At 46.0% G+C, this 57671-nt stretch carries 47 protein-coding genes (1 of these 47 running past the window's edge); 26 read left to right on the top strand and 21 right to left on the bottom strand.

Translation table 11 applies throughout. The features are described from left to right. The 7 genes from AAKU61_RS08220 to AAKU61_RS08190 all read left to right on the top strand — a co-directional run. Positions 1–122, top strand: partial view of an urease accessory protein UreD gene (locus tag AAKU61_RS08220; RefSeq protein WP_354331237.1) — the 3' portion only. The gene continues 772 nt to the left of window position 1, outside the view; only the last 122 of its 894 coding nucleotides appear in the window; its start codon lies off the left edge, out of view; it ends in the stop codon at positions 120–122. A gap of 66 nt (positions 123–188) precedes the next feature. After that, positions 189–491, top strand: coding sequence for an urease subunit gamma (locus AAKU61_RS08215; RefSeq protein ID WP_322121483.1), 303 nt, complete (start codon positions 189–191; stop codon positions 489–491). Between the two features lie 9 nt (positions 492–500). Next, positions 501–806, top strand: a complete 306-nt coding sequence (locus AAKU61_RS08210) for an urease subunit beta (RefSeq protein ID WP_354331234.1) — start codon at positions 501–503, stop codon at positions 804–806. Continuing rightward, positions 800–2500, top strand: a complete 1701-nt coding sequence (ureC, locus tag AAKU61_RS08205; protein ID WP_354331296.1) for an urease subunit alpha — start codon at positions 800–802, stop codon at positions 2498–2500. Before AAKU61_RS08210 ends, ureC begins: the two co-directional genes overlap by 7 nt. A 532-nt stretch (positions 2501–3032) precedes the next feature. Continuing rightward, the gene (locus tag AAKU61_RS08200) at positions 3033–4352 is read left to right on the top strand and encodes a TRZ/ATZ family hydrolase (protein ID WP_354331232.1); all 1320 of its coding nucleotides are present in this window, start codon (positions 3033–3035) and stop codon (positions 4350–4352) included. A 199-nt stretch (positions 4353–4551) separates the two neighbouring features. Beyond that, positions 4552–4920: a hypothetical protein gene (locus AAKU61_RS08195; protein WP_354331230.1), complete on the top strand. Its 369-nt coding sequence runs from the start codon at positions 4552–4554 to the stop codon at positions 4918–4920. An 18-nt stretch (positions 4921–4938) separates the two neighbouring features. Continuing rightward, positions 4939–6735, top strand: a complete 1797-nt coding sequence (locus AAKU61_RS08190; RefSeq protein WP_354331228.1) for a M14 family metallopeptidase — start codon at positions 4939–4941, stop codon at positions 6733–6735. Between the two features lie 67 nt (positions 6736–6802). Here AAKU61_RS08190 and AAKU61_RS08185 read toward each other — a convergent pair whose 3' ends face one another. Further along, a complete protein-coding gene (locus AAKU61_RS08185; RefSeq protein ID WP_354331227.1) occupies positions 6803–7237 on the bottom strand; it encodes a hypothetical protein in 435 nt (144 codons plus the stop codon). Positions 7238–7427: 190 nt separating this feature from the next. Further along, positions 7428–8666: a spore maturation protein gene (locus AAKU61_RS08180; protein ID WP_354331225.1), complete on the bottom strand. Its 1239-nt coding sequence runs from the start codon at positions 8664–8666 to the stop codon at positions 7428–7430. Between the two features lie 416 nt (positions 8667–9082). Between AAKU61_RS08180 and AAKU61_RS08175 the strand changes: the two genes are divergently transcribed. After that, on the top strand, positions 9083–9619 hold the full coding sequence (locus tag AAKU61_RS08175) for a hypothetical protein (RefSeq protein WP_354331223.1): 537 nt from the start codon (positions 9083–9085) through the stop codon (positions 9617–9619). A 100-nt stretch (positions 9620–9719) separates the two neighbouring features. On the opposite strand, the gene AAKU61_RS08170 is transcribed toward AAKU61_RS08175, so the two are convergent. Then, entirely contained in the window at positions 9720–10274 is a 555-nt protein-coding gene (locus AAKU61_RS08170) for a DUF1345 domain-containing protein (RefSeq protein ID WP_354331221.1), read from the bottom strand. Positions 10275–10600: 326 nt separating this feature from the next. Here AAKU61_RS08170 and AAKU61_RS08165 point away from each other — a divergent pair, with 326 nt between their 5' ends. From AAKU61_RS08165 to AAKU61_RS08155, 3 genes are all read left to right on the top strand, one after another. Beyond that, positions 10601–10918, top strand: a complete 318-nt coding sequence (locus tag AAKU61_RS08165) for a hypothetical protein (protein ID WP_322119878.1) — start codon at positions 10601–10603, stop codon at positions 10916–10918. Then, complete coding sequence (locus tag AAKU61_RS08160; protein WP_354331219.1) at positions 10915–11781, top strand: HDOD domain-containing protein; 867 nt, start codon at positions 10915–10917, stop codon at positions 11779–11781. Before AAKU61_RS08165 ends, AAKU61_RS08160 begins: the two co-directional genes overlap by 4 nt. A gap of 76 nt (positions 11782–11857) precedes the next feature. Beyond that, complete coding sequence (locus tag AAKU61_RS08155) at positions 11858–12862, top strand: diguanylate cyclase (protein ID WP_354331217.1); 1005 nt, start codon at positions 11858–11860, stop codon at positions 12860–12862. A 158-nt stretch (positions 12863–13020) separates the two neighbouring features. Here AAKU61_RS08155 and AAKU61_RS08150 read toward each other — a convergent pair whose 3' ends face one another. The 4 genes from AAKU61_RS08150 to AAKU61_RS08135 form a co-directional block, all read right to left on the bottom strand. Next, on the bottom strand, positions 13021–13704 hold the full coding sequence (locus AAKU61_RS08150; protein WP_354331215.1) for an OmpW/AlkL family protein: 684 nt from the start codon (positions 13702–13704) through the stop codon (positions 13021–13023). A gap of 206 nt (positions 13705–13910) precedes the next feature. After that, positions 13911–15152 carry an SGNH/GDSL hydrolase family protein gene (locus AAKU61_RS08145; protein WP_354331213.1) on the bottom strand — a complete coding sequence of 414 codons (1242 nt, stop codon included), beginning with the start codon at positions 15150–15152 and terminating at the stop codon, positions 13911–13913. Between the two features lie 285 nt (positions 15153–15437). Beyond that, complete coding sequence (locus tag AAKU61_RS08140) at positions 15438–18554, bottom strand: efflux RND transporter permease subunit (RefSeq protein WP_354331211.1); 3117 nt, start codon at positions 18552–18554, stop codon at positions 15438–15440. Between the two features lie 3 nt (positions 18555–18557). Beyond that, the gene (locus AAKU61_RS08135; RefSeq protein ID WP_354331210.1) at positions 18558–19838 is read right to left on the bottom strand and encodes an efflux RND transporter periplasmic adaptor subunit; all 1281 of its coding nucleotides are present in this window, start codon (positions 19836–19838) and stop codon (positions 18558–18560) included. A 667-nt stretch (positions 19839–20505) separates the two neighbouring features. Between AAKU61_RS08135 and AAKU61_RS08130 the strand changes: the two genes are divergently transcribed. The 6 genes from AAKU61_RS08130 (at position 20506) to AAKU61_RS08105 (ending at position 25661) form a co-directional block, all read left to right on the top strand. Then, positions 20506–21321, top strand: coding sequence for a DUF2726 domain-containing protein (locus AAKU61_RS08130; protein ID WP_354331208.1), 816 nt, complete (start codon positions 20506–20508; stop codon positions 21319–21321). 185 nt (positions 21322–21506) lie between these two features. After that, positions 21507–22292 (top strand): head GIN domain-containing protein, encoded by a 786-nt coding sequence (locus tag AAKU61_RS08125; protein ID WP_354331206.1) that lies wholly within the window; start codon positions 21507–21509, stop codon positions 22290–22292. Between the two features lie 82 nt (positions 22293–22374). Continuing rightward, a complete protein-coding gene (locus AAKU61_RS08120; RefSeq protein WP_354331204.1) occupies positions 22375–22884 on the top strand; it encodes a DUF1993 domain-containing protein in 510 nt (169 codons plus the stop codon). Positions 22885–22937: 53 nt separating this feature from the next. Beyond that, positions 22938–23552, top strand: coding sequence for an alpha-ketoglutarate-dependent dioxygenase AlkB family protein (locus tag AAKU61_RS08115; RefSeq protein WP_354331202.1), 615 nt, complete (start codon positions 22938–22940; stop codon positions 23550–23552). A 503-nt stretch (positions 23553–24055) separates the two neighbouring features. Then, positions 24056–24907 (top strand): PA4780 family RIO1-like protein kinase, encoded by an 852-nt coding sequence (locus AAKU61_RS08110; RefSeq protein WP_322117898.1) that lies wholly within the window; start codon positions 24056–24058, stop codon positions 24905–24907. 82 nt (positions 24908–24989) lie between these two features. Continuing rightward, complete coding sequence (locus tag AAKU61_RS08105; RefSeq protein WP_354331200.1) at positions 24990–25661, top strand: class I SAM-dependent rRNA methyltransferase; 672 nt, start codon at positions 24990–24992, stop codon at positions 25659–25661. A 436-nt stretch (positions 25662–26097) separates the two neighbouring features. Here AAKU61_RS08105 and AAKU61_RS08100 read toward each other — a convergent pair whose 3' ends face one another. The 4 genes from AAKU61_RS08100 to AAKU61_RS08085 all read right to left on the bottom strand — a co-directional run bounded on the left by AAKU61_RS08100 (position 26098) and on the right by AAKU61_RS08085 (position 30451). Continuing rightward, entirely contained in the window at positions 26098–26967 is an 870-nt protein-coding gene (locus AAKU61_RS08100) for an ABC transporter permease (RefSeq protein ID WP_354331198.1), read from the bottom strand. Positions 26968–26982: 15 nt separating this feature from the next. Beyond that, entirely contained in the window at positions 26983–27786 is an 804-nt protein-coding gene (locus AAKU61_RS08095) for an ABC transporter ATP-binding protein (protein ID WP_354331294.1), read from the bottom strand. 41 nt (positions 27787–27827) lie between these two features. After that, positions 27828–28835 carry an ABC transporter substrate-binding protein gene (locus AAKU61_RS08090; RefSeq protein ID WP_354331196.1) on the bottom strand — a complete coding sequence of 336 codons (1008 nt, stop codon included), beginning with the start codon at positions 28833–28835 and terminating at the stop codon, positions 27828–27830. A 278-nt stretch (positions 28836–29113) separates the two neighbouring features. After that, entirely contained in the window at positions 29114–30451 is a 1338-nt protein-coding gene (locus AAKU61_RS08085; RefSeq protein WP_354331194.1) for a porin, read from the bottom strand. Positions 30452–30648: 197 nt separating this feature from the next. Here AAKU61_RS08085 and AAKU61_RS08080 point away from each other — a divergent pair, with 197 nt between their 5' ends. The 8 genes from AAKU61_RS08080 (at position 30649) to AAKU61_RS08045 (ending at position 39962) form a co-directional block, all read left to right on the top strand. Next, positions 30649–31323 (top strand): response regulator, encoded by a 675-nt coding sequence (locus AAKU61_RS08080; RefSeq protein WP_354331192.1) that lies wholly within the window; start codon positions 30649–30651, stop codon positions 31321–31323. Next, positions 31307–32707, top strand: coding sequence for a sensor histidine kinase (locus AAKU61_RS08075; protein ID WP_354331190.1), 1401 nt, complete (start codon positions 31307–31309; stop codon positions 32705–32707). The genes AAKU61_RS08080 and AAKU61_RS08075 overlap by 17 nt, the downstream gene beginning before the upstream one ends. A gap of 437 nt (positions 32708–33144) precedes the next feature. After that, positions 33145–34248: a branched-chain amino acid aminotransferase gene (locus AAKU61_RS08070; protein ID WP_323491783.1), complete on the top strand. Its 1104-nt coding sequence runs from the start codon at positions 33145–33147 to the stop codon at positions 34246–34248. Positions 34249–34538: 290 nt separating this feature from the next. Then, positions 34539–34934, top strand: coding sequence for a hypothetical protein (locus AAKU61_RS08065; protein WP_354331188.1), 396 nt, complete (start codon positions 34539–34541; stop codon positions 34932–34934). Positions 34935–35006: 72 nt separating this feature from the next. Then, positions 35007–35693 carry a response regulator transcription factor gene (locus tag AAKU61_RS08060; RefSeq protein WP_354331186.1) on the top strand — a complete coding sequence of 229 codons (687 nt, stop codon included), beginning with the start codon at positions 35007–35009 and terminating at the stop codon, positions 35691–35693. Between the two features lie 10 nt (positions 35694–35703). Further along, positions 35704–37173, top strand: coding sequence for an ATP-binding protein (locus AAKU61_RS08055; protein ID WP_354331185.1), 1470 nt, complete (start codon positions 35704–35706; stop codon positions 37171–37173). Positions 37174–37506: 333 nt separating this feature from the next. Further along, the gene (locus tag AAKU61_RS08050; protein ID WP_354331183.1) at positions 37507–38766 is read left to right on the top strand and encodes a YHYH protein; all 1260 of its coding nucleotides are present in this window, start codon (positions 37507–37509) and stop codon (positions 38764–38766) included. Beyond that, the gene (locus AAKU61_RS08045; RefSeq protein WP_354331181.1) at positions 38766–39962 is read left to right on the top strand and encodes a HupE/UreJ family protein; all 1197 of its coding nucleotides are present in this window, start codon (positions 38766–38768) and stop codon (positions 39960–39962) included. The genes AAKU61_RS08050 and AAKU61_RS08045 overlap by 1 nt, the downstream gene beginning before the upstream one ends. A 207-nt stretch (positions 39963–40169) precedes the next feature. Here the strand turns inward: AAKU61_RS08045 and ribA are convergent, their stop codons facing one another. From ribA to pepN, 3 genes are all read right to left on the bottom strand, one after another. Continuing rightward, entirely contained in the window at positions 40170–40856 is a 687-nt protein-coding gene (ribA, locus tag AAKU61_RS08040; protein ID WP_354331179.1) for a GTP cyclohydrolase II, read from the bottom strand. A 518-nt stretch (positions 40857–41374) separates the two neighbouring features. After that, positions 41375–42376 (bottom strand): class 1 fructose-bisphosphatase, encoded by a 1002-nt coding sequence (locus tag AAKU61_RS08035; RefSeq protein ID WP_322117889.1) that lies wholly within the window; start codon positions 42374–42376, stop codon positions 41375–41377. Positions 42377–42520: 144 nt separating this feature from the next. Further along, the gene (gene pepN / locus AAKU61_RS08030; protein ID WP_354331177.1) at positions 42521–45205 is read right to left on the bottom strand and encodes an aminopeptidase N; all 2685 of its coding nucleotides are present in this window, start codon (positions 45203–45205) and stop codon (positions 42521–42523) included. 355 nt (positions 45206–45560) lie between these two features. Here pepN and AAKU61_RS08025 point away from each other — a divergent pair, with 355 nt between their 5' ends. Then, a complete protein-coding gene (locus AAKU61_RS08025) occupies positions 45561–46229 on the top strand; it encodes a DUF4136 domain-containing protein (protein ID WP_354331175.1) in 669 nt (222 codons plus the stop codon). Between the two features lie 146 nt (positions 46230–46375). On the opposite strand, the gene AAKU61_RS08020 is transcribed toward AAKU61_RS08025, so the two are convergent. From AAKU61_RS08020 to AAKU61_RS07990, 7 genes are all read right to left on the bottom strand, one after another. Then, positions 46376–48568 (bottom strand): DUF1631 family protein, encoded by a 2193-nt coding sequence (locus tag AAKU61_RS08020; protein WP_354331173.1) that lies wholly within the window; start codon positions 48566–48568, stop codon positions 46376–46378. Between the two features lie 130 nt (positions 48569–48698). Then, positions 48699–48842, bottom strand: a complete 144-nt coding sequence (locus AAKU61_RS08015) for a hypothetical protein (RefSeq protein ID WP_354331171.1) — start codon at positions 48840–48842, stop codon at positions 48699–48701. 139 nt (positions 48843–48981) lie between these two features. Beyond that, positions 48982–49962 carry a quinone oxidoreductase family protein gene (locus AAKU61_RS08010; RefSeq protein ID WP_354331169.1) on the bottom strand — a complete coding sequence of 327 codons (981 nt, stop codon included), beginning with the start codon at positions 49960–49962 and terminating at the stop codon, positions 48982–48984. A 112-nt stretch (positions 49963–50074) separates the two neighbouring features. Further along, positions 50075–50992: a DMT family transporter gene (locus tag AAKU61_RS08005; protein WP_354331167.1), complete on the bottom strand. Its 918-nt coding sequence runs from the start codon at positions 50990–50992 to the stop codon at positions 50075–50077. A gap of 132 nt (positions 50993–51124) precedes the next feature. After that, positions 51125–53962 carry a TonB-dependent receptor gene (locus AAKU61_RS08000; RefSeq protein ID WP_354331165.1) on the bottom strand — a complete coding sequence of 946 codons (2838 nt, stop codon included), beginning with the start codon at positions 53960–53962 and terminating at the stop codon, positions 51125–51127. 429 nt (positions 53963–54391) lie between these two features. Then, complete coding sequence (locus tag AAKU61_RS07995) at positions 54392–56560, bottom strand: TonB-dependent receptor (protein ID WP_354331163.1); 2169 nt, start codon at positions 56558–56560, stop codon at positions 54392–54394. Between the two features lie 149 nt (positions 56561–56709). After that, on the bottom strand, positions 56710–57108 hold the full coding sequence (locus tag AAKU61_RS07990; RefSeq protein ID WP_354331161.1) for a hypothetical protein: 399 nt from the start codon (positions 57106–57108) through the stop codon (positions 56710–56712). Positions 57109–57671: the final 563 nt, after the last annotated feature.

The raw sequence follows: 57671 nt of genomic DNA, 5'->3' as shown, positions 1-57671 counted from the left end.
TGGCACGCTACCTTGGCAATTCGAGTGAAACAGCCAAACAATGGATGACCATGGTCTGGCAACATTTACGCCCTACTCTCATGCAAGAAAACGCCGTCATACCGCGCATCTGGAACACATGAGAAACCAGTAAAAATTCGCCCTAAAATTAAGACGAACTACTCAAGCAACACCCGAAAGGAAAATACATGGATCTCACTCCCCGCGAAAAAGATAAGTTGCTCATCTTTACCGCTGCCTTGTTAGCAGAACGCCGTCAGGCACGCGGCCTCAAACTTAATTATCCAGAGGCTGTTGCCCTGATCACTGCCGCCATCATGGAAGGTGCGCGCGATGGCAAAACTGTGGCGCAACTGATGTCTTATGGCACCCAAATCCTGACCCGTGCCGACGTCATGGATGGCATCCCCGAAATGATCCCCGATATTCAGGTAGAAGCGACCTTCCCTGACGGTACCAAACTGGTCACCGTGCATCACCCCATTCCATAGGACCCCATCATGACCCCAGGCGAAATGCTGATAGAACCCGGCGATATCGAACTCAATGTCGGTCGTGCGACCACCACGCTGGTGGTCTCCAATAGTGGTGACAGACCTATACAGGTCGGCTCCCATTTTCATTTTTTTGAAACTAATCCGGCATTGCAATTTGAGCGTCAGACAGCTTATGGCATGCGGCTCAATATTGCTGCAGGTACCGCCGTCCGGTTTGAACCAGGCCAGCAACGTACGATTGAACTAGTCGCGCTGGCGGGGGACCGCAAAGTGTATGGCTTCAACGGTAAAGTGATGGGGGCATTATGAAAATTTCCAGACAAGCCTATGCAGAAATGTTTGGCCCCACCACGGGTGACCGTATACGCCTGGCGGATACTGGCCTGTTTATTGAAATCGAAAAAGACTTCGCGATCTATGGTGAGGAAGTCAAATTCGGCGGCGGCAAAGTGATCCGCGACGGCATGGGGCAATCGCAGCGTCCACATGCCGAGGTAATGGACACCGTCATCACCAACGCAGTGATTCTGGATCACTGGGGTATCGTCAAAGCGGACATTGGTTTAAAAAACGGCCTGATCGCCAAGATCGGTAAAGCAGGCAATCCAGATATCCAGTCGGGTGTTGATATGGCCATCGGTGGTGCGACTGAAATCATTGCGGGCGAAGGTATGATCGTCACCGCAGGCGGAATCGATTCACATATCCATTTCATTTGTCCGCAACAAATTGAAGAAGCATTGATGAGCGGCGTGACCACGATGCTGGGCGGCGGTACTGGCCCAGCAGTCGGCACCGCAGCTACAACCTGTACGCCGGGACCGTGGCATTTACATTCGATGCTGATGGCGGCAGATGCCTTCCCGATGAACCTCGGCTTTTTGGGTAAGGGTAATGTCAGCCTGCCCTTGCCTCTGGAAGAACAAATCCTGGCGGGCGCAATCGGTCTGAAGCTACATGAAGACTGGGGTACGACGCCGGCAGCGATTGACAACTGCCTAAGTGTGGCAGACCGCATGGATGTGCAAGTAGCGATCCATAGCGACACCTTAAACGAAGGCGGTTTTTTAGAACACACGCTGGCGGCGTTTAAAGACCGGACTATTCACACCTTCCATACAGAGGGTGCAGGCGGTGGTCACGCGCCCGACATCATTGCAGCAGTGGGTGAAAGTAACGTGCTCCCCTCCTCCACCAATCCGACGCGTCCTTACACGGTCAACACGCTGGACGAACATTTAGACATGCTGATGGTCTGCCATCATCTCGACCCTGCAATTGCAGAAGATATCGCCTTCGCCGAATCTCGCATCCGGCGCGAGACCATCGCTGCTGAAGATATCCTGCATGACATCGGCGCGATCTCCATGATGTCATCCGATTCGCAAGCCATGGGACGCGTGGGCGAAGTCATTATGCGTACCTGGCAAACCGCCGACAAGATGAAGCAGCAACGTGGTTCTCTACCAGAAGATAACGAGCGCAATGACAACTTCCGCGCCAAGCGCTATATCGCTAAATATACGATCAATCCAGCCATCACCCACGGGATTGCGCATGTAGTCGGTTCGCTGGAAGTCGGAAAAATCGCCGATATCGTACTCTGGAAGCCCGCCTTCTTTGGCGTCAAACCATCGTTGATCATCAAAGGCGGTATGATCGCTGCTGCTCAGATGGGCGACCCCAACGCCTCTATCCCAACACCACAACCGGTGCATTACCGCATGATGTTTGGTGCGTTTGGAGGCGGCTTAAAAAAATCCTTCACCTTTGTATCGCAAGCGGCATTTGATGCTGGCCTAGGCGAACAACTCAAACTCAACAAGACCTTAATCCCGGTTAAAAATACCCGCAACATCCGCAAAAAAGACATGATCCACAACGGATTAACGCCCAAAATGGAAGTCGATTCAGAAACTTATGAAGTCCGTGCCAATGGAGAATTGTTGGTCTGCGAACCGGCAAAAATTTTGCCAATGGCGCAGCGATATTTCTTATTTTAGTTTTGGTAAAAATTCGGTTTAGAGTGACTTCGTATCGCATCTAGCTTCACCGATACAAAACAGATTACCATCGCTAAACTAGCTATTAGCGATGGTTATTTTTTCACTTATCCGTGACAAAATTCATATACTCCCCCCTTATTTTTTAAAATAGGTCTTATCGTCCAATGATTATATGGACACTTTAAATTACTTACCTAGAGTATATTTTTTAGATGCTGACTATCGAGCTCATTGCACAGCACAATACGATTAATGGCGCAGTCACACAAAAGAATTTTTCATGCTGGTATTAACATTAACTAGCGTCGAAATAATCAAAGTAAAGCACATGATTGCATCCATCTTTTAAACCACACTTGTCATCTGTGCGGCTAATCAGTATTCGCGGATCAATAGAAAATCTTGGTCTCAATCCATCTGTGAACAAGGGCGATACAATAAGTCTTCATAAACACTTCATTAAACCTGCTTCATCCAGCGTCATCCCGCTATAATCCACGGTACTTACACAACCGAATACACTAATCCCATGACAAAAATCACCTGCATTTATCCACAATATCTGATCCCGGTTGAGCCGCGTACCACCGTGTTGACTCATCATGCATTAGTGATGCAGGACGACAAAATTCTTGCGGTGTTGCCCGCCGATCAGGCGCGCCAGCAATATGCCAGCGCGCAACATCTGGAGATGCCTGAGCACGCTTTGCTGCCCGGCTTGATCAATCTGCATGCCCACTCTGCGATGAGTTTACTGCGCGGTCTGGCAGATGATTTATCTTTGATGGATTGGCTCAACCATCACATCTGGCCAGCAGAGAAGAAGCATGTCTCGGATGAGTTTGTGTTTGATGGTAGCGTGCATGCGATGGCGGAAATGATCCGTGGTGGCACAACGACGGTCAACGATATGTACTTCTGCCACGAGGCGGTAGCGCGCGCTGGTGTGCACACCGGCATGCGCACCATCGTTGGTTGCAGTATTTTAGAATTCCCAACCGTGTATGCGAATGATGCCGATGAATACATCAGCAAAGCGCTGGCAGCTCGTCAATCATTTGTCGGGCAAGCCGGTATTAGCTTCCGCCTTGCGCCGCATGCACCGTACACCGTAGCCGATGAGACTTTTAGCAAAATCATTGCGCTGTCTGAAAAACTAGGTATCGATATCCATTGCCATATTCATGAAACTCAGGACGAGGTCGATACCAGCCTCAAACAATACGGCATGCGTCCGCTAGAGCGCTTGCATCAACTCGGACTCCTCAGCCCTGCCCTGATCGCTGCGCATGTGGTGCATGCCAACGATGCCGAAATCGCGCTACTGGCAAGGCAAGGTGTGCATGTCGCGCATAATCCTGCCAGCAATCTGAAACTCTCGTCTGGCTTTGCCCGTGTGCATGATATGCAAACAGCGGGTATTCAGGTCGGTATTGGTACCGATGGCGCAGCCAGTAATAACAAGCTCGATTTGCTGGGTGATCTGCGTATGGCAGCGCTGCTGTCCAAAGCACAATCCGGCAACCCAACCGCACTCAATGCCAGTATCGCACTGGAAATGGCAACATTGTCTGGTGCCAAAGCATTGGGCATGGATCAGCAAATCGGTAGCTTGGTCGCAGGCAAACAAGCTGACCTGATCGCCATTGATTTGTCCGCAATAGAAACGCAACCTCTGTTCGATCCGATATCGCAAATAGTCTACGCAGCTGGGCGAGAACAAATCAGCCACGTCTGGGTCAATGGCAAGTGTCTGATGAGCGACAGAGTATTCTGCGATTTGCAGATGGATCAGTTATTAGATAAGGCGCGTTGGTGGCAGAAAAAGATCGCTGTTGCTACGGTATAAAAACAACGGTTATCTGTAGGGTGCGCCACGCGCACCAATAGCTTTGTAGAGCAAGATCAAATTGCACAGCGATGCGCATGGCGCACCCTACGACTAAAAACTTATTTACATCGCCCAATTTACGCTACCTACCGAACAAGCTTAGCAACTGATCCGCAAAAAGCAACAACGCCAAATATTTTAAATCAGAGGAACACACGTGAAAAAAATCTCCCTCCGCTTCGCTCTAATTTCTCTCATCTCCTTCAGCGCTTCCATAGCAGCATCGGCTGTGTATGCAGGTGACTCGGATCTCTGTAAATCCATTTGCGCATCTGAGAAAAAAGAATGCCGCGCCAACGCAGACACACAAACAAAATTTGATACTGACCCAATGATCAGCGCATCATCAGGTAGCAGAAATCCAAATGACTCAAACCATGATCGCTTAGCCGATACGATCCGCAATAAAGAAGTCGCGAATAAGGATTTTATGAATCGCAAATTAGAGCGTTATCGGGCATGCGACGATAAAAATCTTCAATGCATCAACACATGCACTAACACATCCTCTGCACCTAAAAAATAACTCCCAGAAAGTGATCTGATGTTGATGTCTTCACGCCTCTTGTTTTGCCTGCTGTCCGTGGCTACGTTATCTGTTACAAGCAACACAGCCAATAGCGCGACGCCGCTTAAGAATAATCTGACTACACTCTCTGAACGTTCTGGCTTCGTCAAAACAGGACGTTATGATGAAGTCATCGCGCTTTGCGCAGAATTCCAGAAAGCCTATCCAACTGCCGTGCGCTGCATTGAGTTTGGCCGTACACCAGAAGGCCGGCCCATGCTGGCACTAATCGCCTCACGCACAGGGGCATTGACGGCAACAGAAGCACAGCAGCGTAATATACCTGTCGTACTGATACAGGGTGGAATACATGCGGGTGAAATTGATGGAAAAGATGCCGGTTTTTTAGCGCTGCGCGAGACTTTAGAAAACACTGCTGCCAAAGGCGCATTGGATAAGCAGGTACTAATTTTTGTTCCTGTGTTTAATATCGATGGTCATGAACGCTTTGGTCGATGGAACCGGCCAAATCAGCAAGGGCCAGAAGAAATGGGCTGGCGCACGACCGCACAAAACTTCAATTTAAATCGGGATTACGTCAAAGCCGATTCTCCCGAAATGCAGTCCATGCTCAAGCTGATCAATGAGTGGGACCCGCTTGCCACGGTTGATTTGCATGTGACCGACGGCGCTAAATTTGAACATGATATTTCGATACAAGTAGAGCCGGTCAATTCTGGCGACGCCAACTTACGCGCATCTGGCAAACAATTACGCGATGCGGTGATTACCGATCTGGCAAAGCAAGGTTCTCTGCCATTACCCTTTTATATGTCGTTTGAAAAAGAGGATGATCCTATGTCCGGCTTTGCGGATAATGTGCCGACAGCCCGGTTTTCGCATGGCTATTTTGTACTGCGTAATCGCTATGGGATGCTGGTAGAAACGCATTCCTGGAAAGACTATCCAACCCGTGTCCGCATCACGCATAACACCATCATTTCTGTACTCAATCAGATCGCGTTGCATGGCGCTCAATGGCGCAGTTTAGCTATCGCCGCCGATGCCAGAGCCGCCACCTTGGCGGGCAAACAAGTGGTCGTCAGTTATGCCACTACTGATAAAACCATCCCTGTCGCCTTTCGCGGCTATGCTTACGAGCGAACACCATCGACTATCTCTGGCGCACTGATGACACGCTATAACGAGACCAAACCACAAGTCTGGAATGTGACCTTACGTAATGAGATAGTACCCAAAAACATCGTCACCGCACCGCAGGCAGGCTACCTGGTCAGCGCCGCGTATGCAGATGCCATTGCACAAAAACTGACACAGCATGGCATCCAATTCCGGGTACTGAAATCTGGACTAGAAGGTGCAAGGATAGAGAGCCTGCGTGCAGATAAAGTCAGTTTCACTGCCGAATCATTTGAAGGCCACCAAATGCTCACGCTAAAAGGTGGATGGAAAACCGAACAACGCACGCTGGCGCCAGGTAGTCTGTTTGTACCCATCGCCCAAGCCAAATCAAGGCTAGTTATCGAGCTATTCAAGCCCAGCGCACCCGATGCGCTAGTCAACTGGGGCTGGTTTAATAATGCCTTCGAACGCAAAGAATATATGGAAGCCTACGTCGCCGAAGAAGTCGCCCGTGAGCAATTAGCCGCAGACCCGACATTACGAAAAGAATTTGAACAACGTCTCGCCAGTGATGCCAGCTTTGCAAAAAATCCGGTCGCCAGATTAGATTTTTTTGCGCGCAGACATTCTTCCTGGGACGAACGGTTTAATTTGTATCCGGTGTTTAGAACGGCGTTGGTACCGCAGTGACGGGCTCGCAGTAATGGATTAGATTCAAACAAATTAATGAATTGGGATTGTAGCTAAAGCAATGACATCAATATGGCGACTGCCCCCAATTCAAAGCAAAGCTAAATACCACCAGCAACACATAAGGAAACGCAACCGTCGGGCGTAGTGCCTGACTTGCGTATTCCATCAATAAGCCAACTACGCCTTTACGTTCTTTCAACCATTCGATATGTAATTGGAAGGCGGAAAAATCTTCTTGAGGCGGCTGCTTGATCATCGCTTCTATCCGCAGAATACGATTACTCAGACGCGCTTGCGAGGTCCTGACGATAGCTTCCTGCAGGCACATCAACAATAATAATCCGACGATCATCACTACGCTAAAGTTAAAAACGGCAGTGGCGATAAACAAGGCGACGGCACAAAGTTTGATCAACAGACAGCTACGTTCTAAGGCTTCGATATTGTTTTGCAGGACGATCCATTCTTGCTCTAATGAGGTATTGTTTGCATCTGACATGCTGGTTTCCTTTTTTTGCTTACGGGGCAATAAAAACCATATACTCCCCCTTATTTTTCATAAATATGCTCTATTGTTCAGATAATCTATGGACAACTTAAAATACATACTAGGAGTATAGACATTTACGCTCTGCAACTCCTGATTGATTTACTCATAAAACATTCTATTCAGTGTATTAAAAATTGATCTAGTGAAAAAATAGATATGCCACAAAAATCGCTGCAACAATGCCAGCAAAGTCGGCGAGCAAACCGAATGAAATCGCATAGCGGGTTTTACGTATGCCGACCGATCCGAAATAGAGAGCGACAATATAAAACGTAGTATCGGCAGAACCTTGGAACACGCAGGCAAGGCGACCGACGAAGGAATCGACGCCATAGGTTTTCATCGCATCAACCATCAGAGCGCGTGATCCGCTGCTGCTGAGCGGCTTCATCAATGCGGTTGGTAAGGCGGGCGTAAAGTCGGTGTTGATACCGAGGTGCGAGAAGACCCAATTGAATCCGGCGACAACAAATCCGAGTACGCCAGCGTTACGCAAGATGCCAATCGCAACCAGCATACCGACTAAATAAGGGATGATGGTGATCGAGGTTTGTATGCCGCCTTTGGCACCTTCGATAAAGGCTTCATACACGTTCACTTGCTTGCGCATAGCTGCCAGCATAAAACTGACGATGATACCGAATAGCAGAAGATTGCTGCTGAGTTTAGAAAAAACTTCAATCTCAGATCGGCTCATGCATTGGCTAAGGTACCAGACCAACAAAATAATAAAGGCACTGATCCCGCCGAGCCAGCCCAATACCACACGATTCAATAAATTGATGCGCTGCCTGATGGCGACTGCAACCAATCCTACGATGGTGGCGACATAAGTGGCGATCATACAGGGGATAAAAATATCCGAAGGGTCATGCGCACCCAAGACGGCACGTTGCGCCATGATCGCCAGTGGTATCAGCGTCAGGCCAGAGGTGTGTAAGACTAAAAACATGATTTGCGCATCGCTGGCCTCATCCTTATTCGGATTTAAGCTTTGCAAACTCTCCATAGCTTTTAAGCCGAAGGGTGTGGCTGCGTTATCTAGTCCCAATAAATTGGCGGAAAAGTTCATCACCATATGACCGTTGGCCGGGTGATCTTTGGGCACGCCTGGGAAAATACGCTGAAAAAATGGTGCGATGATCTTGGCAATAAAGTTGATCGCACCAGCTTTCTCGCCGATGTTCATAATACCCAACCAGAGCGTCATGATGCCTGCCAATGGCAAAGCAATTTCCATCACGCCGATGCGGGCAGATTCAAACGTGCCGTCGATGATGCGCTTAAATACTTCGGCATCACCCAATAACAACCATTGTCCTAGCGCGGCGATAAAGCTGATGAAAAAGAATCCGGTCCAGATGTAGTTGAGTGCCATTTTTTGAGTCGTAATGTTGGGACGTGATGTTGATACGTAATGTTGATACGTAATCAGAAAACTAAAATCATGAAACTAAAAAATAATTTCATCCGAAAAACTTTATTGCCACATTCAAGTGCTAGATCCCCCCAGATTTGGATCTACCCACGCAAGCACTTTGTATCATGAAACACAACGGCATCGCCTGAATTTTTCTACCCGCATTGCTATCTAAATTGATCACTGATTTGATGACTACAAATCGGTTTCCACATTTTATAAAGACAGTGAAGCGTATCGATTATCACCGCCAACAGCTTATAGTCAGATACATTTTGTTGCATCTTTTTTGAGAAAAATGCACATCTTTGTCAGCTTTCTTGTTGCTCAGTTCGTTGTAGAGGTGTGGTCAAATTAAAGAAAAGGTGTTCATCATGCGTACTATTACTTCTTTCAACATGCTGGCAAAATCGCTTGCATTGGGTGTTCTTGTTGTTGGCGCAGGTATCAGCGGCACAGCCTCTGCACAAGATCGTGATTGGAATCGCGGTGGATGGCATCAGCCACAATACAGACACGAAGTAGTTCATAACTATAACTATGTGTATTACCCAGCCCAACGCGTGTATTACTCACCCAACAATGGCAACTGGTTTTGGGCGAATGGCGGGAATTGGCAAGCAGGTGCTCGCTTACCTGGCTATTTAAATGTTGATCTGCGCCTCGGTGGCGTGCCTGTAGTGTTGGGCTCTGATCGTCCTTATATGCAACATGCTTATGTGGAGCAAACTTACGGTCAACCATGGCGCACGGCACATTACCAACGCACTTACTATGACAACCGCTACGGTCGTTGGGATGGCTACCGTGACGATCACCGCTATGAACGCCATGAGCATGATGACCACGACAATTATCGTGATCGACATGATGATTACCAGCGTGGCGACGAGCATTACCACAACCGGTAATTTGTCACTAACCAGAGCCTTGCTGAAAGGTAGTCATTGAGGGCTTCAGAAATTCACATCAGCGCATCAGTCAGTGCCAGCATCGCAGCCAGGAATAGAGTCAATTACCGACCAGACTGGCTGCGATGTTGATTGAGAAACCGACAATCGCGACATTAAATAAAAAACTTAAGACGGATTGTCCTAATACCGTCTTACGCATCTGGCGTGTCATCACGCTGACATCGGATGTTTGTACTGCCATCGCGATGGTGAATGAAAAATATAAAAAGTCCCAGTAGTCAGGATTTTTTTCATCATCGGGAAAACGTAAAGCGGGATGCCCTTTGGGTGAGCGATAAAACACTAGCGCATAGTGAAACGTAAAAATCATCGCCACTAAACACCAAGAGCCAAATACCGTCATCGCAGTGAGTATATATTTGAGAAAACGGACGTCGGCAGATAGTCCCTTCATGTTCGACAACTCAAAAATAATGGCAACCAGACTGGCAGTTGCCGCGACCGACAAAATCACCAAAATAGCAACCGCACCTTCATGCTCTTGCTGGGCAATTTTGTTGACACTGTCGTGATTCGCGCAGCTCATCAACCAGCCCATCAAAATCAAATATCCCCATACCGCGACGTTCCAGCCAAATAGTGCGCGGGTCATCCAATCAAAATTACCGGGAAGTAGAAACGTGACTAGCAAGCCTAAAAAGAATGTCAGGCTTAACCGGGGGCGTGTATGTATAAAATTTTTAATTGAGAACATAAGAGAAATAAGGCATTCTTGAAAAACGTCGTTGCGATAGCGCGCATTTGTGCGAGGCAAATAATATAACAGCGGGCAGATAAGTAATGTCGGTAAAGTAAACGCGGATGTTTCCACCCAAACATACCTGCCGTAGTATATTAGAGCTTGTGCTATCAGGAGAAACAAAATCATGTGCGTCGGGTGAAAATTTATTACACTAAAGACATCATCAAATCTCTATTATGACTAAGCGACACCAATATTTACCTCTATCAAAAATCACTGCCGGCAGAGTGTTAGCGGCTGATTTGCTTGACAAGCAGGGACATGTTTTGCTGCCCGCAGGCGTGACCTTGTCGGAGTCGATGTTAGTTTCTATCGCACAGCATCATGTTCAACAATTGTCGGTGATAGCAGACGACTTGCCCGAGGTCGATGATGCGAGTGTCCAAAAAGCAAAGCTGGAACGTCTTGATCAATTATTCAGACACACGCATGGTCATGCGCCAACGACCATCTTGTTTGACTATATGCGCGCCTATCGCGATGTAACGCCATGACCCCTGATCAACCCTCACCCAGCAGCCAGCATTTGCTATTAATTGATGTGATTAAACACATCAAGTCTTTGCCGACCTTGCCCGCAGTGGCGCAAGAAATGTTGTCCAATTTAAATGACGATGATATTAGTCTGGACACGATTGCAGAAAAAGTGTCGCACGACCAGTCGCTGACTGCCAGCACGCTTCGGTTAGCAAACTCGTCAATGTTTGGCAGCAATTCTAAAGTGGTGACATTGCAACAGGCTGTCAGCATGCTGGGTATCAGGCAAATAAAAAATTTAATCCAACTCACGGCAATCGCAAATAGTTTTCCAACGTCACGTTGCAGGAACTTTGATTTTCAGGCATTTTGGCGACATAGCGTGGCGACGGCAGAATGCGCTGAACTGATCTCACGCACGCTGTCGATGAAGCACGATTTTGCTTACACTGCGGGCTTATTGCACGATATTGGGAGACTGGTTTTGGTGACGCGTTTTCCAGCACAATATGAGCAAGCGATTCTGTATAGAGAACAAGAAGATTGTTATTTGCTGGAAGCAGAGCATGCAGTCATGAATATTGATCATGTCACCGCAGGTTTGGCACTAGCGGAACATTGGCAATTTTCTGAAGCGATCCGAGATGCGATTCGCGGACATCATGATCCAGAAATAGAAGGACTTAATTCGATTGCGGCGATTGTGCATGTGGCTAATGCAATCGTACATGCGTTAGATATCAGCCAGGTAGAGGACGATCTGGTACCGTTAATATCACAGATGGCATGGAACACTTTGGGCTTAAATAAAGCAGATTATCTAGCGATATTCCGCGAGACTGAAATGCGTTTTGAGGCCTTAGACGGGATTTTATTGTAGCTTGTAATAAGCTACTTTTAGTACGTTGTTTTAGCTATGGCCGTAACATAATTTTAGCGTTTTTTGATAGAAATTCATGTACTTGGAAAAAACCATTTTGGAACAGTTAATGCAATTCGGTGATGCCGATTATCCAATAGAGAGCATCCATTTATTCCGCGATATTTCTCCGGAAAACCATCAGTTAATTGAAGATATTATTCAGTACTGCGCCGTGGTGAAAGCAAGAACAGGACAAATCGTTTTGGATGCCCACAGTTCTGGTGCACGATTATATGTTGTGCTTAAAGGGGTACTGGGAATCACGCGACAAGACGCCAACAGCAATCAATTAGAAACCGCCATTACCCAATATCTGCCGGGTGAATGTGTCGGCGAAATATCGGTATTAGACGAAGAAATTCATTCCGCTACTATCAGCGCCTTAACCGATAGTGAGTTACTGGTGATCGAGGCTGAAACTTTATGGCGACTGATTGATGAGTCGAATGGTGTCGCAAAAAATTTATTGCAGCTACTGTCTTTCCGTATCCGCGCAGCCAATGCACAAATTCGTAATCGGCAAAAAGTAGGCGAATTTTATCGTCAGCTTTCTATGGTTGATGGTTTAACTGGATTACATAATCGCGCCTGGTTAAATAGTCAGTTGCCAAATATGGTGGAAAGCGCACACGCAAGCGGCAATCCGCTGAGTATCATTATGGTGGACCTTGATCATTTCAAACGATTTAACGATGATTACGGTCACTTAGTAGGCGACGATGCGCTACAAAGCGCTGCCAAAGTAATGAATGCCGGATTACGCCCTACTGACTTTGCTGCGCGATATGGCGGTGAAGAGATGATCGTGATTTTGCCGGGCACCAATCAAAAATCTGCACTACTGGTTGCAGAGCGTCTTTGTAATAGACTGCGTAAAACTAAAGTGTTTGCAGATACGCATAAAGCGTTACCGCATATTACCGGATCGTTTGGCTTAGCCAGCTTAGAAAAAGGAGAAGATGCTACTGCCTTGATCTCCAAAGCAGATGCAGCGATGTACCGTGCGAAAGAACAAGGACGGGATCGGGTTTCAATTTAGTACTGCGCGTTGATTTTTACTAATCGTACTTGGCTTTTGCTCAATTTTAAACTCTGAATATAAAGAAAAAAGCTGCTGATACGTAATGTATCGGCAGCTTTTTTATTCATACGGACAAACCAGATCAGGAAATTGACGGTGATCCGGTCGCCAGTAAATTAGAAGTGGTAACCAACGCCAAAGCTAATTCCGATAGGATCCAGTTTGATGTTTTGCGTTTGACCAGTTGAAAAGTGGGCTGTCGTTTTCAATAAAGTTTTAGTCACTGCTAAGTCAGCAAACCATTTGTCGTTGAAAGCATAGGTTGTACCTAATTGCATTGTGACGGCAAATTTATTATCCAACTTAAACGTCGTTGGATTTGGGCTGCCAGTATTCGTCAGCGCAGTCATTTCTCCAGAACCTGTTTCTTTCTGAAAGTACGCGTAAGTCAAACCAAGTCCTACATATGGACGAAGCAATGATTTTGGCTCAAAGAAACGGTATTGGGCAAAAATTGTTGGTGGCAGCACTTCTGTTGTGCCGATTTTACCTGTACCAGCAATCGCACCAGCACCTCTCAGCTCATGTTTGTAAGGCACACCAATAGCTACTTCTGCAGAAATATTATCTGTAAACATGTAGCTACCAACAAGTACAGCTTCAGTGTCAGTACCAACGTCTGCTTTGGTACCAGGCAATGCCGGAGCACTCAAATCACCGCTATCTACTTTTGGCTTTAACTGATTGAAACCGCCCTTAACTGACCATGTACCTGCGCTTTGAGCAGAGGCTGCGGCACTAGCTGTAAGCACTAAAATAACCGCGGCAAAATTAATCGCACCCTTAAAACTTTTATTCATATTGTCTCCTAATCCTTTTGATTGATGACACATCATGTCGCCATCTAAATAGCTCGGTTATTTTTTTAGCGTCGCTGACCATTACAATTTGGGTCTGATAGCAAGTCTGATATCTCAGTTTAGCTATGAGTTGCTCTTGATCTGGTCAGCCTTTAAAGTATCAATAAAGAGTAAATTATTAACTCTTGACGCTCAATCACCAGCGCTTACAGCCAACCTTTAACAATCATTTCTTTCGAAACATAGCGCGCTAATAATAGATAACCGTAAGGTGTCGGATGTACGCTATCCGCATATTCATAGTTGTCAACGTTTGCAGCAATCGTGTTTGACTTGTTACATACCAGTGAAGAACCCAGTGGATTTTTCGCTGGAGTCAAATCACATGCAGGAGTCGTGACATTTGTTAAACCATAGATTGCAGGATTAGCAGCTTGGTCACGGTTTACAGTGTAAGCATCAACATACAAAACACTAGCATTACCATCTAAGCCTGCTTTTAACTGAGCATTGAAGGTAGTTACCATTGTATTGATCAGACCTTGTGTCGCCACATCAGAACCAAGGCCCAGCGGAGTTTGGCTTACGTCTGGCAAATTAACGACAGTAACGTATTTCGCACCATTACCAACAATCAAAGTCTTAACGTAACCAGCTAACTCAGCACCGGCAGTACCCATAGCGGTAACAATGGCAGGCGCTGTCGCTTGGACATACGCTGCTGCTCCTGCTGCGCCAACTGTGGCGCCTGCCGCAGCCTGACAATTAGTTGCCTGTGCATCAGTAGGGACGCATTTACCACTAGCAATATCTTTTGCGATCTGTGCTTGCACAGCAGCAGGAGTCACAGCTGCAGTTCCAGCAGCAGTCGCACCTGCAGAGAGTGTTGCTAATTGAATGAAGACATCATTACCGCCAGCCATCACAAACACGATTTCATTACCACTGAATTTACCGCCATTCAGAGCCAAATGATTTTGAATTTGAGTAACGACAGGCACAGTCAACTGCCCCAGGATCGCATTGGAGCCACCTAATAATTTGTTACCTGGACCAACTGGATTTGTGACACGGGCGCCACCTTGAGCGTAAGACGTACAACCAGCATGGTTAACAACTGGAACGCTAAAGCCTTGTGACGCCAAACCATTTAAGCCAGTTTGTGCAGGACATGGTGCTGGCAAACCTAATTGCGCAGCCATTAGTTCTGTCCAGTTTTTTGCGTTATTTTTGCCTGTGGAATCAACATCATTAACGTTGTACTTACCACCTTTGAGTGCGGCTACTGTACCAACCGCATAAGTACCTACGTCACTTAAACTGTCGCCAAATGATACTTGTGAACTAAATTTGATTTTGGTGGCTTGATCACCACCACTACTACTGCCACCGCAACCGGCCAGAACAGCAGCCGTGAGCAATGCCAGTGCAAAATTGGATTGACGCATTTTGTCTCCTAATGGAAATATTTTTTAATAACAAAGTGAACGGTCGTGCTAGTCACCGCGTGGCTAGTATGTCATCACGTATATTAGATGAATAGAGAAAGTTACAATATTAGAGTAAACACTCTTGAAAAAACAACGTGCTCTAACGTCCTCTAAACAACCTTTGCGGTGCAGCAAATTAATTCTGTTTCCAAATCAAATGCACGTGCCAAATAATAGCCGTCGGGTTCACTTGGGTATAGAAATTGAACAAGGCCGTGATTATTGCAAAGCGATAATTCCTGGTCAAGCCGGATCAGTCGATAAAGTTGTAACAGTTTCTTTACTACCTCTACCCAAGTAAGCAGATGCTCGCCGCCCCCATTTGTCCAGATAAGTATAAGTAATAGGTACAACTAATAGGGTGAGCAACGTGGAGGTGATAATCCCCCCTATAACTGCTCTGCCCATAGGTGCTTGCGACTCAGCACCATCACTCAAACCCATTGCCATCGGTAACATACCAAAAATCATCGCCAGTGTAGTCATTAGAATTGGTCTTAACCTGACCTGACCTGCCGCCAAAATAGCGTCGTACTGTGACATCCCTTGTCGTTGCGACTGATTAATAAAATCGACTAACAAAATCGCATTCTTGGTCACTAAACCCATCAGCATAATGAAACCAATAATCGAGAAAATATTCAGCGTGCTGCCAGTAATGAGCAACGCAAGCAATACGCCAATTAAGGAAAATGGTAAGGACGTCATAATCGCCAGAGGTTGCAAGAAACTACCAAACTGTGATGCCAAAATCAGGTAAATAAAAATAACTGCAATTCCCAATGCGGCCAAAGCAGAATTAAAAGAATCTTGCATCTCTTTAGTCTGTCCACCCACGTCAAACCGATAACCAGGTGGTAGTTCGATTTTTTTAACCAATTCTTGCACTTCAGTCCCTACGTCGCCAGCAGGACGGCCTTCTACATTGGCATAGATAGCGGCACGGCGCTGCAAATCTTGACGTTTAATGACACGCGGACTAGTACCAGGAATAAATTGGACTACCTGACGTAAAGGCACCATGATCGGCTTACCATTTGCGTCAATCCGACTGCTGGCAAGCGATAGGTCACCAAGATCAGAAATTTTTTGCCGCCCCGATTTTGGCAACTGCACATTAATTTCATAATTTTGCCCATCGGGTGCAAGCCATTGACCTATCGTATCACCAGCAACAAAAGGTCGTAGCGCTGATCCAATTTGTTGCACTGATAAACCCAGATCATTCGCCAGCTCATTATTCACTTTGACTAATACCGTAGGATTGGCACCGGTTAAACTACTCTCTAAATCAGCAATTCCTTTGATCGCGCCAATCTTCAGCATTACCTGATCAATCACACCCTGCAATTTATCCGCATCCGGTCCCAAAATCGCTACATAAATTGGCTTGTTAAACCCTACGCCAAGCTCGATTCCCGGCACAGATTTCAACCGTTGACGTATCATCGATTCAATTTCTTTCTGCGGTTTACGATGACTAATCCGAGGTTCCGTCAACTTGAGATTAATCTGTGCCGTATTGCGCTCACCATCGACACCAACGCTGGTGGTCATGGTGACGATTTCTGGCATCAGTTTTAGTATTGCCTCGACCTGTATAGTTTTTTCATTGGTATAGGTCAGGCTAGAGCCAACAGGTGTTTTGAGATTAAGCGAAATCTGGCTATTGTCAGTTTCAGGTGCGAATTCAGAACCGATAAACGGTAATAAGAAAAAACTACCGATAAATAAACTGAAAGCTAACGCTAAAGTAGTTTTACGTTTGTGCAATACCAGCTGTAATACTCGGCCATATAAATGATGTAGCTTATCAATGCCGTGTTCGATGTTTTCCATCATCCGTGCTAGCCAGGGCAAACGTTTAAAACGCCCCTCTGCCGGATCATGCCAAACAGACGACAGCATTGGATCAAGTGTAAAACTCACGAACAGAGAAACCAGTACCGCAACAGTCACAGTAATGCCAAATTGAAAGAAATATCGACCAATCATGCCTTTCATGAAGGCGACTGGCACAAAGACAGCGACAATGGCAAAAGTCGTCGCCATCACGGCAAGACCGATTTCATTCGTGCCGTCTTCTGCTGCTTTTTTATGTCCTTTGCCCATACCCAGATGACGGACAATATTCTCTCGGACCACAATCGCGTCATCAATCAACAAGCCAATACAAAGTGACAAGGCCATCAAGGTCAAAAAATTCAGCGTAAAACCAAAAGCCTTTAACGCGATAAAAGTAGCGATAACCGAGATAGGCAAAGTCAAGCCGGTGATGACCGTACTGCGCCATGAATGTAAAAATAAAAATACGATTAGTATCGTTAAAGCAGCACCTTCAAGTATGGTTTCCTTAACACCGCTTAAAGATTGTTTGACGCTATCCGCATTGTTGTAGTTGACATTAATGATGACGTCTTTTGGTAGACGACTACGCAGATCTGCAATCGCATCAATAATCCCGTCGCCAACTTCTACAATATTGGCATCCTGAATTTTTGTGACCGAGATGCTGATTGCGCGTACTCCATTGACCCGTGAGATAGAAAATTCCTCGCGCTCACCGTCTTGAATATCCGCGACTTGCTCCAGATACACTGGGGCATTAGCTCGACGTGCGACAATAATTTTATTGAAGCCGCGTGGATCAGTGATCTTAGCTTCTAACCGGACTAATTGATCGTTAGCCCCTTGCGTGATCAAGCCAGCCGGAATGTTTTGATTGGTTACCTGGATAGCCGTCAACACTTCATTCACGCCGACATTGTTCGCCGCCATCCGGTCCGGGCTCAACTTAACCTGCACCTGACGCACCACCGCACCGCGCACATCTACCCGCCCTACTCCAGCTACGCTTTGTATTTTTTTAGAAATGACTTGATCTGTTAATGTCGATAATTCTCGTAAGCTTCTGGTGGGCGAACTAACTGACATTTCAACAACGGGACTCTCGTTACCATCACTGCCGCCACGCACGATAAATGGGTCTTTAACATCTTTAGGAAAGCTTGGTCGAATCTGGGCAATCTTATCCCGCACTTCTTGTAGCACTTTGTCCGGATTGACCGATAGTTGAAATTCTACCCAAAGAGTGGCGCGACCTTCAAATGAACTGGCTAAAATTCGCTTAACACCGCTGACGGTATTGACTACGCTTTCAACTGGTTTGGTGATGTCGTTTTCGACAATTTCTGGCGAAGCGCCAGGATATTGAACTTGAACCGAGACACCAACAGACTGCACATCCGGCATCTGCTCCAGACCCAGACCTTGATACGAAAAAAGTCCCAGAACGACGAGCGCCACCATCATCATGGTCGCAAAAACAGGATTTTGAATACTGACTTTGGTGATCCACATGACTTAGCCCTTAGATTTCGGAGAAGTCGCTAAAGTGGCGGCTGCCGCGGAAGCAGGTGCTAAATCTGGTGCCAAATTTGTGATCTCAGCAGTTTTTGGCAACAGGATTTTACTACCTGGCTTAATACTATCTAACTTAGCAGAAATAACCTGAACACCTGGCTCTAGCCCCTGCAACACTTGTACCAAGCCTTCATCCTCACTACGCAAACCCAGCTTAACGGCTTGTTGCTGAACTTGATTCCCTACTATTTTATAGACTACGTCGCTACCATTCTGCTGACGGATCGCGGCCAATGGCATGACAGGGTAAGAAGTAGTTTTTTCTAAAGTGAGATTACCTTTGGCAAACATGCCCCCTCGCAAAGCGCCATCGGCATTATCAACCTCTACATACACCAGCATCGAACGTGAACCAGCCTCGGCAGATGGATTAATACGCGCTACTTTTCCAATAAAAGAGCGAGTACCAAATCCATCGACGGCAAAGCTCACATTTTGACCAATCTTGACACGTGGAATCTCACTCGCAGGTACTTGAGCCTCTAAAATTAACTGCGCCAGATTGACGATATTAAATAAGGCTGTATCGGGCGATACTTTGTCGCCAGCTTGCACGCTACGCTTACTGATGATGCCGTCGACTGGTGATTTAATTTGCGTATCCGACACGGCAATCTGCGCTACTTCTCGCTGTGACAACGCAGACTTCAAACTGGCATGTGCTAAATCCAAACTACTTTGAGTAGTATCAAACGCGTTTTGTGAGATATAACTTTGTTTTAGTAAAGCTTCATTAGAGTGCCGGTTTTTTTGCGCTAACGCCAAACGTGCTTGTGCCTCATCTACTGCCGCATCTTGTATGCTCAAACGCGCATGCAAATCAGCGCCATAAAAACGCGCAATGATTTGACCTTTTCGTACCGGCATACCCTCTTGCACCAATGTCTCATGTACCTCGGCTGCCACCTTTGACCGCACAGTGACTTGGCTTACAGGCATGAGAGATCCTGAAATCGGTAAATTCACTAACAAAGACCGGGTAGTAATTTTGGTCACATCAACAGCAGCCAATTCGTAGATGACTTCTTTGCTGGAGTCTGCCTGATTTGACGATTTGGCTGAAGATTTGGAGGATGGAGTAAGCGACTTTGTATATATTATCGAACTAGCACCAGCGCCCAAGATGACCAATCCGACCAACGGAAAGCGCCAACGCCTAAATTTATTAAAACTTGTAGTTGATGCAGCGCCGGCACTATTTATATCATTTTTTGTTTTCATGATCTGATTCTTATTATCCGCACGTCAATTGTAGTGGGTATTTTTATTGGAAAGCTGAGGGTGATGCTGGCGCTATCAAAGCGTTTTTATTATTTTGCGTGGCATAGCGCAGAACTAAGACTCTTGTGCAGGGAATAAGTTCGCCAAAACAATCAAAGATCGAAATTTGAAGAATTACCTGTTTTATAAGCCGGCATTAGGCTGCCATTGAGCTGACGTTTAGAAACAAAAAAAACGCTTTAAAACTAAGGCAAGTATTCATTGATCATCAACCAGCAGTTAATCTCAGAACAAACATAATCCATTTTTTGTAAGAAGTTCTGAATTATTTTAGGCTACGGCTCTTTTTATGTGCGCAGAATAAATTAAGCATTGCAATCCAGGTCTCTTTAAACTGACAGCAAGAAGCTCAGTGATGTTGTATTGATACCTCGAATACTGACTTAAACTTAGGCAAATTGCTTGCCTTTTATGCAAATAAAGATCAAAATTGCAAACACTATAAAGTCAATTACAACACCAAACAAAGTTGAGTGTCACAATCTCATCGAGTTAGCCTAGAATCTGATTGGGTAATGCCTTGCACAATATCGATGATATGGATTTCATGCTAGCCAGCACTGCATACCTCTCAATCAAAATCACCCTTTGGAATTGAGGTCGCTTCATGTTTTCTTTTCCGTTTAAAAAAAATAAAAACACAACTGCTGCATATGAAGAAAAGCCTTTCTTTGATAAAGAAGAACAGGTTTTTTTTAGCCGTTTGCGACGGGCGCTACCAAACTGCTACATCTTTCCTAAAGTCGATCTGATCGCTTTATTGGAACCAATCACACTCGACTCCAAAGCAAAACGTTTAGCACAGGCTGATCTCGACGGTCGGAAAATTGACTATGCCATTTTCGATGCGAGCATGAGTTTACTCTGCGTTATTGAATTGAATGCAGAGGTGGGGGACGACGGGAAGTATTTGAGTAATGAGGCTTATTTCAAAACGGCAGGCATCAAGACCATACGCTGGGAACGACAGGCATTACCTTTATACGAGCAAATCCTGCGCATCCTCGCACCATTTTCTACATTAGCGGCACCCAAGCCAGACATTGCAGCGAGTACTGTAATGAAAGCACAATTAATGACTGCGCCAAAAAGTCCCGATACAGTCCAACAAATTTACGCATCACACCCAATCCCTAGCAATATCGTGGCACTTTCTATTCATGACATAGAAAATCTGACACCAAAAAAATATATGCAAAGTGCCTATCCCCACATCTGGCAACGCATCTGTTTGTTTTGCAATGAACCTATGCATCTAAAGCGCTATCTCACATCGCTGGTTATTCAGGGTCCGGGTGAAAATCGTGTCGGATTCCCGAACGAAATATTAGTTGAAATCGCCGCTATCCAAGCAGCCAATGAAAAACATTTAGAAAAATCGTCTCCAAGAACAACTTGGGATACTGCATTCGTCAATCGTTGATTCTTTTCGAAGTGCATCAGGTTTCTATGAATTTCAATATTGATTCAATCCATCGCTACAAATTGCGTTTTAATCCCACAGAAATACGCTTCATCGCAAGTCACTAATCTAAGTCGGCGTGCAAGGTCATACTGATAGCATCCCGTCAAACGACACTCTCCGCGTTCTTATTTTAAGGAAACAGCATGAACATGACTCGTTTTGCAAAGCGCGTTTGCGCCATCAGCCTCACATTAAGTGCATTCGCCATCGTGGCTCAACCAAACACCGCCTTAGCATCTGGCTGGAACTTGCAGTGGAGTTCAGACAAAAGTATTGCAGGCTCAGGAAAATTACAACAAGAAAACCGCGCTGCAAGCCATTTCAACGCGATCAGCATAAGCCTGCCTGCAGAGATAGAACTACAGCAAGGCGACGCAGAAGGAATCTCAATTGAAACCGACGATAACTTGCTAGCCTTAATTGAAACGACAGTTGAAAACGGCACGTTAAAAGTCCGTACCTTAGAAAAGGGAATCCACCTAGACACACGTAACCTAAAAATAATTATCAAACTAAAACAAATTGATGATTTAGAAGTAGCTGGTTCTGGATCACTAAGATCTAGCCACCTTCAATCCAACAAATTACGCGTGTCAATCGGTGGCTCCGGTGCAGTTAATTTACAAGGTCTGAGCGCAGAATCACTATTTTTAACCATCGGCGGTAGTGGTAGTTTTAAAGTAGCGGGTAACGCCAACACAACGTCAATGACCATTGGTGGTTCTGGCTCTATGGATGGTTCCGCGTTAAAAACCAATGATGCCAAGGTTAGTATTGGCGGCTCTGGCAAAGTCTCTGTTGCGACGAAAAATAACCTCAAAGTAAGTATCGGTGGCTCTGGTACCGTCAATTACTATGGCAATCCGCAAGTCAGCAAATCGATAGGCGGATCAGGCAGCGTCGTCAGACTCGGCGATTTCCCTTCATAAACTAGGGTCTGGTTATACGCATCTGGCAGGAACTCACTATAATCTCGGCAGACGTACCACCACCTGTCAACGAGGATATTCCATGACTATTTCTATGTATGCCGCTTCCGTCCCTGTCTTTCGCCAAATGCTCAATAGCCTGAGCGATGTATTGAGCAAAGCAGAAGCCCATGCCACGGCAAAAAATATCGATCCTGCTGCGCTGTTGCAATCACGTCTGTTCCCTGACATGTTGCCATTCACGCGTCAAATACAAATCGCTGCGGATTTTGCTAAAAGTGTTCCCGCACGTCTGGCAAGTATCGAAGTACCTGCTTATGAAGATAACGAACAAACTTTTGCCGATCTGCAAGCGCGTATCGCTAAAACCTTGGCACTGCTAGATACATTAACGCCAACCCAGTTTGATGGTAGCGAAGAGCTGGAAATCGTATTACGCCCTGGTACACCAAAAGAGAAAAAACTGAGCGGTCAAAACTATCTGTTGTCATATGGCTTGCCACAGTTTTTTTTCCACGTAACGACTGCCTACTCGCTACTACGTCACAACGGAATTGAGATTGGCAAAAAAGACTACATGGGTAATTTCTAACTTGTCTTTTTAGCGTTAATTTAAGAATCAAGTTTTATTACATGCCAGCCGCTATGTCTGATCTTTTTTCTGCCTCCACTACCTTGGAACAGATATCGATTATTGATGGTGAGCTGGCATTTGCACATCAATTTTACTCATCAGAAGTTGCCAAGGAACTGTATGCAAGTTTGCTCGCAGAAACGCCATGGCGCCAGGATTTAATCACTGTTTGGGGCAAGACCTATTTGCAACCACGACTCACCGCGTGGTACGGCGACGTTGCGAGCAGCTATAACTACTCAGGGATCGCACTTGCGCCGCAGCCATGGACGGCTACATTATTGAAGATCAAAACTGAGATTGAAGCGCTGACCATGCAACGCTACAACAGCGTATTGCTTAACTTGTATCGGGATCAGCAAGATAGCGTAGGCTGGCATTCGGATAACGAGATAGAGCTGGGGCATAAGCCAGCAATTGCCTCTGTCAGCCTTGGTGAGAGTCGTATTTTTAAACTCAGACATAAGAGCAGACCAGAACAAAAAACCCGCAACATTGAACTAAGCAGTGGCAGCGTTTTACTCATGGCAGGCAGCCTGCAACAGCATTGGGAGCATGCTGTTTTAAAAGAAACGCGATTGCATCATCCTAGAATTAATCTTACCTTCAGAAAAATTCAAAAGTGATTTTCTGGTGCGCACAAAACATTGTGCGCGAAGCAAAATAAAAATAATAAATTACATACTTAGTTTGCAAGCTGTAGGACGTCGACTGAACCATAAAAACCAAAAAGTATTTTAAAACGGTTCTTTCGTCCGCCCTACTAAGATCGTCAACAACTAAGCATCACTGACGCTTCATTGCCTCCTTCTTCACTTTCTTATCCGCTTTTTTTTCCTTCATGGTTTTTGCTGGTTCTTTTTTGACTGCTTTTTTACTGTCTTGTGCTTTGCTCATGATGTGCTCCTTGGTGAAACAGTACAACAGTACTGCGATAAACTGGATTATAGGTCGAATGGTGCGCAATGGTATGACTGGGACGCACAAATTGGTACTATCCGTTATCTATTCCGTTTTTACATACTGTTTGTCATAGCTAAATTTGGTGCATATCTGATTTTTTCGCGCAATTTGTCTACAGTATCTGGAAATCGGAAGCACTTAGCCGAATTATTTATACTAATTATTTATGAAAATACCAAAAAGAATACAGCCACTTGTTGATGAAGGATTAATCGATGATGTCTTGCGCCAACTAATGAGCGGCAAAGAGGCCACGGTATATGTCGTGCGTTGCGGTGAGGACATCCGTTGCGCCAAAGTATATAAAGAAGCGAATCAGCGTAGTTTTAAAAAAGCCGTCGCCTACCAGGAAGGTCGCACCGTCAAAAATAGCCGCCAGGCGCGGGCGATGGAAAAAGGCACCCGCTACGGCCGCAAGATGCAGGAAGAAGTCTGGCAAAGCGCCGAGGTCGATGCCTTATACCGTCTGGCCGCTGCCGGTGTACGCGTCCCGACGCCGTATATCTGCTTTGAAGGCGTACTGCTGATGGATCTGGTGACAGATGCCACTGGCAACGCCGCACCGCGTTTAAATGATGTTGAACTGACCGAAGCGCTGGCACTGGACTATCACGCTCAATTGCTGCATCAGGTCGTCCTAATGTTATGTGCCGGTGTGATCCACGGCGATCTGTCTGAATACAATATTCTGGTGGACGACAAAGGCCCGGTCATCATTGACTTGCCGCAAGCGATTGATGCTGCGGGCAATACCAGTGCAGGCGCCATGCTGGAGCGCGATGTTGATAATTTGATGAACTTCTTCAGTCCCTTTGCGCCACAACTGGCAGGAACCAAATACGGCAAAGAAATCTGGCTGCTATATCAGGCAGGTTTGCTCACCCCAGAAACCGTCTTGACCGGTCGCGTTGCGGTGGATAAACGTCCGGCCGATGTTGGCGCGGTGATGCGTGAGATTGAAATCGCGCGGATTGAACAAGCGGATGAAGAACGGCGTTTATCTCAATACGATAATTAGATCGATCGAGCGGTAAAAACCTCGGCATCTATAGCAACACCATTCATTTCTAACTATTTTTAAACAGATTTTAAGTTGACTCATGCTGACACTCACTATTAAACAAGGCAAAGAAAAAAGCCTGCTAGAACGCCAGCCTTGGGTCTATCTCTCTGCCGTGGCGAGGGTCGATGGCAAACCCGGCGAACGAAATAAATTAGGCGCAACGGTCTTGGTTCAATCGTCTTCCGGTCAATTTCTGGCACGTGCTGCCTACAACGCAAAATCACAAATCAGTGCCCGCGTCTGGACCTTTGACCAGAACGAATCCGTCGATCACGCGATGATTAAACGACGTGTTCAGATGGCTGTTCTCAAGCGTAAAGCGAATGTAAACAGCGCCAGCAAAAACGTAAGTCAGTCTATTTCTCTGGTCTCCGGTGAAGAAGATGGTTTATCTGGCCTGGTGGTTGACTGGATTAAAGATGGTAGTACCAATGACAACAGCAAAGCAGCGAACGATTATCTGATCTGCCAATTTAATGCCGCTGGCGTCGATGCCTGGAAAGTCGCTATTGTCCAGGCACTGATGGCAGAAACTGGCTGCCCTAACGTGTACGAACGGGCAGACGAGTTAATGCGCAAAGGGGAAGGTTTGCCCGTCGTATTTGGCGCACTGGCAGGTGACGAACCACCGGATGAAATCTGGCTGATGGAAAAAGGCGTACGTATTTCAGTCGATATCAAAACGGGACAAAGAAATCACAGTAGTTAAGCGCAGCAGTGAAGTATTCCTGCAGCAATCGTGCTGATAAAAATTGGCACGATGGTTCTCTCGCCCCGTTCCGATGCCTCACGCTGATAGGCTCTTCCTATCCCAATATTCCAGCACAGCCCAGAATCGAATATCAAGTCAGTGCAAACAGGCAAAGCGAGCAAAGCACAATCCTTAGCACAGCCTGCATGGCAATGTATTTGCGTTCTCACCGCAGCAAATTAAATACTCCTATATAGTATATTTTAATTGTCCAATTAATCATTGGACAATTAGCTATTTTCAATAAAAATAATGGGGAGTATATTGATTTATCCCGTATTCGACTTGTAGAAAACGAGCTAAGCCAGACACAGATATCGCCGGTATCACGCAATATGACGAAAAAAAGCCCGCGTCAGCGGGCTAATTAGCGCACATCAAAACTGTCTAAAAATCACATCCCCTGCTCAACAAACTGCACCGGACGCCATTTCAATAATTTGTTTTCAATCGCAGTCAGCAGATACTCGGCCGCCAAGGCGACCACCGCCAACACAATCATGGCGGCAAATACCCCGGCTGCATTAAACGTCCCTTGCGCTGTCGCGATCAGCAGACCAATACCATGTCGCGCACCCAAAAACTCACCGACTACGGCACCGACCAATGCAAAACCAAAGCTGACATGCAAGCTGGCTAAAATCCAGGTCAATGCCGACGGAAACACGACCGAGAAAGTCACCTGACGTTTACTAGCCCCCAAAATATACGCATTGGCAATCAGATTTTTATCCGCCTCACGCACACCTTGGAATGCATTACCAAACACGACAAAAAATACCATCACAACCGCTAAAGCAATCTTAGACCCCATGCCCAAACCAAACATGATGATAAAAATCGACCCCAACACCACACGCGGAATAGCATTAGCGACTTTGATATAGATACTCAACACATCCGCTGCCAATTTATTGCGGCCCAGAGCAATCCCGAAAAAAATACCCAGAAAACTACCAATCAAAAAACCCAGTACCGTTTCTTCCATCGTCACCAGCAATTCACGCCAGAGCGGACCTTGCGCTGTACCTTCAGTGATCCATGTCACCAGTTGCTCATAAATAGCCGTCGGTTGCGAGAAAAAGAAAGGATCAATTAAACCCGCTTTAACTGACAACTCCCACGCCCCCAAAGTCACCACGGCCAATGCGACCCGTAAAAAAATAACCAGGCGGTGATGATTAACTCCTTTGGCAATCGCCTTGCGCTCTTCCTCACCGATTTCAGGCAGATTGAGCGACGTATTTAGGACAGTAGTATTCATATTTTTAATCCCGCTTTAAATTTGGACTTCATCTTTTAAATCCGTCCAGATTTGCTTTGACAGATGGATAAATTCTTCTGAGTAGCGTGCCGTAGAAACTTCCCGCGGACGTGCTAAAGGAATCTCGTAGCAGCTCTTGACAGAGCCGGGACCTTTAGACAACACCACCACACGGTCTGCTAAAGCAATCGCCTCTTCAATATCATGGGTGACAAACACGACGGAGGCTTTTTTCTCTGACCACAAGCCCAGCAATTCATCCTGCATCAGCGCGCGGGTCTGCACATCCAACGCCGAGAACGGCTCGTCCATCAATAAAATTTTTGGCTCGTTAATAAACGTCTGCGCCAGTGCCACACGCTTACGCATACCGCCAGACAACTGATGCGGATAATGATATTCAAAGCCAGCCAGGCCGACTCTGCGTACCCACTCGGCCGCCATCTCTTTCGCCGTTTTTTTATCCTTACCGCGAAATATCGGACCAATCGCAATATTATCGATCACGTTTTTCCAAGGGAAAACTGCATCTGCCTGAAACACAAAACCAATGTCTGGATCAATCCCCGTCACCGGCTTACCAAATACTTTAACGCTACCTGAAGACGGCGGATTTAAACCCGTGATCATGCCTAATGTGGTTGATTTTCCGCAGCCGGTAGGACCAACAATCGCGCAGAAATCGCCTTCATTGACGGTCAGACTAAAATCTTTTAACGCAAGGGTCACTTTGCCAGCCGGACTGATAAATTTTCTGCTGACATTGGTCAACTCAATGGCTACATTCGTTGCCACATTCTTAGTTACGCTCGTTGCCATACTGGTTGCCGTAGTCATCACCTCTATCGCCGAATTTTTCATTATTTCGCCGCTTTCACAAACTCGCTGGTGAAGGTATTCGCCAGATTGATCGTCTTGCCTTGTACCGCTTTATCAAAGCCATTCAATACTTTGAGTACGGTCGCGGGGCCATTTTCCGGCATCACACCATCAGCGGTAAACATCTGCTTGCTGGCTTCCAGCGCATCGATGTACATCTGCTTATTGGATGCGTAATAATCCGCTGGCATTTTTTCCGCAATCTCTTTTGCGCTATGAGTTTTAATGTATTTCAAGGTCTTTACAAACGCGTTAGCTAGCTTTTGCACCTGATCTTTGTGAGTATTCACCCAGGCAGTAGGCATATACAAACAAGCTGCCGGATAAGTACCACCGAGCGCAGCTTCAGTTTCTTTCACCGTGCGCAAATCGACCAGAATGGTGGCCGCACCGGTGGATACCAGACGCGAAATTGTTGGCTCTGTGGTCATACCCGCATCAATTTTATTTTGTGCCATTGCTGCAATAAAAGTTGAGCCTGCGCCCACTGGCAAGGTCGTAAATTCACTATTCTTCACGCCTGCTTTAGCTGCCAGATATTGCGTCAAAAAATTAGTGGAAGAGCCAAGGCCAGTGACGCCTAATATTTTACCTTTAAAATCTGCGGGAGATTTGATGTCTTTGGCAGCTGCCTTGGACACTAAAATTACTTCGCCTGGCGCCTGGCTAAACTGGACTACCGATTGCACTAATTTTCCACGCGCTTGCAAATCGATGGTGTGATCATAAAATCCCACGACACCTTGCGCTGCACCAGATAACATTTCTGTCTCTGCATTGACCCCGGCAGGCTCGCTCAGTAATTCAATCTCCAGACCAGTCTCTTTTAAATATCCTAACTGTTCCGCCAATTTAGCCGACAAGTAGATTTGCTTCTCTATCCCGCCCACCATAATCGTGATTTTGTCAGCCGCATGGACTTGCATGCTGGATACCAGCATCAGCATGGCTGCTATGGGTTTTAATGCGAGTTTGAATACTGCTTTCATGATTGTCTCCGTTATTTTTGAGTTGTATTTTTCGATACGGCGTCGCCATTAACTCGACAAAGCCATACCTGCAACGATTGCTTCCCATCGTTGCAACGTCAACTGGATATGTTCTACCAGTCACAAAATGATAATCGTCACTTTATATTCTATCTGGTGTACACAATCAGAATAAAATAAAAACGAACAAAAGCCTTTTGCACAGTGTCGTGAACAGATGCTCAATCTAATCTGTTTCGCTAAGCTTTTTTATAGACTTTTGTTCTGGATTATTTTTATTAGAACTTAAAGCGCATACCCAAGGCATATTCATTCTGCGAGGTGAATCCATTCGCTTGCGATGCCAGGTAAGTGCCGTCAGTATTCAGGCGATCGAGAGCTAAGTAAAGTTCAGTCCGTTTATCAAAGTGATAAAAAGCCGAACCATACCAAGTCTTGCGCTTACCAGTCGCTGTTTTAGTCGCATTCGCTGTATTTGCATACGCATTCAGGACGTAACCACTGCCATTGACCGCGGCGTGATCAGCATTCATTGTCTGCCAGCCGAGCTCATAATCGAACTTGCCTGCTGGAGTGAACTTAGCCGACAACGTGTATGCCTTATCGCTGCGGTTACCGATTGCAACTGGTTGATCTGCTTTATAGCTGATGTAGCCTGCATTAACGCGTACCAGGCCAAATGTATAGTTACCACCAATAGAATAAGAAGAGTGAGTGTAGCCATTAACATTTGCTGAGTTATAGAAGCTGGAGATATTGGCATTGCCGCCGTTATATGCCAAACCCAAAGATTTAGTCGATCCGGCACTAAAATCACCAGGGACGCCACCGACTTGATAACCGACACCTGCGACGATATTGCCAAACTCTTTTTTCCAGACTATCCCTTTGTCGTAACGAGTTCCTGTTGCGCTACCAGAATAAAAAATAAGCTGTTTGAAATTATTATTATTACTGTAGCCGCCTTCGTCGAGCGTCACATTGGCTGTACCGTAAGGATCGCCATAAATTTTAGAGAATTCACGCGCCAGAGTATTTTGACGACCCAATGTCAGCTTACCGAGAGTGTCGCTTTGCATACCCAGCCATGCGTCACGGTTGAATAACACGCCGGGTGTATCCATGTTGCCGGTAGGGAGTTCATACTCGCTCTCTAATTTGAAGATTGCTTTCAGACCATCGGTATCCTTCAACGCATGCTCACCTTCAATACCCCAGCGGTTGCCACTAAACCAGGCGACTGACATATCGTTTAAGGTATTACCTGTTTTATCGGCATTCGTTTTATTGCTTACGCTAAGGTCGATCAAACCGTACAGTCGAACTGAATCACCACTGTTTTTATAGACTAAACCTTCACCCGGTGGCTGAGTTAAGTTGCCAGAACCCGAGGATGTTTGTGGTGTTGCTTTAGATTCTTTTGCCGCTGCCATTGCTTGCTGGATTTGCGCTAAGGCGTCTTGTGCTTGCTGTGCAGATTTTTGTGCATCAGCTGCTGCTTTTTGGGCTTGGAGTAATGCTTGCTGAAGTTCGGGAACTGTTTGCGCTTGGGCTTGAGTCTGAAGAGCGCCCGCAACTACACCACAAATGGCGAGCGCCATAAGTTTCTTTTTCATTCTTGTCTCCTGGTTATTTTTAAGTTGTATGCCACTGCTACTTATTTTTTAGCTGAGTGAGCCTACGTCGGCAAATGTAATTGCCCAATGCCTTCTACTTACCTTCAATGAAAGCTTTGTGGAGAAAATGACACGCGATATAAGCGACTAGAGCGAAGGAGCACAATCCTTAAGGAAAATGATTTAGCCTTAAGGCTATGAAATTACTTTTAGTAGAAGACAATCGTGAGCTATCTTCCTGGTTATCACGACTATTAGCACAATCTGGTTATGCGGTGGAACAAGCGTTCACTGGTGAAGAAGCAGCACATCTATTGATAACGCAAAACTACGATGCGATCCTGCTTGATCTGACATTGCCGGGTATCAAAGGACAAACCGTCTTAAAACAACTACGGTATAAAAATAATCAAGTTCCTGTTCTCATCATCAGTGCGCTCGACACCTTAAGCGACATCATTGAGAATTTAAATTTAGGGGCAGATGACTATCTCGCCAAACCATTTGATATCCTGGAGTTAGAGGCACGACTACGTTCTTTGCTACGTCGTGCTAGTGGCAAAACGAATCCTATCGTGGCATGTGGCGAACTCAGCTATGACAGTAATTCAAAAAAATTTAGCAGCCATGGGGACGATATTAATTTAACCCCCAGAGAGCATGCCGTACTAGAAGCTTTAATACGACAAACTGGAAAAACCGTTTCTAAGAAAGAGTTGGCAGATGGACTTTTCACACTAGAGGATGCGGTATCACCAAAAGCTTTAGAAATTTATATTGTTCGCTTACGTAAAAAAATTGAAGGCTCCGGCGCACAAATTATTACCTTGCGCGGTCTTGGATATATGTTGACCTATGTTGCCACCACTTAAAAGTTTAAAAAGCCGCTTAGTTTTATGGGTATTTTTACCCACGGTGTTAATTTCTACTATCGACTTATTTGTGACGTATACCAATACCGATACGATTGCGACACTGGTGCAAGAACAATTACTCAAAGGTGGCGCTAAAATTATTTCAGAACAGCTAGCTAAAATCGACGGAAGTTATGAAATTAGCGTGCCGCCAGCCGCCTTTGAACTGTTTGCCAGCAAGTATAGAGATCGCGTGTTTTACTCAGTGCGCAGCAAAAAAGGGCTACTGATTGCAGGTGATGAGGAGCTGTCGACTTACACCGCACCACTACAATTAGAACAAGAAAAATATTTTCTCTCAACCATACGCGGCGAACCTGTACGCGTCATCGTCTATGCACATGCCTTACCTAGTACTGCATCAGGCGACTATGCCATTACCCAGGTTGCACAAACGCTACATGGCCATGCTGCGTTTAAAAAAGACTTATTTTTATTGACGATCAGAGAACATTTACTGCTTTTGTCCATCGTGATCATCGGATTATTTATTGCCTTTCGTTGGACACTGAGTCCCCTCATCCAGTTCGGTGAAAAACTTTTATTACGACAACCAGGCTCACTCGAAAAACTGGATGAAAAAAGTGCTCCGATAGAAATCCGGCCTGTAATTTTTGCGATGAACGACTATGTCGCACGATTAGATAAAACGCTAACCTCCTATGAACAGTTCGTTGCCAATACTGCCCATCAGTTGCGAACATCGTTTGCGATTATTACCTCTCAAATTAATTTTGGACATCGCAATAGTCAGCTTGATCAGACACAAAAAGAAGTACTGAATGCAATTCAAAAAACGATATTACAAGGTACTAAAGTGATCAACCAACTTCTGGTCTTGGCCGCGGTTGAACAAAATCGACATACATTAAGTACAAACAATTGTGTTTACATGGCGGACATCATCAAAAGCGTGATGGAGGAATTGGCACCGTTAGCACAGCAAAAAAATATTGAGCTGGGAATCGATATCTTGGACGATACGGCCAGCCTTGCTGCTCCCCAGAATTTATTGCGTGAGCTGGTGTCCAATCTGATTGATAACGCGATACAGCATATGACAACAGAGGGCAACATCACTGTCTCGTTACGGCAAGAAAAATCGTCAATTCTTATGAGCATCGTCGATAACGGTGTCGGTATCCCGGTGGTAGAGCAGCAAAAAGTCTTTGACCGCTTTTACCGTCTGGATGACAGTAAACCCAATAGCTCTGGTTTAGGGCTGGCGATTGTGAAAGAGATTGGTGATTCTTTAAACGCGACTATTGATTTAAAGACGCCGGACAATGGAATTGGTTTGCAAGTGGATGTGCGGTTTCCTAAAACCATGTCTTCAGTTTAATGCTGTTGGAACAAAGCGAGGTTACACCAATCCATCGTCAATCCGCTTAGCTAAGTTAATTTAAATACTCTCTCCCTGTATATATTAAGTGTCCATATAATCATTGGACGAAACAGCATATTTTGTAAATTAACTGGGGAGTATATGTATATTCATACTTGGGGAGCTTACTGAAAATTGTTCTGGCAAGACGTAACGACGAAGGCAACACAGCTAGGACGGTTTGCATCAGTCCCAAATTATCATTTGATGATTACGATTGCCATCTGTGACGATCTCCACTAAGTCCACGCGTACTTGCGCTTAGTCGCACGTGACAAGTCCGCGATCAACATCTTTAACGCAAAACTTATCTTGGTCGCAAAATAAGGCTAAAATTAATTCATCAGGACTTACGCAATATTTTGATTGTTTTCCCTACATTGACTTCTAAGATAATGATGATCACCTCCACACCGACTCTGTTAGTAACACCCTCTGATCACCCTTTGAGCGATGCACAACGTGCCGAACGCATGACGAACCCGAGTTTTGGCCGGATTTTTACGGATCATATGGTGGTCATTCCTTATCGTAACGGCGCTTGGCAACAAGGCGAATTAAAAGCCTACGGCCCTTTAAGCCTGGACCCTGCGGCATCTGCACTACATTACGGCCAGGCGATTTTTGAAGGCTTTAAAGCCTTTAGCCAGCCGGATGGCAGTGTCAAAACCTTCCGACCGGATGCCAACAGCGCACGCTTCAACCGCAGCGCACAGCGCCTGGCAATGCCGGATTTGCCTGGAGATATATTCATGCAAGCAGCAGATGCTTTAATCACCATGGATAAAGCCTGGGTACCCAAGAATGTGGGAGAAAGTCTGTACCTGCGGCCACTGATGTTTGCCACTGATCCGTTTTTGGGCGTGCGCCCTGCCAGCGAATATCTGTTCGTCTTATTTGCCTCCCCCGCCGGCGCCTACTTCCCGCAAGGCGTTAAACCGGTGACGGTGTGGATCAGCGAAGATTTTGTCCGTGCAGCACCTGGCGGCACTGGCGAGGCGAAATGCGCAGGCAACTATGCCGCCAGCTTGGTAGCGCAAGCGCAAGCGCTGGAAAAAGGCTGCGACCAAGTGGTATGGCTGGATGCAGTAAAGCGCGAATACATAGAAGAAATGGGTGGGATGAACCTGTTCTTTGTCTACGAAGAAGCAGGAAAAACTCGCATCATTACGCCAGAACTCACAGGTACCTTGCTATCCGGCATTACACGTCGTAGCTTGCTGGAAATGGCCAAAGACTTGGGTTACGAAACAGAAGAACGCAAGCTCACGGTACAGCAATGGCGCGACGACATCGCATCAGGGCGGATGACAGAAGTATTCGCCTGCGGTACCGCAGCCGTTATCACACCAGTCGGCCATGTCAAAGCAAAGAATTTTGAGATGCAAATCAACCAAGGTGAAAACGGCAAAGTCACTATGGCACTGCGTGAAGCTCTGCTGGCGCTACAGCACGGCACTGCGGAAGATACGCATGGCTGGATGCATAGCGTTTGCTAATCTTTGTTAGTGTGTGCGAAGGCTTGTTACTGTGATGGCTATGAGAGGCTGATTTTTATGAGCTTCTCAACGCCTACTAATTTAAGTCAATTCTAAGTAGTCTTTTGCGCGAGTGTACACATTGCGCTTACAAAGAATGATGTTTCAAAAGACTTCATTCTTATTCGATACTCAGTCTCAAGTCATACGCTTTGTATAGCGCTCAATGACAACATTGTCATAGTTTGATGTAAGCCAAGTTGTAAAATGTATTTTCCAAATACCTGTACAACAACCGCGGAAAGCCCATCATGCCATTACGAATCGTCGTCATTTTTATCCTTTGCATTTCTATCATCCAAGCTGCACAAAGTCAGAATACACAGCCTGCTAAGGCTGGTGCAAATATGCCACCAGCTCAAACACAAGGGGCATTAACTCCGGCACAGCTAGCAAAGATGAAGGAGATACTGTCAGCCTACAAACCAAATAGTCTCAGCGTTGACGACGCAAAAGCGATCAAACGCAACTTGCGCGAAGCAGGTATCCAACCGGGCCCTGCAAGAGGAGACGCACTGCGTGCTGCCGGATTTGACCCCAAAAAACTGGAAGCACTAGACCCGCGTCCAGCTGGCGCAGCGCCAGGTGGAGAGCGCGCGAACTCGCCGCCTAATGCGCCAAAACCAGGCTCACCGACCGCTAAGTAAATAGTCTGGAAAACCGTTTGTGATGTTTTTGATGTTTGTGATATTTGTGACTACTGCTGTACGAAAGCTCGCATGAAAGTCTTGCTCATAGAGGATGAACAAAAAATAGCCGACTTTGTATCCATCGGTCTAAAAGAACGCGACTTCAATGTTGAGCACTGCAACAACGGCAATGTAGGTTTTGAACTAGCTAGCAAAGGTCAATATGCCGTCATCATCCTCGATATCATGCTACCAGGCCGAGACGGTCTCTCTATTTTGAAGGAATTACGTAGCTCGGACGTGGCAACGCCTATCATTTTACTGACGGCGCGCAATGAATTGGGGGATCGCATAACGGGGCTCAACCTTGGTGCAGATGATTATCTTGCCAAGCCATTTTTTGTCGAGGAATTAGTCGCTCGCATACATGTTCTGCAACGACGGCTTGCCGGAGATAGACAAAACCTGCTACAAGTGGGCAAACTAAAGCTTGACCGCATCACACGGCAAGCTAGCTCTAGCGGACACACGATAGAACTCACCACGCGAGAATTTAGTCTGCTTGAATACCTGATGCGCTCGGCTGGACAGGTATTTACTCGTGGTCAAATTCTTGAGCATGTATGGGGCTATGATTTTGATCCTAGCACTAACGTGGTGGATGTCTGCATCAAACGTATAAGAAGCAAAATCGGATCAATCGAAGTTAGTACCGATACCCCGTCCCCTATAGAGTCAGTGCGAGGCACTGGTTATCGTTTCAGACTCGAGCCTTAAGAAGTTGCTCATGATTTCCTTCAGAACCCGATTATTTATCATTGCCGTGAGCATTGTCTCGACCGCGCTAACCGTCGTGCTGGCGTTAGCCTGGTCTAGTCTGATGAAAAATGAAGTAGATCGATTAGACGAGCGGCTTTGCCTGGAGACACAACGCTTCACCACACAACCGTTTATTCGAATCGATGCGGCTAGTCTTGAGTCAGATATCGTCACTAAATTGCGTCTTGACTCCAATAAGCAACTACTCTTTCGCTACACCTCAGAAGTGGGTATGCTAGAGGTCAAATCTACTTACTGGCAAGACGATATCAATATCGATCAATTGAACTGGAAGTCGGTACCATTTCGCGCCTTGCCCGATCCAAACAGACAGTTGCGAGATGAACATAGGCCTGAAGCGCATCTGGACAATCGCACCGAAGCTTCCCCAGCAGAACGGGCGCCGCGTGGCAAATGCGCTGTCAGCACGCTCACTGTCCAGGACAAGCAATGGCGTGCCACGACATTCACGACCCCACGCGGCAGAGGCTTTCTTGGTGTCGATTTAGCCGCTACAACATCGGAGCTGCAAGCGGGACTCAAGCGTGCATTATGGCTAGTGGTACCGCTGGCACTTATCTTGACTGCACTTGGCGCTTGGTTACTTGCCAGCCTGACTATGCGACCGGTCAACCGTTTACGCAATGCGATGAAAACCCTGACGCAAAAGGACCTTCACCAACGATTACCCAATGAGGGCGAGGATAAAGAATTTAGAGAATTGATTGATACCTACAACACCATGCTCCAGCGCCTGGATGTGAGTTTCCATCAGGCCTCACGTTTCTCCGGTGATGCTGCTCACGAGCTCCGGACACCACTCACTATTTTGCAAGGCAAGATAGAACAAGTGCTCAACAAATCAGACAATCAAGTTATCCAAACCGACTTAACTGAGATGTTGGACGAAGTCAGCAGACTCACTGCGATCACCCGAAAGCTATTGTTATTGTCGCATGCGGATGCAGGTAAACTCGCTCTACACACAACGCGTATTGACCTCAGCGAACTACTCAATGAATTGGTCGTCGATGCACAGATGCTCATTAATAATCAGACTCTAAGGAGCAACATCGCCAAACATCAAGTGATCTATGGCGACATCTTGTTGCTGCAACAGCTTTTAAATAATCTCATCAGCAACGCGGTACGTTATTGCCCTGCGAAAGGTAATATCACCATCCAAAGTATTAGCGAAAAAAAGGGCGTCACTATCCTCATCAGCAATACTAGCCACAACATCAATATGGACGACCGGGCACGTTTTTTTGACCGCTTTTATCGTGGCGATGCCGCACACAATCGCAAGATCGAGGGTAATGGTTTGGGCTTGAGTCTGGCGTTAGAGATTGCCAAAGCACACGGCGGTGATTTACGTCTGGCACAAAGTCCTCAAGATGTCGTTCAACTATATTTATGGCTCCCATTCAAGCAATAAAAATGGGAGCTTCCTGACACTCTTTAATCGAGATATAGCACTAACCATAAAGCATAACAACACATTGGTATTACGACGCTGAAAGGCTTGAGCTAATCACTACACGACAAGCTTGAGTATCCTTTTTAGAAGTTACTGAGCATCATCAACTACAGCAGAAATTACCTACACCGGTATCAAACGCCAGGCAATAAGTAGGACCCCTCCCCTCTCCCGATAACGTAACCGCCTGAATGACGAAGATGTCATTAATTTCGACTTTTCTTCTTCTACACTGTTTATAACCAAACTAAGCATTCACGGTAACTGTTTTAATTATTCTGGAGAGCCCTCATGAGTAACTTTATTCACTCTATATTCACACCCTTAATCGCCATCACACTCACCGCCTGTGGCGGCAGTGCCAGCACAACGCCTATACCGACCTCGGGCACGAACGCGGGCACATCTACAAGTGCTGGTACCGGAACTAGCGCCGTAACCGTACCAAGTGCCCCGACTGCTCTAATCAGCACTGCGGGTAACGCTAGTGTCAGTATCGCTTTTACCGTACCAGTGTCTAATGGTGGTGCCGCTATCACTTCCTATACAGCAGCATGCAGCACTCCCGGTATAACGATAAACGGTACAGCAACAGCAAGCCCTGTCAGCGTGTCGGGATTAAACAATGGCACTACTTATTCGTGCAGCGTTACTGCAAAAAATTCAGCTGGAAGCAGCACGCCTTCGGTGCCGGTGGCGGCAATCCCCATAGCACCCAGCAGCAATACCGGTTCGACTAATGGTGTGGCATGTGCACTGAGCTATAACGCATTCAATAGCAGCGCTAAAGTGATGGCGAATAGCATTTCTAACTGGAGTTGTACCAGCACTATCCGCACACTCACTGGTAACGGCATCCCTGACCATGCCGTCACATCGGGTAACTTTGCTACACCGATCTCTACGCAAAATATTGTAATCAATATGCCGGCAAAACCAGCTGTCACCTCTTCCGCTGGCGTCAATATGAGCAATATTGGCTATGTACTAAATAGCGTCAAGCTTGATCCAGGAACTGCAGGATCGTGCTCCTCCACAGCAACCTCCACCGCCAATGGCGGTGGCTGTGTGATGGTGAACGGTAAAGACCCTTGGGTACTAGAAGCGATTGGCGGTGCCTTTGTCTTTGGCACCGATGAGAGCAACGCCCATGTACAACCCAATGGCCAATATCACTATCATGGTGTGCCGGAGGCATACGTCACCAAGCTGAATAAGGGTAAAGCAATGACCCTGGTCGGATTTGCTATCGATGGCTTCCCCATTTATGCGCGTTACGGCTACTCCTCTGCAAACGATGCCAACTCCGCGATCAAATTGGTAACCTCAAGTTATCGCAAAGAAGCCACGCCAGATGCTGGCCGACCTTCGGTTGCCATCTTCCCTATGGGCACATTTACCTCAGATTATGAATATGTGCCGGGCTTAGGTGATCTGGATGAATGCAACGGCCGCACCGGCGTCACACCAGAGTTTCCCAACGGGATTTACCACTACTTCATAACGGATACTTTTCCATTCATCCAGCGCTGCATTAAGGGTTCTCAATAATGCCGCTTACATTGCAGATTATGCATAGCGACAGACGTGGTGATATGTTCAGTTATTTGTATAAGTCTGTACTTAGACTGCTGCTCACAACAGTCATGATTTTGGCGGGGCCAAATGCGCTGGCCCATCTGATGCCAGCGCAACAGGGTACGGTGAATATACTGGACGATGCTGCGTTCATCGTATTCTCCGTACCAGTATCTGCCTTGGTCAAGTCGGATAACAAGATTGATGACAATCACGATAAGCGCTTGTCCGAGGTAGAACTGCAATTGCATCGCGTAGCGATAGAGCAATTGATAAAACAAAGACTGCGCATGTTTGACGATAAGGATCAAGGGAGAGTAGATTTTATACAAATCAGTACAGAGCCCAGCGAATTCAGTCAGCATACCGATATCGACACAAGAGACGACACGATCGGTGCCACGCAGTTTTTGGTACTAATGAAGATACGTTTCAATGCGGCCCCAAAAACCCTGCGTATAGAGACTGATTTGTTTGGCACGCTAGAAAACGAACAACAGTTCGCCATTAAAGCGATACGTGGTCAAGAGACCGAGGCGATCATTCTCCGGGCGAACCATCCGCAACATCAGTTTTTTCGTGGACCTTGGCAGGTATTCACTGACTACATCGTCATCGGCTGCGAGCATATTTTGCTGGGCTTTGACCATTTACTGTTCCTGCTCACCATTATCGTGGCAACTGCTGGCTGGCGTTATTGGCTGGGGGTACTCACCAGTTTCACCATCGCCCACAGTGTGACGCTGACACTATCGCTGATGGGTTGGGTACACGCGCCAGCCAAAATCATAGAACCATTGATAGCAGCGAGTATCGTACTGATGGCAGTACTCAATTTGTGGCAACGCCATGCCGCAGTTTTACAGCGATTCAGCATTGTCTTTGCTTGTGGCTTACTCCACGGCCTGGGCTTTGCCTCATCGATCACCGACATGGGTTTGCACGGCTCGTACCGTTTAATGAGTCTGCTCGGATTTAACCTTGGTATAGAACTAGGTCAAGCGCTTTTTCTGTTGCTGCTACTCGCGCTTGGGACAGTATTGCATCAGCTAGCGCGCATGACGTTATTAAATCGTCTCAACTTAACCGAGTTGATTAAGCCGATGACTTCCATATCCGCTTTGATTATTGGTACCGCCTGGATATTTGAACGCCTGATTATTTATTAATCATCTTGAGTAAGATGTTGACTGAAATGGAAAATATCAACGCAAACATCGTTGTGCGAAAAGATATTAGTTATCGAGACTGATAAAAAATTTCACTTTTAGGTGTCCAATACTATTGCGGCTTCTGACATGTTTTCATGCCAGAAGCCGCAATAGTATTGGAGGTTCGTTTTTCAACGATTTATTTTTAACTACATAGCGCAATGATTACAGCTCTGGCTGTATCAAATGTCCCAGCTTGGTGACCTTAGTACTCAGATAGCGATCATTGTGGGGATTGCGTTTGATCACTAGAGGAATATGCTCTGTGACCGCGACGTTTAATCCTTCCATCGCGGCGATTTTGCGTGGATTATTCGTCATCAGTTTCAGCGAGCTAATGCCCAGATGCTTGAGCATAGGATCGCACAGGCTGTAGTTACGTAAATCTGCAGCAAACCCAAGTTGTTGATTGGCTTCTACCGTGTCGGCACCCAAGTCTTGCAAGTGATACGCACGTACTTTGTTTAGCAAGCCAATACCGCGTCCCTCTTGGCGCAGATACAGCAAAGCGCCGCGGCCTTCCTGGGCGATTTTTTGCAATGCCAGTTCCAGCTGCGGACCACAATCGCAGCGCTGGCTAAATAAGGCGTCGCCGGTCAGACATTCTGAGTGAATCCGGGCTAATACGGGGTCGCCGTTGGCGACATCACCCAAGGTCAGCGCAATATGTTCTTTGCCGGTGGCTGGCTCAAAAAAAGCATGCATCTGAAAAGTTGCCCACGTCGTTGGCAAAATGCAGGAGGTAACATAATCCAAATCCTGACCTGAGCTACTGCTCGGGTTGCTGGCATTGCTGTCGTTAGATTTTGGATTACCTGCGAGCGTACTTGCAGGCGATGGGTGGCTGGACATAAAGGTTCTCGCGATTGATTCTTTTTAGGAGTCTTGATGACTCGTTACTTCTTATCTGTAAAACATGTCTAAAACGGATTTAAACAAATATAAACATGTATAAAGCTTATCTAGCTGTTATCACCACAACAACTTGCAGTGACAACGTGAAGAGCAGAGTATAAACGACGGTACCAATTTAGATGCGAACCAAGCATCTTGGCGGCATTTACAGGCTATTTCTGGCTTGGTTGTGCTTGGGTGTGTTTATTTAAATCGCAATTAATTTATATAAAAACAATAGTTCTTCGTAAAAAATTCTGCTTATCTTGCTTTGCGACTGCTTTGCTATAGATGATGCTATTGGTGATACTTTTGATGACGACTTATACCGATATAAGGCCAAAAAGTGTAATTCCAAGTCACAGCGCCGGATTCGGCGATAAAAGCAAAAAGCCCACAACGAAGTGGGCTTTTTCTATCAACAGGTCAGCTACGTTCTCAGCAGCGTTGGCTCGCAGTGACTACCTGTTATCAAACTATTCCTGATGATAACGAGTCACTAACTCAACTTCGTTTTTCGACCCCAGAAAAACGGGTACGCGTTGATGCAATTTCTCTGGCTGAATATCTAGCATACGCTGCTTGCCATCGGTGGATGCGCCACCCGCTTGTTCTACGATGAAGGACATAGGATTCGCTTCGTACATCAAACGTAGCTTGCCTGGCTTGTCCGGTTCACGCGCATCAGCCGGATACATGAAGACACCACCACGGTTAAGAATACGATGCACGTCAGCCACCATAGAAGCAATCCAGCGCATATTAAAATCTTTACCGCGTGGACCAGTGACGCCAGCCTGTAACTCATTAACATAGCGAGTCACTGGCGGCAACCAATGGCGCGCATTAGAGGCATTGATCGCATATTCTTTAGTATCGACGGGAATTTGCATATTTTGTTGAGTCAGTACCCAAGAACCCATTTCTCTATCCAAGGTAAAGCAATTCACACCATTGCCAGTGGTGAGCACCAGCACAGTTTGAGGACCATATACAGCATAGCCGGCTGCAACTTGCTTATTACCGGCCTGCATAAAATCTTGCTCAGTCGGCTCTGCCATGCCTTCTGGCGCCTTGAGCACAGAGAAAATCGTGCCGATGGAAACATTGACATCAATATTGCTGGAGCCGTCGAGCGGGTCGAACAGCAACATGTATTCGCCTTTAGGATACCGGTTGGGAATTGGGTGGATACTTTCCATTTCCTCGGACGCCATCGCTGCCAGATGGCCGCCCCATTCATTGGCTTCCAGCAGAATTTCATTAGACAAAATATCTAATTTCTTTTGTACTTCGCCCTGAATGTTTTCGCTGCCAGCAGTACCTAAGACTTCACCCAAGGCACCTTTGCCGACGGCATGACTAATGGTTTTACAGGCGCGTGCAACGACTTCGATCAACAAGCGCAATTCTGCTGGAATCGAATTATTCAGGCGTTGTTCTTCGACCAAATATTGGGTCAGACTGACACGTTTCATGAGCTTCCTTTTTATGCCCCGCGTTGTTTACTATTACGACGCACAGGCGATTCAACATAACAATTCAAATTAGATCGGCTAACTGTAACTCAGCTGCAACTGAACTAAAACTCAACTACAGCTCAACAGCAATTCAACAGAAACTTAAGAAGCAAGTGCTTTTGTCACCACTTCTAATACATCGCTAGATAATTTCTTAGTATCGGCAACACTTTGCAAAGCGGCCTTCATATGGACTTGCAAATTCTTGGGATATTTTTTCCAACGATCCATACTGCGCGCTAAACGTGCTGCAACTTGTGGGTTCATCTTATTTAAAGTGATGACTAATTCTGCCCATAAAGCATAACCACTGCCATCCGCCGCATGGAACCGGGACGGATTGGCATTGCAAAAACTAAACACCAGACTACGTGCACGATTTGGGTTACTCAGAGTGAAGGCTGGATGCTTCATTAACTCGCGCACTTTTGCCACATCCGTGGTGCGTGCTGTGCCTTGCAACATAAACCACTTGTCGATGACCAAAGCTTCTTTTTTGAAGTCTCTGAAGAACTTATTCAATGCCTGTGCAGCAGCTTTGGTATTTTTGGCAGAGCCAGAAAAATTCGTCAATGCAGTCAACGCTGCAATTCTATCTGTCATATTTTCGGCTTCATCAAACTGGGTTTTAGCCAGATCGAATGTGCTGTCATCCGCCCACTCCAGCAGGTAAGACAATGCCAGATTTTTTAGCGCCCGTTTAGCGGCAGAGACTGCATCTGGGCTATATTTTCCTGGCGTCAAATTCTCTTCATAGGTCGTCAATAAATCGGCTTTGAGATGTTGTGTCAAAGTGCTACGGACGAATTTTCTGGCGATATGGATCGCTTGCGGATCGACCACCTTAAACTCTTCTGCGATCATTGCCTCGGATGGCAAGGTCAATACCAGTTCACGGAAAGCCGGATCTAATGTTTTGTCATTTAAAGTGGACCGCAGCGCTTCGATAAACATGCTGTCCAGTTCTAAGACTTCCGCATTTTGTACTGCGTTTGTCAGCTTCACTAAGCGACGTATTGCCAGACGCTGACCGGCTTCCCAACGATTAAACGGATCACTGTCATGTGCCAGCAAATGACCGAGTTGCTCATCGGTGTAATCAATTTCTAACATGACCGGTGCAGAGAAATTACGCAAAATTGATGGCGTAGGTTCTTGCGCAATGCCAGTGAACTTAAAGCTCTGACTTGCTTGGGTCAGTTCCAGCACTAAAGTAGTTTTATCCGTAGCTGGCTGACCCTCTACATTTAATGGTAAATCCTTGCCAGCGGCATCCAGCAAACCGACTGCAACAGGAATATGGAATGGCTGTTTCTTTGGCTGACCTGGCGTCGCCGGGCAAGACTGGCTAAGCTTAATTTCATAAGTTTTTGCCTCTGCGTCAAAGCTCGTCACGACCTTTACGCGAGGCGTGCCAGACTGGCTATACCAGCGCTCAAATTGCTTCAGATTGCGACCGGAAGAATCCGCCATCGCCGCACGGAAATCATCACACTCGACTGCTTGTCCATCATGGCGCTGGAAGTATAAATCCATGCCCTTGCGGAATCCTTCATGGCCTAGCAGGGTGTAATACATGCGTACGACTTCCGACCCTTTTTCGTAAATCGTGACAGTATAAAAATTATTAATCTCAACAAAAGAATCTGGACGCACAGGATGCGCCATAGGACCTGCATCTTCGGAGAACTGGACTTGGCGTAACAAGCGCACATCTTCTATCCGTTTTACGGCGCGGCCAGTGGCAGTACCGACCAGATCAGCAGAGAATTCCTGATCACGGAATACTGTCAGGCCTTCTTTCAGCGACAACTGAAACCAGTCGCGGCAAGTAACGCGATTACCGGTCCAGTTATGAAAATATTCGTGTCCGACGACCGATTCAATACCGGCATAATCAACGTCCGTTGCTACACGTGGATTCGCCAGTACATACTTTGTATTGAAAATATTTAAGCCCTTGTTTTCCATCGCACCCATATTAAAGTCGCCAGTGGCAACGATCATAAAGCGATCCAAATCCAACTCCAGGCCGAAACGCTCCTCATCCCAACGGATACTGTTTTTCAGCGAATCCATAGCATGTTGGGTTTTGTCGAGATTGCCGTTTTCTACCCACACTTGCAACAAGACTTTACGGCCAGATTTAAGTTTATATTTTTCTTCCTGACAAACTAATTTACCCGCAACCAATGCGAATAAATAAGAAGGTTTTTTGAACGGATCTTCCCACTTAGCGTAGTGACGGCCATCGCCCAGATCACCTTCTTCAATCAGATTGCCGTTAGACAGCAAGACCGGAATTTTCTTTTTGTCGGCACGTAGCATGACGGTGTATTTCGCCATCACATCAGGACGATCCGGGAACCAGGTAATTTTGCGGAAACCTTCTGCCTCGCATTGCGTGATGAAGTTTTGATTGGAGGTGTACAAGCCGGACAAGGAAGTATTTTTGACTGGCTTGATCAGCGTTTCAATTTCTAGCGTGACGTCATCTGGCGCATTGGCGATACGTAGTGTTTCGCCTTCGATTTTGTACGCCGACTTTTTGAGGTTGACGCCATTCATGCGCAGTTGCAGCAATTTGAGTGACTCACCAAACAGCACGATATCTTTTTCGCTGCTATCGTGATTACGTCGCATCACCATTCTGGTGGCAACATGGGTAGCGTCAGGGTCAAGATCGAAACCCATTTCGACCGTATCTACCCAATACCCCGGGGCGATGTAATCTTTGCGATAAATCGTCACTGGGGTAACTGCGGTATCGTTGTTGTCTGTGCGCATGTGATGGTGAGCCTTCTAAAAAGAATAGGTGCTGTGTCTTTAATCTATTTTGCAACTAGTTTAAAGACACAGCAAAGGCTACCATTTTACCAAGCTGCGCCGGAAGGCATGCAAGCTTTGATGATTACCGCAGAAAATTTGGGTAAGTGTGTGGATTTTTAAGGATATGGTTAAGCGAATCGCCGTTTAAGACGAGTAAATCATCGTTCAGAAGTAAAGCCGTTACAAAGAGAAACAGATAATAGATCGTAGACAGAACCAACTTAAAATTCTATCGTCTAAGATAGAGAGTACCAATAGGGACAACAATCGAAGCAACATAGCAACAATGTAGAAGCAAAACAGGAGCACGATCATGAAAACAGAAAGAACCTCCCTCATCAGAAAATCTCTTTTGTTATTACTGGCGACAACGAGCTTGTTGTTAGCAGGCTGCGCCACCAGCGTAACGAGCAGAGTCAGCGTTTTTCAGGAATGGCCAGCCGATATTAAAGATAAAAGCTATGTCATCGAGCGCACAGAGCCGCAACAAAATAGTCCCGAGCACAACAGCTATGAACAGTTATTGCGTAACAAATTACAGACGTTAGGCTTTGCAGAAGCTGGCAGCGAGGCGAATGCGGCGCTTAAAATCAGCATGCAATATGGCACTGGCTTGAGTGAAATCCAATTCTCCGCACCTTGGGATTTAGCTTTATATGATCCGTTCTGGGGTAGCCATTTCAGAAGAGGCCTGATCCCGAGAGCCTATTACTATCGTTATCCTTATTCCCCGTACTATTTTGGGCGCACCGACACCATGCTGATGTCAGATCTGAGCGTGCGACGTTATTATTTACATCAATTAGAAATTGGCATTGCCGACAAAGTCAGCGGCAAAAAGCTATATGAAATCAAAGCCAGTACCGAGCAATTGAGCCCAGAAATTAATCTGCAAATGCCGTATTTGATTGACAGCGCTTTTATTGATTTCCCCGCTAAAACTGGCAGTACGATGGAGATAGAACTACCGATTATGAAGTAAATCAGAAAATATACTCCCCTCCCGTATTTTTAGATTGTCCAAGTATTTACTGGACAATAAGGCATTTTTCATAAAAATAATGGAGAGTATATTATTAGTGACGAGCAGAATTGCAATCCTGTTGGCACCAACTAAACAGCTCAAGCTTAATTTGGAGGATCGCGCAAAGCTTCGACCAGCGCTCTGTCAACTACAGAATCTGCTGAAATTAACAGCGCTTCTCCATTGCGGAATTTATTTGCCAGCTCTTCACTAGCAATAGAAAAAGCGTCATGCCCTTGACGATTAGTAAAAATATAGCGGGTACGTTTTGGGCTAACCCACGCTAGTTTGAATCTCGCAATAGATCCATTGCTGCGGGTAAAGTCTATCCAGATGCCTCTTTCCAAACTCTCCAGCAACAATACCCATTCATCATCAGTTTGATCAATCTGGTCTTGCACATGACGATTGAGACGACGCTCACTCGCACGCTGAGCGATGTTCACCGCGATTTCTAATTGACGACGCGGTGAAAACTCCAGCGGGGCGCGGGCAATGGCAGCGTGCCGCTCGGCCAGTTTAGAAAAGAAGATCACCCGGTCAGGCTCATCCCATTTAATCGCATTTAACCAGGCATTGAGCAAGGTCAGCATCGATGGTAATTTACTGACCAGGCTCTTACGTTCTTCGGCGCTGTTCTTGGGCTTTAAGCTCCAGATCAGGTCGTCCATCGTTTTTAAGGCGTTTTCCAGAGCGTGCGGCTTTTGCTCTTTTACACTGTGTGCAATGGTCAGAATACGTATCCATTGCTCTAGTAAAAAGGTTTCTAAGAAGCCAGCAACTTCACCTGTCTCTACCCGCAAAGACACGTCATGCTCTGCAAATTCGCGCGCCAGGCGCATTTTTTCTTGCTTGAGCGCGTTGGCAACGGGCTGGACAATTGCCTCTTCAGTTTTTTGCTCTTCATCTTTGAGGAAAGTTTCTAAGTCAGAAACCACGTCAGAAAACAAATCAATTTGCTGATCAAACTCTTGCTGCACACGCTCGACGATACCTTCTATCATTTGGTACAAAGGATCGTCATTATTACTCTCTGTACTCAATGAGATACTGGACTTAGCTAAGGTATCAATCAAAACCCGAGCCGGATGAGATTCTTTAAAAAAGAAATCCTTGTCCATCAAGGCGACCTTAAGCGTCGGTATTTGCAACTGCCCTATCAATCCTTTGATATCTTCAGGAATACTCGGATCATTGAAGACAAAGTCAAAAATACGCGCTAACAGCTCAATGGTATTTTGATCGATATGGGTCAGGTTGCTATCCGCCGTTGCTTGCTGCGACAATTGACGTAGCGGCGATGCGTCTCGGTTACCTGTAGCGGGCGCTGGATTATTATTTCTTTGTATGCTGGTCAGATAGTCAAAAAACTGGCGGTCTATGGTTACCGTATCTGCTTGATTAAGATTGGCAGTGGTATGCGTCTGTTTGCCAGTCCACTCAAGAGAATGCTCTTTCCCAGACTGCCCGGATTGCGCCGATGTTCCTCCGATATTGCTCTGACTAGGCTGCCCAGAAAAAATATTTCTGAGCTTATTGTGCAAGTACGGGTCGCGGTCAGCGATATCGTCTGACCGGCTAAATTCGTTTTTTCGCTGATTTTTTTTAAACGAATCACTGATATTCGGCAAAATACCGCGCGCGACTAAGGCCTCGTTTACTTCTTGCAATATAGGACCCAGTTGTATGAAGAGGTTAGGCTGTAATAGCCGCAATACCAGGTGATGCGATTCCGGCGTGGTATCAAACTCCATCCATGCCTGATAAACCGCACGCACAAAAAGCTCTGGTCGAAAGGGATTCTGCGAGACGCTGATGGGAGTGCGCCTCAGCACATGCCCGATACGAATATTCAGTGCCACCAATTGTTCAGCATTACTGACTTCCAACGCCTGGCACAAATTACGGATCAGAACCTTACTTTCCATCTCCTCAAACGTGACTAGCGAGAAGTCTTGTTTTTCGTCTTCTTTTTTAGGTTTTTTACGAGTGTTAACGGTACTGACTTCTTTGGCGAGAGCGGCATTGATATGCCCACCGACCAGACGATAAAAGTTGGTGCTATTTCTTTTTAACAGTTGATAGGCGTTAAAGCTACTAGCCGCCTCTTCGGGTCTAACTGTCTGATCAGAAATTTTAAATAAAGCTTCAGTCAGCCTCGCGCAAAACGCCTCTAGTTGCGAAGAAACACGCGTAGTCGCAACCGGTACCAGGCTTTGTAAAATTAAAAGCCGGCTGGAGCTAGAAAATTCGCTCTTTTTTGTGGTACTGCCAAGTCCAAGTGGGATAGTGTCCATTGTTTATTTAATTTATTTTATGAATCCACCATCAATTACGCTTAAGCACGCATCAGCTACATTAATCACATTAGCTAAATCAGCCGACTCAATTAATCATTGCATAGCATACCTCCGACCATCGGAGACCTTAAGAGTAATAAGCTTCTGTTGCAAAGGTAATAAAGATAATTAAGGCAACAGCCAGAAACAGGACAATTAATAAACGTCCAAACTTTGGTACGCCGTCTACATTATTTGAGGCGGCTTGCTCTTTTTGCTCTGGCTTGCTCATATTTATTTAGTCTTAATTTTGTCTTAATTTTGAATTTGCCTCAAGTTCTGGATGGTAACAGAGACCAATACCAGCTCCCTAGCGATGGCTGAAGAAATACGCAGCTAATTAGCCCTCTATCCGATATTTAACACCCACGTTAAGGAATCAGAATAGTAGAACCTGTTGTTTTTCGTGCTTCCAGATCGCGATGTGCTTGAGCTACTTCACTTAAAGCATAGCGTTGATGCACATCGATTTTGATTTTCCCGCCCTCCACCATGGCAAATAAACGTGCTGCCATCTGTTCCAGATCATCACGTTTAGCGGCATGACTCATCAGACTAGGACGCGTGATGAACAAAGATCCGCGGGATGCGAGTTCATTCAAACCAAATTCTGGCACCGGGCCAGAAGCACTGCCAAAGCTGACCATCATGCCCAATGGTGACAAACAATTGAGCGAACCGATGAAGGTATCTTTGCCGATGGAGTCATACACAACTGGCACGCCTTTACCCCCGGTAATTTCTTTAACTCGTTCCACAAAATTCTCTTTGTTGTAATTGATCACATGAGTACAACCGTGCGCTTTGGCGAGCTCTGCTTTTTCGTCGGAGCCGACGGTACCTATCATCGTCACGCCAATTGCCCGCGCCCACTGGCAAGCAATCAAACCGACGCCACCTGCTGCGGCATGGAACAAAATGGTTTCTCCACCTTTGAGCGGAAAGGTGCGGTTAAACAAATATTCTACCGTCAAGCCTTGTAGCATCATTGCTGCGGCAGTTTCAAACGAGATATTGTCTGGCAAACGCACCAGATTATCGGCTGGCATAATCCGAGCCTCGGCATACGCACCGTTGGGGCGACCGGCATAAGCAACACGATCACCTACCTTGACATAAGTCACATCAGCACCAACAGCCTCCACTACGCCTGCGGCTTCCATCCCCAAACCCGCTGGCAAGACTTGCGGATATAGGCCGGTACGAAAGTACACATCGATATAATTCAGCCCGCAGGCGGCATGGCGGACCAGCGCTTCGCCGGGGCCTGGCTGGCCCAGTGTGACATCGACGTATTCCATCACTTCTGGACCGCCGGTTTGCTGGATTATGATGGCTTTTGTGGTTGTCATGGTCTCGCTCTCTTGGTTAATTAGCTGTAATTCAAATTTGAATTAAAGTTTTAATTTAGCTCTTAATATGAATCGAGCTGGATTGAAATGTGAACTCAGATTAAAAAAATAATCATTTTTTCATCGACAATAAATACATCCCGCCAACGACTAAAACAGTGCCTGCCAGTTGCCAGGCGGTGATCGGTTCACTTAAGAAAAAAGCCCCTAAAAATAAAGTAGACACCGGACCTATCATGCCCGCTTGCGAGGCAATTGGCGCACCAATACGTTGTACCGCAATCATGGTCAGAAATACTGGTAACACCGTACACAGTATCGCGTTGACTAAAGACAGCCAGTACACAGGTGCCGGCTGGATCATCATACTAACCGGGCGCAGCGCAAAAAACTGCCCTATACATGCCACGCTAGAAACGCACATAGCATAGGACACCAGGCGCAAACTACCGAGGCGCATGACTAATTGACCAGATTGTATTAAGTACAAAGCATACGAGGTGGCTGCACCTAAAACCAGTAAGCCGCCCAGCAACACATCCGCTCCGCCAAACTGTAAATCATGCACAAATACCAGCACTATCCCAAGGTAAGAAACTGCCAGAGCCGCACATTCTATTTTGCTGATTTTACGTTTTAAAAATGTCGCTGAAATCAACAGCACAAATGAGGGTGTCAAAAATAAAATCAGGCGTTCCAGCCCTGCTGTGATGTATTGCAAACCCAGAAAATCTAAAAAACTGGAGAGGTAATAACCGATCAAACCCAAGACCACTAAACGCCAGCGATCTGAAACTGATAAGGCACCGCCTTTATGCGCTTGCCAAATCGCAATCGCAGCAAAAATTGGCAAAGAAAACAGCATACGAAACATAATCAGAGTAACCGCGTCAACGTGATAACGGTAAATGAGTTTGGCAACTATTGCCTTGGTCGAAAATAAAATCGCACCGGTGATGGCGATCACCAGACCAATTAAATATTGTTGGCGCTCGTAGGCGGATTGGGTATGGAAGGTGGGTGTGCTCATTTCGAATATTGTACGAGCATATTCAGTTTGACGTGCTCCCCTGAGTTCTCGTTTATTTCAAAAAAAATGCCGCGAAGACGAATCTACGCGGCATTTTTATTAAATTACGGATTTAAATACAGAGAATTTAAATCAAAAAGTATAATTCAAACCCACATTAAAGAAGCGACCGATAGCGCCCGCCAGGTGTAGCGACGGATTGAATGGTAGCTGGCCACCGCCATAGGTGTTGAAATCCAATGGTGGTTGTGCGTTGAACAAATTAGTTACTGATGCATGCAAGGTCAAGTGTTTGTCGAATTTATAACGCACAGTGACGTCCGTATCCAGAAAGGATTTCACCTGGCAGTATTGTGATGGAATATTACCGGTTGGGAACCAGCCATTAGCCGCGCCACCTTTTGCACAAGTATCGTAGCCAAATGATGGATCAGTTAAGCTATATCCGCCAATGTAATTGAACGCCGTTGTGACTTGCAATCCACCTTTGTCCCATGTAAATGTCGCCTGCACCCGGTCTTTTGGATTGCCGGTATCACCACCGACAACAAAAGGACCATGAGTACCTGCCAATTGATAGGCAACTCCTCCTGTGGTCAGAATGTAGCTCATGGTATGACTCCAGTTCAGGTCTGTCGTCAAATCTCCGTAATCACCAAGCTTAAATTTATACCTGGTATCGAGCTCTACTCCACTTGTTTTAGTAGAGTTTGCATTGATGTAGGTATTTGGTGTGTATAAAATCACGCCGACTGTTGGAGTACAAGGGTAGCTGCCGCCGTTACCGTCGGCACACAAAGTTTGCACCGGAGTTGGAGCGCGTACGGCATCCCCATCTGGAGCACCAGAAATAATCTGGTTATCAATTTCTATACGATACAGATCAACCGTAGTACTCCATCCCTTAATCGGTTCCAATATCACACCCAGAGTTGCTGACTTCGATTTCTCAGGTTGAAGTTTAGGATTAGCTGCTGCCAAAGTGACTGCTTGGTAGTTACAAGCAGAAATTACCTCTCCTGCGTACGGATTACCATTAGCTTGTACACCTTGAGAACAAAGCACAGGATCGTTACCGGTACCCGCCAGGAAGGCAGTACCTGATTGACCCGATTCAGCAGAATTAGGTGCCCGGAAACCAGTTGAGTACGTACCGCGGAGAGCAAATGATTCGGATGGTGTGTATTTAAATCCTACTTTAGGTGTAGTTGAATTACCTGCATTATCAAAGTGATCAAGACGCACTGCGCCATCGATTTCAAGAGACTTAAAGACTGGTGCAACTATCTCAGAATATACGGAAGTATTCGTTTGTTTTCCAGACGCGTACGCATTGTTTCCGTTAACTATGCCCTGAGCAACTAAGGTCGGTGCAGGAGAACTTAATTCGCGGCGGATATAAGATCCACCGAAACTAATTCCCATATCGCCACCTTGCAATTTCATAATAGTCCGCGTTGCATGTAACTCTGCAAATTCTAACTTAGAGGTGTCGCGCGCGGAGGTGCTTGGGAACAAAGTTGCAGCATCTGCGGCACTGATTGGTCCAACTGGCAAATAAGGATTAGACACACGGTTAATCGCGTCGTTAAACGCGGGGATATTAATTGATCCGTAAACATTTTGAGTCGTATCAATTTTCGTGTAGCCCAATGAGGAGCTAATATCCCATTCACCTAAGGTGCCAGTAACATCAGCAACTAAGCGATAAGCTTTTGAATCAAGCTGAGTATTAGGAATCGGCGCATTCGGAATTGCTCCATTCAATAACGCTGGGATACCTAAAGTGTTGCCTGGATAATTAGCCGGCACTGTGATGGTTGAGATCGGAGTACCGACGAGATGAGGTAAGACGCCGGCAGAAACCGCTACAATAGGATTAAAAGCTTGTGGAAAATATTGTAGTCCACCTGCTGGATATTGCTCTGCCTTGCTTTCAAACAAGGAACCTTTGACATCTAATCTCCAGCCGCTACCCAGATTTTTTGCAAAGCTGGCTAATATATTGACGTTTTGGGTTTCAGGAGACAACTCTGCCAATGGACTTTGATACGCACAACCACCAGCTTGTTGCAAGTTATAGTTACACGGTCCTGGATAAAATGCAGAAGTAGTCGGCCCATACGGATTGTTAGGATCACTAAGATAAGGTGAATTATATGTGGCTGGTTGATTTGACGAAAATGGCACCCCAAGGGTTTTGTTAGTTCCCCCGATACCACTCCAATCTAATCTCTGCCAAGGGCCCGCACCCGCACGCTGGTTATAAGTAATTCGATCTTGGTGGCGATATTCGATACTGCCGTATGCATTGTAGCCGTCTACATTAAAGTCGCCCCAACCATGGGTTACAGACGCATGTACTGTTTCTCCACCACCGGCTTGAGATGTTCCCGCTTCTGCCGAGGCAGTGGTTCCAATAAAACTCTTTTTCAAAATAATATTGACTACGCCCGCCATTGCGTCAGAACCATAAATCGCGGACGCGCCATCTTTCAATATTTCAATTCGTTCTACGGTATCAAATGGAATATTGGAAATATCAACAAAAGATCGCTGTGCATCATCCGCCAGCGGATAGGGTGCCATGCGATGACCATCAATCAAAACAAGCGTCGCAGATGTGGTTAAGCCTCGTAAAGATATCCCGCTAGCTCCAGCAGCAAATGCTTGGGAGAAGCCTTGACTTAGTGTCCCTTGACCGTTGGCCGTGATATTTTGCAATACTTGGGCGACGGACGTATAGCCCGATTTTTTCAAATCCTCGGCTGATATTAACTGCACTGGACTCGGTGTCTCCGCATCAGCACGGCGAATACTTGATCCTGTGATTTCGATTCGTTGGGGAACTGAGGATTCGGTTGAAGTTTGTTGCGCAAATACTGGCAATGTTAAAAAACCTAAACTCAATGCGATGCTACCAGAGTACGTCATGCGTAAAGACCGAGCTAATACTGTTTCAATAAACATTTATTTTCTCCAAAGGTAAGAACGACAGTTTTATTACGTTGGCTTTTGCAGATGAATTTATCAACCAAAAAAGTCAGATGGAAATTTTTTTCCATTAATAATAAGACCATATTCAATAAACTGACGTCAATCAAGACGCCTAATTCAGCCAATGAAAACAACAGTTTTTTTCCGGTGCAGCTCTGACCCGGTTGTTGATGTAACTAAAGGGAAACAAGTTGTAATTTTGTGTAACTTGAATCATAAAAACTGTAACGAAATCCATTTTAACAATTTTTAGAAAACAATAAAACGCGATCATCTGTCTCAAGAATATTAGAAAATCGATCTATGAAAAAATTAACAGAAAATCGCTTTTTTTATTTGCAAAAAAATAGCCGAGCCTATCAAGGCGTCGGCTATCTGATTCTTCAAACCATCAAACTCTGATTAAAAACTAGTGGAAAGTCCGACATAAAAAGTACGACGCGGGCCATATTGTGGAGCCCCGACGCCGACGCCAGAACCGTCACGTAGTAAGTAGGATTTATCAAACAAATTGATCAAGGCAATCCGTCCTTCTATCTTACCGGCTGGTGTATTTTTCCAGGTATGGGTGAACGCCGTATTGATTGTTGTGTAGCTTGGTAAAGTACCTGAATTTGGTGCCGCACCATCTGGCGTATCACGCAAACCACTGCCATATAAGAAGTCGGCACTGAGTTGAGAATCACCGAAATGGTAGTGAGTACCGCCCGACAACGTCATGGTCTGATCATGATCCACATAGATGTAGTGATTGGCGATATAAGCAACTTCATCTACGCCAAACAAAGCTTGGCCGGAATTAATATTTTTCCCCTGGGCTTTTTGAAAAGCCAGATTCACATACGCTCCCCAATTTTTTTGGCTGTAAATCGCAGACAACTCCAAGCCTTTGGCGTAACCCTGCGCATAGTTAAATGGCGTGAGTATCAACGCCTGGCCAAATTGGCCTTCGTCCAGCATATTGGTGATTTTTTTATAGTAAGCATCAGCGGTCAATATCAGGTCTTGATTGACGTGATGGCTAATCCCCAGATCGTAGTAATGCGTGCGCTCCGCCTTGACGTTGTCCGAGGTCGGAATTTGTGGTGCGTTGGTGGTACCGGCATACAAATTAATACTCGATTGCGCGGCCAATTCTTGCGGTGGAGGCGTGAAGTAGCGTGAATAACCTGCGTGTAAAGCGGTGGCGTCACTCAATTTATACGCCAGGTTTAAACGGGGACTCCATTGCTGCTCAGAGGTGTAGGCCGACACTTTGTCAAAGCGCACACCGTAGTTCAATGTCAGTGGTTGGGCGATATGCCATTCATCCTGCAAATACAAACTAGATAGCGTACCGGTTTTGCCACCATTGTCTTGAATCGTGATGGGGTCTGAAGAATTTTGTGCACCGGAATCATCCGTCGTAAATAAGGACACGGCATTATTGCTGGCCGTGACTTGACGGGTATAAGCACCGCCCGCCCGCAAAGTGTGATCTTGATACAGTTTATAACTGACATCAAATTGCACGCCGTTGGCACGGTTAGAACGCAGCGAATCTGAAGCGACGCCGTTATAAATTAAATCGCCATTCGCATCCGGCGTGAAATGCAATTCAGAATATTGATTGAAAGCGGATAGCTGAAAATTGACGTTCCCTAAACTTTTTTGTAGCGAAACAACGGCAAAGCGATTCACCTCACGTTGGTTTTCATTCAGATTGGATGAGGGCAAACTGCTAGTGGTGCCGTCACTAAATCCTGTCAGCGCAAACCCGGGCGCCTGGTTAGGATTATTTGGGATCTGGAAACGACCGTTATAGGTACCAAACATTAAACCCAGACGCGTGTTGTCATCTAAAAAATAAGACAAATTACCAAAGGTTTTAGATTGCCGGGTTTTATCATGCAATGCGCTAGAACTTGGTATCGGATTCTCAATCCCCAGAGAATTGGATAAGAAGCTACCGGACAAATAATAATTGAACGCGCCTTTGCTACCAAAAAATTCCGCGCTAGGTTCAACATAGCTATGGCTACCCATCTGAATACCAATCCGGCCACCTGGCGTTACTCCGCCTTCCTTGGTTTGGATATCAACAATACCAGCAGTACGCAAACCAAACTGTGCTGGCAATGCCCCGGTCATAAAATCAGTCTGGTCGACTAAACGCGTATCAATCGACTGCCCAAAACCAGTAATACTTTCTGGCAGCTGGACACCGTTAATCCGATATTGCACGTTAGCGTGATCATCACGTACGTGCAAACCGCCAGACGCCTTAGAGTCTTGAGCGACGCCAGGCAAACGCAGCAAAACTTCATTAAACGGCGTGTTATCGCCTTGTCCCAGCATGTCTATCATGTGGGTATCAATGCTATAAACGGTGGTACCGATCTTGGGTGACAATTCAATCCGCGCACTTTTAAGATGCGCCGCGGTCACTTCTACACTTTGTACTGGCGTGTCAGATTTGCCTGATGCGTCCGGCGCGTCCGCCACAGAGTCACTTGCAGCATGAGTGGATGAAATGGCAAACAGACCAGCCAGGGCGAGTGAAAGCTTACTCAGTTTAAGAGTACGTTGCATGTTAATAACCTCTGAATAAAATACGCGAAACTCAGCCTTGTCGAATGAAGGCAAGCTCGCTTAAAAATGTAATTTTCAAACTGAAGTTCGAAAATTTAAATTAAAACCGGAGTTCAGCTCAATTTTTAAATTGAACTGTTTTTGATGAATTACGCAGAGGCGTGCGGGGGACCGCAGCTTGGTGGAAAAAGCTCAGGCGAGCAATAGTTGGCGATCTTGACCGAGACAGCGAGGACCCGGTAAGGCATAACATAAACGTGCTGAACAATCGCAGGTAACAACGGCAGACCGACTACCTTATCGATCACATCGCTACAGATGGCACATTCTTTGGTGTCCAGCGCGGTCTTGTGTTGATGTGTCGCCGCCGTTGTCAGCGCCAGAACCAACGCAAAAGCGCCAAACAACACAATCAACAAACGCCACACATCACGCGCTGCAACTGCGCGCGCGAATGCAGCAGTCGCAAACTTTGCAGGCATGGCCGACATGGCGGCAGTGCCTCGCTTAGCTAGCGGATGTTGATCGGTAGTCTTACGCTGAACCATTCTTTTGTTTTTGCACTTGTGTTGCATTAAGGATGCGAGATCATAACAAGAAAAAAACATTCTGGCATCATCGGATTACATCCTTACACATTTTGCTCACCACTAGATCATTACTAGCTAATCACTCAATCGCCACTAACTCGTCAATAAGACCTACACAAATTTGTCCCGGCAAGGCTTAGTGACAAAGGCACAGCTTGGTGATTGTTTGCTGATTGCAATTACAAAACTGAGGCAATTTTCAGCAGAAATTTTTTATCAAATACAGGAAATCCATTTGAATATTTTTCGTGAAGAAAGTTTTTTGATTGTAAATTTTTGAGGCTTGAAAACAACTGCATCAAATACAACAATGTTAGTGTAAAAATTCTAAGCTGATTTCTTTACACAAAATTTTTACACAAAACCGACTTAAAAAATCCAATATAAACGAATTTTTCAATAGATAAATTTCGTGATTTTTAAGCATGAGGTTCTTGCAAAACGAAACACCGGAGAGTAATTTTATTGCGAGAAGCGCAAAATAGATGAGAAAGGAGCGGCCATTTCTGGCAAGATGAAAG

It is taken from the genome of Undibacterium sp. GrIS 1.2, from assembly GCF_040544435.1.
In the GTDB taxonomy this organism is placed as follows: Bacteria; Pseudomonadota; Gammaproteobacteria; order Burkholderiales; family Burkholderiaceae_D; genus Undibacterium.
Note: the sequence above shows the minus strand (reverse complement) of the source record. Positions and strands in the feature narration are given on the sequence as shown.

Bases quoted from the DNA above. Each gene is read 5' to 3' on its own strand.
- AAKU61_RS08215 (WP_322121483.1), top strand. From the start codon at position 189: ATGGATCTCACTCCCCGCGAAAAAGATAAGTTGCTCATCTTTACCGCT.
- AAKU61_RS08210 (WP_354331234.1), top strand. From the start codon at position 501: ATGACCCCAGGCGAAATGCTGATAGAACCCGGCGATATCGAACTCAAT.
- AAKU61_RS08200 (WP_354331232.1), top strand. From the start codon at position 3,033: ATGACAAAAATCACCTGCATTTATCCACAATATCTGATCCCGGTTGAG.
- AAKU61_RS08190 (WP_354331228.1), top strand. From the start codon at position 4,939: ATGTTGATGTCTTCACGCCTCTTGTTTTGCCTGCTGTCCGTGGCTACG.
- AAKU61_RS08185 (WP_354331227.1), bottom strand. From the start codon at position 7,237: ATGTCAGATGCAAACAATACCTCATTAGAGCAAGAATGGATCGTCCTG.
- AAKU61_RS08180 (WP_354331225.1), bottom strand. From the start codon at position 8,666: ATGGCACTCAACTACATCTGGACCGGATTCTTTTTCATCAGCTTTATC.
- AAKU61_RS08175 (WP_354331223.1), top strand. From the start codon at position 9,083: ATGCGTACTATTACTTCTTTCAACATGCTGGCAAAATCGCTTGCATTG.
- AAKU61_RS08170 (WP_354331221.1), bottom strand. From the start codon at position 10,274: ATGACCCGCGCACTATTTGGCTGGAACGTCGCGGTATGGGGATATTTG.
- AAKU61_RS08165 (WP_322119878.1), top strand. From the start codon at position 10,601: ATGACTAAGCGACACCAATATTTACCTCTATCAAAAATCACTGCCGGC.
- AAKU61_RS08160 (WP_354331219.1), top strand. From the start codon at position 10,915: ATGACCCCTGATCAACCCTCACCCAGCAGCCAGCATTTGCTATTAATT.
- AAKU61_RS08155 (WP_354331217.1), top strand. From the start codon at position 11,858: ATGTACTTGGAAAAAACCATTTTGGAACAGTTAATGCAATTCGGTGAT.
- AAKU61_RS08150 (WP_354331215.1), bottom strand. From the start codon at position 13,704: ATGAATAAAAGTTTTAAGGGTGCGATTAATTTTGCCGCGGTTATTTTA.
- AAKU61_RS08145 (WP_354331213.1), bottom strand. From the start codon at position 15,152: ATGCGTCAATCCAATTTTGCACTGGCATTGCTCACGGCTGCTGTTCTG.
- AAKU61_RS08140 (WP_354331211.1), bottom strand. From the start codon at position 18,554: ATGTGGATCACCAAAGTCAGTATTCAAAATCCTGTTTTTGCGACCATG.
- AAKU61_RS08135 (WP_354331210.1), bottom strand. From the start codon at position 19,838: ATGAAAACAAAAAATGATATAAATAGTGCCGGCGCTGCATCAACTACA.
- AAKU61_RS08130 (WP_354331208.1), top strand. From the start codon at position 20,506: ATGTTTTCTTTTCCGTTTAAAAAAAATAAAAACACAACTGCTGCATAT.
- AAKU61_RS08125 (WP_354331206.1), top strand. From the start codon at position 21,507: ATGAACATGACTCGTTTTGCAAAGCGCGTTTGCGCCATCAGCCTCACA.
- AAKU61_RS08120 (WP_354331204.1), top strand. From the start codon at position 22,375: ATGACTATTTCTATGTATGCCGCTTCCGTCCCTGTCTTTCGCCAAATG.
- AAKU61_RS08115 (WP_354331202.1), top strand. From the start codon at position 22,938: ATGTCTGATCTTTTTTCTGCCTCCACTACCTTGGAACAGATATCGATT.
- AAKU61_RS08110 (WP_322117898.1), top strand. From the start codon at position 24,056: ATGAAAATACCAAAAAGAATACAGCCACTTGTTGATGAAGGATTAATC.
- AAKU61_RS08105 (WP_354331200.1), top strand. From the start codon at position 24,990: ATGCTGACACTCACTATTAAACAAGGCAAAGAAAAAAGCCTGCTAGAA.
- AAKU61_RS08100 (WP_354331198.1), bottom strand. From the start codon at position 26,967: ATGAATACTACTGTCCTAAATACGTCGCTCAATCTGCCTGAAATCGGT.
- AAKU61_RS08095 (WP_354331294.1), bottom strand. From the start codon at position 27,786: ATGGCAACGAGCGTAACTAAGAATGTGGCAACGAATGTAGCCATTGAG.
- AAKU61_RS08090 (WP_354331196.1), bottom strand. From the start codon at position 28,835: ATGAAAGCAGTATTCAAACTCGCATTAAAACCCATAGCAGCCATGCTG.
- AAKU61_RS08085 (WP_354331194.1), bottom strand. From the start codon at position 30,451: ATGAAAAAGAAACTTATGGCGCTCGCCATTTGTGGTGTAGTTGCGGGC.
- AAKU61_RS08080 (WP_354331192.1), top strand. From the start codon at position 30,649: ATGAAATTACTTTTAGTAGAAGACAATCGTGAGCTATCTTCCTGGTTA.
- AAKU61_RS08075 (WP_354331190.1), top strand. From the start codon at position 31,307: ATGTTGCCACCACTTAAAAGTTTAAAAAGCCGCTTAGTTTTATGGGTA.
- AAKU61_RS08070 (WP_323491783.1), top strand. From the start codon at position 33,145: ATGATGATCACCTCCACACCGACTCTGTTAGTAACACCCTCTGATCAC.
- AAKU61_RS08065 (WP_354331188.1), top strand. From the start codon at position 34,539: ATGCCATTACGAATCGTCGTCATTTTTATCCTTTGCATTTCTATCATC.
- AAKU61_RS08060 (WP_354331186.1), top strand. From the start codon at position 35,007: ATGAAAGTCTTGCTCATAGAGGATGAACAAAAAATAGCCGACTTTGTA.
- AAKU61_RS08055 (WP_354331185.1), top strand. From the start codon at position 35,704: ATGATTTCCTTCAGAACCCGATTATTTATCATTGCCGTGAGCATTGTC.
- AAKU61_RS08050 (WP_354331183.1), top strand. From the start codon at position 37,507: ATGAGTAACTTTATTCACTCTATATTCACACCCTTAATCGCCATCACA.
- AAKU61_RS08045 (WP_354331181.1), top strand. From the start codon at position 38,766: ATGCCGCTTACATTGCAGATTATGCATAGCGACAGACGTGGTGATATG.
- ribA (WP_354331179.1), bottom strand. From the start codon at position 40,856: ATGTCCAGCCACCCATCGCCTGCAAGTACGCTCGCAGGTAATCCAAAA.
- AAKU61_RS08035 (WP_322117889.1), bottom strand. From the start codon at position 42,376: ATGAAACGTGTCAGTCTGACCCAATATTTGGTCGAAGAACAACGCCTG.
- pepN (WP_354331177.1), bottom strand. From the start codon at position 45,205: ATGCGCACAGACAACAACGATACCGCAGTTACCCCAGTGACGATTTAT.
- AAKU61_RS08025 (WP_354331175.1), top strand. From the start codon at position 45,561: ATGAAAACAGAAAGAACCTCCCTCATCAGAAAATCTCTTTTGTTATTA.
- AAKU61_RS08020 (WP_354331173.1), bottom strand. From the start codon at position 48,568: ATGGACACTATCCCACTTGGACTTGGCAGTACCACAAAAAAGAGCGAA.
- AAKU61_RS08015 (WP_354331171.1), bottom strand. From the start codon at position 48,842: ATGAGCAAGCCAGAGCAAAAAGAGCAAGCCGCCTCAAATAATGTAGAC.
- AAKU61_RS08010 (WP_354331169.1), bottom strand. From the start codon at position 49,962: ATGACAACCACAAAAGCCATCATAATCCAGCAAACCGGCGGTCCAGAA.
- AAKU61_RS08005 (WP_354331167.1), bottom strand. From the start codon at position 50,992: ATGAGCACACCCACCTTCCATACCCAATCCGCCTACGAGCGCCAACAA.
- AAKU61_RS08000 (WP_354331165.1), bottom strand. From the start codon at position 53,962: ATGTTTATTGAAACAGTATTAGCTCGGTCTTTACGCATGACGTACTCT.
- AAKU61_RS07995 (WP_354331163.1), bottom strand. From the start codon at position 56,560: ATGCAACGTACTCTTAAACTGAGTAAGCTTTCACTCGCCCTGGCTGGT.
- AAKU61_RS07990 (WP_354331161.1), bottom strand. From the start codon at position 57,108: ATGGTTCAGCGTAAGACTACCGATCAACATCCGCTAGCTAAGCGAGGC.